Raw genomic sequence first — 57671 nt, forward strand, 5'->3', positions numbered from 1 at the left:
CTTGTAATATATCTTTGAACATATCTCTTAGATAACTACTTATATCTCCAGATTTTATAAATTCTCCATCTGATATAATTTCTTTGACTAATTGTTTTCTTAAAGTATTCATAAAAAATCTCCTTTACGACATTTGATTATATTTAAATCATTGCCATAAAGAAGATTTTTATTAACCTTGAAGCACAAATTATTTTACATTACCTAAATTTGCTCAATAAAATAGAAAAAGAGTTGGCTTATTATTAGTTCAACTCTTTTTCTATTTACTAAAATATTATTGATTCTAAGAACACATATATTCTTTACTACAAAATAAAGTCTAAAGCTTAATTTAATTACTTTTTATCAAATGTTTCATCTATTTTACATCTGACCATATTAACAAATTCTGAAATATTATATCCTTTCAGCTTACATCCACATTTAGGACAATAGTCCAATTTCCTAGATACTAATGCTCTACAGCTAGGTTCTGGGCATCTCATTTTAAGACTCTCTTCTACTACTTTAAATCCACATCGTGGGCATATACTACCTGGACGTGATGATACTTCTTTTCCACATTTAGGACACTTTGTCAACTTTATCCCCTCCAGTAAACTCAATTTAATTATTGGTTGAAATTTCTCTCTTACAATAATGTATGCAACATAATTAAATACGTTTCACCTACTATAATATAAATTAGTTTTTTTATAATATTATTATCTAGGGTTTTTTATAGATGCTTGAGCTGCTGCAAGTCTAGCAATTGGCACTCTAAATGGTGAACAAGATACATAGTTAAGTCCTACATTATAACAGAACTCTACTGAAGATGGTTCTCCACCATGTTCGCCACATATTCCTAGTTTTAATTCTGGTTTAACTTCTCTACCTAATTTAACTCCCATCTTAACTAACTTACCAACACCATTTTGGTCTAGTACTTGGAATGGGTCTTTTTCTAATATTTCTTCATCTACATATTGACCTAAGAATTTACCAGCATCATCTCTTGAATATCCAAATGCCATTTGAGTTAAGTCATTAGTACCAAAACTGAAGAAGTCTGCTTCTTGTGCTATTTCATCAGCTGTTAAACAAGCTCTAGGTATTTCTATCATAGTACCTACAGTATAAGGAACTTCTACTCCTTCTTCTTTGATTATAGCATCAACAGTTTCCACTATCATTTTTCTTATTATCTTTAACTCATTTACTTCTCCAATTAATGGAACCATTATTTCTGGAGATACTTTAACACCTGCTCTTATTGCTTCTATAGCACCTTGTATTATTGCCTTAGATTGCATTACACATATTTCAGGATAAGTTATTGCAAGTCTACATCCTCTGTGGCCAAGCATTGGGTTAAATTCATCTAAATCAACTATTCTCTTCTTAATATCACTTACTTTTATTCCCATAGTTTTTGAAAGTTCTTCTATAGTTTCATCATCATGAGGTAAGAATTCATGTAGTGGTGGATCTAGTAATCTTATATTAACTGGCTTTCCATCCATAACTTTGAATAACTCTACAAAATCTTCTCTTTGCATTGGTAATATTTTTTCAAGAGCTTTTTCTCTTTGCTCTACTGTATTAGACAATATCATTTCTCTAACTGCTGGTAATCTGTCTTCATCAAAGAACATATGCTCAGTTCTACATAAACCTATACCTTCAGCACCAAATTCTATAGCTGCACGAGCATCTCTAGGATTATCTGCGTTAGTTCTAACCATCATACATTTATGCTTATCTACCCATTGCATTAATTTTTCAAAGTTTCCAGTTAAAGAAACTTCTGTTTTCTTAACATCTCCTAAGTAAACATTTCCTGTAGAACCATCTATAGAAATGTACTCTCCTTCTTTTATAACTATATCATCAAGAGCTCTTACTTCTTTATTAAACTCATCAACTTTTATTTCTCCACATCCAGCAACACAACATTTACCCATACCTCTAGCAACAACTGCTGCATGTGATGTCATTCCACCTCTAGCTGTAAGAATTCCTTCAGCCTTAACCATACCTTCTATATCTTCTGGAGATGTTTCTAGTCTAACTAAAACTACTTTTTCTCCCTTTTCATTTGCTTTTACTACATCATCAGCATTGAAGTAAACTCTACCACTTGCTGCACCTGGTGATGCTGGTAAACCTTTTGCTATAACTTTAGCTTCTTTTAAAGCTTTATCTTCAAATTTTGGATGTAATAACTGGTCTAATTGATTAGGCTCAATTCTCATTATAGCTTCTTTTTCATCTATTATTCCAGCTTCAACTAAATCAACTACTACATTTATTGCTGCTGCTGCTGTTCTTTTACCATTTCTAGTTTGTAATATATATAATCTTTCATTTTCTATAGTAAACTCTATATCTTGCATATCTTTATAGTGACCTTCAAGTATATGAGTAATTTTTACGAATTCATCAAATACAGCTGGCATTACTTCAGCAAGAGTTGATATATTTTGAGGAGTTCTTATACCTGCAACAACATCTTCACCTTGAGCATTCATTAAGAATTCACCAAATAATTTATTTTCTCCTGTAGCTGGATTTCTAGTAAATGCAACACCTGTACCACTAGTTTCTCCCATATTACCAAATACCATTGATTGAATGTTTACTGCTGTTCCTAAATTATGAGCTATATCATTTAATCTACGGTATACGATTGCACGAGGGTTATTCCATGATCTAAACACTGCCTCTATAGCAAGCATTAATTGCTCTTTTGGGTCTTGTGGAAAATCACTTTTTATTTCTTTTTTGTATATTGCTTTAAATTCTTTTACTATTTCTTTTAAGTCATCAGTTGTAAGTTCTGTATCAACTGTGTATCCTTTTGCTTCTTTTACTCTATCTAGTACATTTTCAAATTTGTATTTTGGCACTTCCATAGCAACATCAGAAAACATTTGTATGAATCTTCTGTAACTATCATATGCAAATCTTTCATTTTGTGTAGCTTCTGCTAGACCAATAACACTATTGTCATTAAGACCTAAGTTAAGTATTGTATCCATCATTCCTGGCATAGAGAATACTGCACCAGAACGAACTGATACTAGTAGTGGATTTTTATTGCATCCTAATGTCTTGTTTAAATCTTTTTCTAAAGTAGCTAGATGTGCTTCTATTTCTTTTATTATTTCTGCTCTTATACTTTCATTATTAACATAGTAGTCATTACATGCCTCTGTTGTTATAGTGAACCCAGGAGGGACAGGTAAGCCTATCTTAGTCATTTCTGCTAAATTGGCACCTTTACCTCCTAGTAAAGATTTCATGTCTTTGCTTCCTTCACCAAAACTATAAACATACTTAGTTTCCATTGTTAAATCCCCCATTAATCTTTTTTATTTTAATTTATATCATTTTTATTATTAAACATTTTATTAAATTTCTATTTCTTTATATATTTTTAGACCATTTTCCTTCATTATGTCTAAAATTATACCTGCAGTTTCTTCAATTGCTTTATTTGAAACATTTATTACTGGGCATCCAATTTTCTTCATTATTTCTTCTGAATAGTCTAATTCTTGAAGTATTCTTTCTAAGTTAGCATAATTAGCTTTACTAGATAGCCCTAAAGCTTTTAATCTTTGAGTTCTTATTTCATTCAACTTTTCAGGTGAATTAGTAAGACCTATTATCTTCTTAGTTTCTATTTCAAATACTTCTTTAGGAATTGGTATTTCTGGAACTAATGGTACATTAGCTACTTTTATATTTTTATTAGCTAAATACATACTTAAAGGAGTTTTAGATGTTCTTGATATTCCCACTAAAATTATGTCTGCTTGAAGAACTCCTCTAGGGTCCTTTCCATCATCATATTTTACTGCAAATTCTATAGCCTCAACTCTCTTAAAGTAAGATTCATCTAATTTTCTGATTATACCAGCTTCTCTTTTAGGTTTTCTTCCAGTTCTTTTACTTATTTCCCTTAATATATCTGTCATCAAATCTATACAACTAAGACCTTCTCTTTCGCAATATCTTTCAACAATACTGCATAGCTCTTCATCAACTAATGTATATACAATCAAAGCGTTTTCAGCTTTTGCATTTTCTAGTGTTTCAAGTAATACTCCCTTATTAATCATATATGGAAATCTTTTTATTTCATAAGTTTCATTTACATAAAATTGTGACATACATGCTTTTGCAACTTGTTGTGCAGTCTCTCCTACTGAGTCTGATACTGCATATATAATTAGGTTTTTCACCAGCATACCTCCTTAATTGTCAACTATTTCTAAAAATAGCTTAGTTATGTTGGTTTTTGATATTCTCCCAACAACTCTCATATGGTTTTTGTCTTCTTCTTTATATTCAACAATTGGAATCGAATCTACTTCATGTTCTATTATTTTTTTTGAAGCCAATAAAACACTTGCTCCCTTAGTCAAAGTAACTACATTTGGAGTTCTTGTCATTATCATACCTATTGGCATCTTATTTATATCAGAACCTCCTATAGTTGCTTTTAATAAGTCCTTTCTAGAAACAACTCCGCATAATTCTTCATTTTCATCTATAATAACTATACTCCCTACATCAGATAAAAACATAGTGACTATTACATCATATATACTTTCGTCTTTCTTAGCTAGTACAGGCATGCTCATTATATCTTCTACTGTTTTTTCTTTTATACTTTTACCAATTAAATTAATTTCACTAACTCCTGAATAAAAATATCCAACTTTTGGTCTTGCGTCTAGTATTCCTGTCATTGTTAATATAGCTAAATCAGATCTAAGTGTAGCACGAGTCACATTCAAGCTGGAGGCAATACTTTCACTCGTTATTGGTTCATTTTCCTTAACTATATCTATTATTTTTAGTTGTCTTTCATTAAGCTGAATAATAATCACCTTCTTTCATTGTGCTATACTTTTTATCTTTTCGTATCTTATATAGTATATTATATAACTATATATACCATTCTGTAAACAGATTTTTTATTGAATACGATATATTTTTTACCAAGTTCTTTTGCTTAAAGATATTTATTGTATATTAATGGGGGATATTTCTTTAATTAATAGAACTATATTAGTATTACAGTTAATATTATAATACATAATTGGCTATTTTAATTCATTTTATATTAAAATTTTTAATTATATTATCTTAAATATGAATATAAAATTGCAGAATTAATTTAAATTAAACCTACTAGTAAGATTTTTAACTGTAAACAAACTATAAAATAAGATTTATCAAAACACTCTCTCAAAAAATATAAAAAAATTTAAAAGGGCTGATTTTAAAATAACCATCAACCCTCTTTTAAATAACATCTATATTATATTATTATACAATAAATTTTATCCAAATATTTTTTCTTGTAATTGTCTTAAATGATATAAAGTAGTATCTTTTTCTATCTCTACCATATCATATGTTATAACTTCACCCTTTTTAATATCTTTGATAACTTTAGTCTTTTTACTGATTAAACCAATAGGTACAGCATTCATTTCTTTTGCAACATCATATTTTTCTATAGTGCCATAGCATGTATATGCACCATATCCATCCATATACTCACCTTTTTTCAAGTCTTTCTTAGCTATAGTCATAACTTCTGCAACTAATCCAGCTTTAGGCACTATTGTAGCCTTATGCTCTAAAACTGCCATTGCTGCTGATAAAGGAGTTTCTAAACTGCATAAATGATATGGTCTATATAATATGTAATTAGGTCCATCACCCATACTTAAGTATTTTAATTCATCATTAACTGCTTTTAATTTATGAGCAACTACAACGAAAACACCAGGTGCTATACCATTTACAAAATCAACTACACCATAATTATCTAATACTCCACCCTCGCTTTTTAATGCATATTTCTTAGGTACTTCATTAACTGTAGCTTCAATACCATGCCCACCTCTTACATCAGGTACAAATCCAGTTGCATTACACATTAAAGCCATTTCTACCATTGTTTTAGTACCTTCTTTAAAAGAAGCTATCATATGAGGTGAAGCTCCTTTTCTTTCTGCTTCTTCTTTTACAGTATCAGGATTACAGTCTAAATCTAGTTTATTGTTTTTACCTTTACCTACTACTCTAACTTCAAATCCCATTGCATCTGCAAAATCAAATAGACCCATTACTGCCCCTGGTTCATCTCCTGCAGAACCTGTAAATATTACTCCTGCGTCATCTGCTAATTTTTTAAGTATTGGACCAACAACACAATCAGTTTCAGCGTTTAACATTACTATATGTTTTTTATTTAAAATAGCATTTAGTGCTATTTCTGCACCAATTGCAATACCTCCTGTTGCATCTATAACTACATCTATTGACTTTGTTTTGCAAGCCACAAGAAAGTCATTACATGTTAATACTTTTCCTTCTTGTAATTTTAATTCTGCATCTGTTTCATTTGTTACATTATCTATGATTTCTTCTTCTATACCTGCATCAGTAAATGCTTTACGAGCTAATTCTAGATTTATATCTACAACAATAGATGCTTCCATTCCTTTCATATTTGCCATTTGACTTACCATTCCATTACCCATATGACCAGCACCTATAAGAGCTACTTTTATTTTTTTACCTTCTTCTTCTAGCTTTGCAAGTTTTCTGTTTAAATCTAACATATCAATTCCTCCTGTTATAATAATTTTATTTTTCAAATTAATAAATAGTTATTAAATCTCCAATCTTTATATCTGGTTTTCCAATTTCTACATGTATTTCTCCAGGTAAATTTACTTTATCTTCTCCATCAAATTTAATTGTACAGTGACCAATTTCTCTAAGAGTATTTTGAGCAATATCACCAACTGAAACTATACAATAATCTCGATTTCCTATTGTAAGTGTATCCCCTATTTCAACATTACTTTTTAATGTTGATATTGAATGAATTACAGATATATCTTTCAAATCTTCATCATTAATAGTTTCATCGTATATAATAAGACAGTTGCTTTCATTTATTAATTCTTCAACTAAACTGCCTATCCCACTTATCTTAACTTCATACTTCATGATATCCCTCCTGATAATTTATATTAGATTAATTAAAAGAAACATTTATTTTTTCTTTTATAAATTTTATAGCTTGTACAATACTTTCTTCATCTTTAAATTTTTGCTCTGCACTATATATGTCCAATCCTTTTATATCTTCAATCTCTTTAAACTTAGCCATCACTGTGCGACCTTTTAAAATTTCTCCACACTTTATAAATCCCTCTGAATCTGAAGATATAATAGCTATACTTCCTTTAGAAAAATAACTTTTCTTTTTTCCTGTAGACACTATATCGCCCATTTTTTTAGCTTTATTTAAGGCTTTGAAATATAGTTTATTCTGATTCATTACAAACAAAGTATTTAAAACATAAACAACAAATAAAATTATAAGTAGTTTCATATTTACACACCTTTCATAAATTAATTTGTTTTTTTAGTCCTATACAAAACTTATATAATATTCTCAATCAATACTTTTTTAAATTCTACAAAGCTTCTACATTTACTTATCTTATTTGTTAATTTTACATTTTGTCCTATCTTTAAAACTTCTTCATAAATCTTTACCAATAAATCTGAATCCACCTTATCCTCACATGGAAACATTGTCATAAGTATTATTTTTATACTTCTATTTGCATAAAATATTGGCTCTTCTAAAACCCCAACTGCCATTAAAAATTTATCTGACTTTTCATTTACAGCATGAGGAAATAATAAACCTTTATCAAAAACTGTAGGAGATTTTTCTTCTCTTTTGATTATATTTTTTCTAAAATTATCATCAATACATCCCAAATCCATAAGATTGTCCATCATTTTTTCTAATGAATCAAGTATCGTTTTTTCATTTAATATCATAAATTTATTTTCATTTAACAAATTATTTATTAGTAAATTTGGAGAATCAGTAGTATCTATGTTGCCTTCTCTTAAACATAATACGGTCTTTAATTGTTCCCTCAATTTATTTTCATCAAATATTGTATTGATTTTTAATACTATTGTATTTATATTTGATGTATCTAAATCAATAGTTGTAAAAACTATATCGTATTCATCTAAATTAATGTTTCTCAAATTAAAACTTGAAAGAGTATCAATTTTAGGATTATTTCCTATCAATTTTTCAACTCTTATTTTTAATAGTTTTGCTGTTCCAAGACCTGTCCCACATATAATTGCTATTTTCTTAATTGAATAAAATCTACTACTATTTCTTTCTAAGTATCCACTAAAATGAATTGCTATATAACCAATTTCATCCTCAGAAACTTCTAGATTATATTTTTTCTCTATTACTTTTCCTGCTATTTGTGCCAGCTTAAATGGAAGTATATAGTTTTGTTTGATTTCTTCTAACAATACATTTTTTAATTTTATATTAAATAATAGCCTGTTCAGTGTAAAACTAAGATGATATCCAAGTCCTACCCTTAACTCATCCTCATTTATAAAAATACCCATATCAACATATATCTGATTGAATATGCTTTCCATTAAATCATCAATATTTTTATTTATTCTACTACTATTTAAAGCACATTCTGATGCTGGTGCATTTCCACTTACTAATGGTATAGTTAAATAAATAATTTCTTCATCATTTAAAATATATTCAAATTTTTCTGATAAAATATTCTTTATTTCCCCAGCAATAAGATACTCATCATATGACTTAAGTAAATCAAATTTTACATCGTACTCTTTTACTATCTTCTGTTCTTTTACTCTATACATCAAAACTACTATGTAATTAAAAACTTCTCTGAGCATTTCATCTGTAACATAAAAATTATTATTTTTAAATAAAGTCAATAATTCTTCTTCTAAACTTGCAATTTCTTCTTTTTTGATACATTTAAAGTACTTAGAATTATTTAAATCTTTTCTTGAATCTTTATACAACTGATTTAATATAAGTAACCTAATATCAAGTTCACTACCATGTAATTTCATTCCTGTATTTTGCTTTTTTACTAAATTCAAATTATAAGAATTTAATACCTTTTCTACATATTGAAAGTCATTTACTAGTGTAGTTCTTCCTATACACATCTCATCTGCTAGACTATCCAGTGTAATAAATCCATCTAGTTCTATCAAATAATTTAGTATAAACTCTGCCCTCTCTTCCTTTGAATTTAATGAAAATACACTTTTTTTATTCACATCAATAATCTTATTGAGTATTTGCTTATCTTTTATCTCTAGTTTATAGCCTTGACCTTTTATATATTTTATTATTGCTATGTTACTTCCTAAATCTTTATTCAATTGCTTTATATATGTTCTGACACTTCTGGTTGTAACATTCAATTCGTCTGCTATTGAATCAATACTTACAAACTCTTTTTTACTACACATAATCAATATCTTGAATATTTTACGGTCAATAGAAGGAATTTTCTCAGTTACATTCATTTTGCATCTCCTCCTTGATTTCATTCTAGTACAAACTTGAAACCAAATTAATACATAAAATTTCACTTTGCTAGAGGAAAATTTAGTATTAATCCAAATCAATAATCACTCCTAATTAATACTACAAAAGCTAGTCTTTCATTAACTAAAATTTTGACTAGCTTAAGTTTACATTTACAATTTTATTAATTAAGTTTAAATCTCATAACAACATAAAATACTATCTTAATGCAAATATTGCAACGCCATACGCAATAATTACAGATATTGGCCCAGTTATTAAACGAGAGTAAAATAATGCTGGTACTCCATATTCCACGGTTTCTGGTTCTGCTTCTCCTAAACTTAATCCTACTGGGACAAAGTCACAGCCAGCTTGCCCATTTATTGCAAATAAAGCAGGAAGTGCTAAATATGCTGGTATTGCACCAAGACCAATTTGTGTTCCTACAAGAGTACCTACTACCTGTGCTATAACTGCTCCAGGACCTAATATAGGTGATAAAAATGGAAGTGTACAAATTATTGATATAACTAACAAACCACCAATGTTTCCTGCAAGTGGTGATATTACCTTTGCAATCCAATCACCTAACCCAGATGCCAAAATAATTCCCATAAGCATACTTACAAATGCCATAAATGGTATTACATTATTCATTATCATTTGGATAGTATCTCTACCCGCATCATAAAACTTTGATACTACTTGTCCTGCTCCTTGCCCAATAGAAAGTATTATGTTTTTCTTCGCATATTCTTCTTGAGCTTTTGATTTTACTTCATTATAATTATCAGGCTTTCTAATAGAACTTTGACTTTCATTTTTATTTTCTTGAGATTTTTTTTGTGTTTCTTCACCATCTAAAATACTTATGCAATTAATATTAACATCTGATACATAGTATTCTTCAGTTATAAATTTTGCTAAAGGCCCTGTTTTTCCCACTGGATTTACATTAATTGTAGGTATTTTCTTCTTTGGATAAACCCCACACCTTGCTGTTCCACCACAATCAATAATAACTACTGCCACCTCTTCATCAGGAATCCCAGTTTTAAATCCATCTATAACCTCACAATCCAATAATTCTTTTATTTTTAATGTCACTTCATGAATACCACCAGCAGTCATTGACAATATTTTATTTCTAGTTGCTTCTTTTTTTATGTATAAAGGTCCTCCCCAACCAGAAGTTCCCTTTTCTATCTTTAATACTCTATTTGCATCCATTTTAAACCCCTCCTAAGCCTTATTTGTTGCTTTATTTTTTCTTGTTAAAAATGCGTACATTTTTTCTGTTACTACACCTCTTATAAAAATCACAATTAGACCAACTATAAAATACCATAATGCTAATGTAGTTGTTTCCTTACCTAATGTAGTTAAACCTGCTGAAATACCTAGCCATACAAAAAGTTCTCCTGCATTTGCATGTGGGAAAAGTCCTGTAATTGGATGTACAAATGAAACAGCTGCATCATAAAATCCTGCTTTATGTTCCTCTTTTAGAAATCTACCAAATGTATAACACATAGGATTTCCTAAGAAAAATACTGACACTAATGGAAGCAAAGTATATCTTGTAAAAGCATTTCTTCCAAGTTTAGAAGCCCATTTATTTACTCTTTCTTCACCAACTATTTTAATCAATGAGTTAATAGCTACCATTAAAACGATTAATGTTGGAAGAGTCCCTGATATAAGACCTACAAATTGTTCTCCTCCCTTTTGAAATAAACCAATAAACCACTCTGCACCTTTACTTAGACCTGTAATAACGTTTTCCATAAGATTATAACCTCCCTATAATTTCTTTAAATTTTTAATTTTATTGACTAGCTTTAATTCTACAAATTGCATCCTTTTTCTGTAAGATATACTATTATTATAAATGTTTTTCTTTGATTAATATCATTTTAATATAATATTTTTGATAAATTAATACATCTTTTTTCAACTTTGCAAAGGAAAAAGTTGTACTAATTAGAATTTTCAGAAATATACAAATTTTATTGTGACTATATTTTAAATTTTTCTTAGAAATTTAAGAACTTGTTTTTATTTATTTTATTATCGAAATTGTCGATAGCTACTATAAATAAAAAAATAGATGCTCTTTTCTGAGCATCTATTTTCTATTTCAACTTATTTTTAGTTTTATCTACAGTTATTTTATAGGTATACAAATATCAATCTGTGAATCTACATTATCAGGTCCTAAAAATCTTTCATCATATATCTCGAAATCATCTCTTATATCAATTTTTTCCTTTGTGCTTAAGAACCAAGTTCCCCATATATATTCATAAGTTTTATCTAGCTTGTCCAAGCTACCAGTATGAGTGAATACAGCGTATTTTCCTCCATCAATATTTTTTGAAACAAATAAACTTGGTATATTTTCATAGCTACTAACTTCAAGCCCTATTATTTCGTTAAATTCCATAGTTTCACTAAGTAGATGTATTTGTGGAGTTGCTTCACAAATTCCAAATGCTCTGTTTGATGGCAAAGTGTTTGGCACCATATTGTATACTTCTCTAAATTTTTCCCACAAACTAGGTAATGACTCATCTTCTAGTGTTACTTTTTCTTTTATACCAATTACTTTTATTGAATCTATCTCTTTTATAACTGGTTTGATTGTTACATTTTCAACTAAATGTTTCATAAAATCTAATTCTAGTTTTTTCTTCTTTCCAACAAATACATCTATTCTATTTTTTCTATATTCTATGGGACTGACCTTGTATATAGATTTAAATGCTCTACTAAATGCTTCTGAAGATTCAAAACCACTATCAATTGCTATATCTAGTACCTTTTTATCACTGTATAAAAGTTCTTTAGAACTATTAACTAATCTTCTTTTTTTTATATAACTTCCTACACTCTCACCAAACATAGATTTAAATAAACGTGTTAAATGATAATAAGAATATCCAGATTCTTTTGCTACATCATTTACACTTATATCTTCTTTTAAGTTATTTTCAATATATATTATAGCTTTTTCAAAATACTTTAAGTAATCCAAGGTTATACCCCTATTCTCTTTAATATTCTCAAGTATTATAATATTTTAAGTAACACTATTTTGTTTACTATACTAAAATATCATAAACAATGCAACATTATGTAGCACTTTCATTTTATTTTGTATATATAACTACATAGGATAATCAGAGTATTTCTTATTCAATTAATTTAAAAAAATCTGATGGTGATTTCTCTATATTTATATTTACAAGTTGTGTTGTATACTTAAAGTTATCATTTAAATAGTAACTATTCCAACCATTGTCTTCCAATCCACCCCATAAAATATTAAATTTTCCCATAGTTAGGTCCATAACTATACTTTTTAAAGTTCCAAAAAAATCATTATAATAATTACAAGATAGACCTTGTGGATATTTTGAAGTCAATAAATTAATTAAATCTTTCTCTCCAATCTTTTTAGAACTTTCTATATACTCTTTAATTAATTTATATCTATGAATAGAATTGCTCATTGATTGTGGTTCTAGTTTATGAAGTTCCTCAATATGGACATGATTTGTAGAATGCAAAAATGATTCCCTTTCACTTTCTGCCTTATTTATTCTATTTATGTCTTTTCTTCCATCTAAAGTTTCTACAAGTGCAATATTTCCAGACTTATCTGCAATCAATAAATTAATATTATATGCTATTGGCATGTCTTCTATATATACCAATGCTTCCTCTACATCCTTACAGTTTTCCAACAAATATCTAATAACAGCCCAAAATTGTAAACCTACAACAGCTGGCTTTCTCAGTCCCTCTGAATTACCTACAGGTAAACCACAAGATGACTGACTCACACCTAAACCACATTCATTCATTCCCTCAGTTCTACCAAACTGCATTACTGTAGTCCCAATATGTGCGTATTTACCAGCTACCTTAGTTTTGCATAACACAAAATCTTCCATCTTGTGTGAAAAGTCAAAATTACGTGCAAATAGTACATGACCATTTTCAGTTAATTCTGGTGCTAATGCAACTTGACTACAACCTGGTCTAAGATATGTCATAGTATAGTATAAAATTTGATTCTGATTTACATGAATAGCATCAGCAAAACCTTGTAATTCTTCATTAAGCCCTGGACAATATTTATCAAATAACTCCACCATATGATTTTCTTCTTCTTTAGTTAAAACATTAGATTTATTAATTTGTTCACCTATCAACTCTGGTATATTTACAATTGATTTTCCTAACTCATACCCTATTTCATAATTTGTACCACATAATTCGAAAGTTCTTACTTTTAAAGTCTCCATATTGTTTCCTCCTACATATATCTTGTATTTAATTTTATCATCAGAGCTATAACCTTTCATGATATTTTTTGCTATGATAAGTTAACAAATCTAAAAGGTCTAATAAGTACCAGATTTATATAGGATTATTTAAGTTTCTATATCATTTAAATCATATGATGTTTTTTTAATACTAGGCATAATACCTTTTTGTATTTCTTGTTGGGCTTGTTTTACTAGTGCATTATAATCATTCCCCTTCATTATTTCTAAGTGTCATACATTTAGCAAATGTATTTCCTGTTTTTAAATATGTATATCCAGGCATTTCAAATAAAATTGGTTTTAATTTATCATAATCGATTTTGCTAAACTTACCATAATATGGTCATGTCCAATAATACCTAAATGTCCTACTAACATCCAGTTAGGTCTTTCATTAATTACTACTCCAACTACTACTAATGGTGTAGGATATAATCCTATTACAGAACCTAAATCTTTTTTCATATATAATTACCTCTTTTATTTTATTTTTTATATTGTATTCCCTTAACTCAACTTAAGGTCAAGCATTATTTTTTATATTCATGCTTTTCTTTCCACTCCTTAACCATTTTTTGTGTTACAGGGTCACACAGGTTATAGTAATTTTCAATTTTATACTCAACAACATCTAAACATTCTTGAAGTTTACTAATCTGTGTAGTCAAATCTTCCTTTACTTCCACCAATATTTCTCTACGTACTTCCTTTGTATCATCATCAGAGCATGCAAGTCGTACATATTCAATAATAGCTTCTAAAGAAGCACCTGCTTTTTTAAACTTCATCACAAACTCAATCCAATGAATAGCACGTTCATCATAATCACGAATTCTAGATTTATTTTTAGGAATAGGTGGAATCAAACCAATCCTTTCATAATAACGCAAATTATCGACTGATATTCCAGTACGTTTTGAGGCTTATTTAATTGTCATAAGCATCACACTCCTTATAATTATCTTTTTTTAATATACAACCTTAAGTTAACTTCAGGTCAAGTCTTTTTAAAAACTTTTTTTATAAATTAAAAAAGTAAATCAAAAAGGTGAACTATATAAAGTTCACCTTTTATTTTAGAGACTATACTTAAATGTAATTTATTATATTATAAATTTTATAATTTAATATGTTCAATCCCAATATATTTTATTTTAAAATTATATAAATGTATTTTTTAACACTTTAAAAAGGACCTAAATTAATCTGTACTGCAATCATCAAAAATATAAATCCTAAAGCTAATTCCATAAGTATTATCTTTGATGCAAATTTAAACCATCTTGTATAAGGGATATGAGCAATAGATATTCCAGCCATAAGAACGCCTAGCGTTGGTACTATTCCATTTGCAAATCCATCACCCATTTGGTAAGCTAAAACTGCAACTTGTCTAGGTATCCCAATAACATCTGCAAGTGGAGCCATAAGTGGCATAGTTACCATAGCTTGACCTGTACCTGAAGGTATAAAGAAATTGATTACAGATTGCATAATCATCATTGCTCCTCCACTAAAAATCCTAGGAACATAATTTAACACTAATGACAATCCATGAACTATTGAATCTAAAATTACCCCTTGTTCTAATATAACTACTATACTAGATGCAAATCCTATCAAAATAGCTGGATAGACCATCTCTTGCATCCCTTTTACAAATCCAGAGGCAATTTTATTTGGATTCATACCATAGACTATTCCACATAAAATTCCTAGAGCAAAGAAATAAGCTGATAAATCCGACATTCCTAAAGAAAATTTTACAATCAATATCATCAGAACCAGTATTCCTCCAAAGAATGTAACTAATACTCTAATATTTCCAGAAGATAACTTATCCCCGACAGAAGACTCATCAATTTGCCAGTGACTATAATCAATGTCTGACACTAAACTTTTACTTGGGTCTTTTTTTATCTTTTTACAATAAAAAATTATATATGTAGAAAGTAAAATCATTGTACAAATCCAAAATATCCATCTAAACCACATACCTGAAAAAAGTGGTAAACCTGAAATACCTTGTGCTAATCCTACTGTAAAAGGATTAATAGTAGCTGAACCATAACCTGATGCAAGCCCTAACAATAAAATTCCTGAAGCAACTAATGCATCATATCCCAAAGCAATACATAAGGTCATCAATATAGGTAAGAATGCAATACATTCTTCATACATTCCTACAACTCCACCAGCTAGTCCAAAAGTCAATACTAGACACGTAATTATAATCTCACCTTTTTTGCTTCCTTTACTTTTGGAGATAACTCTACCAATTAGGGCATCTAGTGAGCCAGTAGAATTTACTACACCAAATGCACCTCCAATAATAAGTACAAAAAAAACTGTTACAGAATTTTTTCCAAGCCCGCTTGGTATAGCTCTGAATACATCCATTATACTGACAGGATGTTGTTCTCCATATGTAAAACTTCCAGCTTGCACAATCATATTTCCAGTATTTAAATCTTCAACTCTATTATATGTTCCAGAAGGAACAATGTAGGTCATTATGGCTGCAAATATAATTAAACCTATCATCAAAACATATGCATCCGGGAATGCTAATTTTTTCTTTTTGATTTTACTCTTATTAGTCATAGCCTAATCCCCTTTGTTAGAATTTACTCTTCTTTCATTTTTTTTAGTAATTCTGGTTCTTCAAATAAACGTAATCCTGTCAAAGCTAATACTTTTATTCCATCAATTACTCTATCTTTTGCATATGGCTTTATAGCTGCTTCTAAAAATTCTTTTGTATGTAGTTCTTCACCATTTTCAGAGAATTTTATCAAAGGATGTATACATGGCATAATTTGACTAAGATTTCCCATATCTGTCGAACCTAATAATACCTGCTCATCGTCATCATATATACCAAATTCCTCCATAATGTTTGTAAAGATACCTGTTAAAACCTTGTTTGCATTTAAGCCTTGGCAAGTTGGCTCAAAATGATAAAATTCAAGTTCACAGCCAGTAGCTATTGCAGCTCCTCTAGCACAATTTTTTACTTTTTCAACCACCTCGTCAAAGTAGTCTTGCTCTTTTGCTCGTATTTCTAGTCTTACTTTCCCCATGTCAGGTATTACATTTGCAGCAGTTCCTGCTTCTAGTATGATACCATGTATTCTAGTTCCATCTAGCAATTGTTGTCTCAATGCATTTACATTATTATATAATAACACTACTGCATCCAAAGCATTTATTCCATTATATGGCTTAGCTCCTGCGTGGGATGCTTTCCCAGTAAATATAAAATCTAATCCTCCTATTGCTATAATTTCTGGAGTTACACAAGTCTTTGAGTTTGGGTGTATCATCATTGCAGCATCATAACCATCAAATACACCATGTTCTATCAAGTAAGGTTTTCCATCCCCAGTTTCTTCAGCTGGTGTCCCAATTATACTTACCTCTCCTTTGTAAGTATCTAGTATACTTGCAAGAGTTATTCCAGCTCCAACTCCCATGGAAGCTATCAAATGATGGCCACATGCATGACCATTACCTGGAAGAGCATCGTATTCTGCTATAAATGCTATTCTTGGACCATCGCCATTTTTCTTTGTTGCTTTAAAAGCTGTTGCCATACCTGCCAAATTTTCCTCAACCTCAAAACCTTCTTCTCTTAGAAATTTTGATATTTTTTTAGCAGATTTATACTCTTGTAGGGCAATTTCTGGTTCATCATACAAAGATTGACATAGCTCCAAAATTTTTTCTTTCTTTAAATCCGCAACTTGTATTATTTTTTCCTTCATATCAATCTTACCTCCCATTAAAATTAATTTATATATTTATTCATATAAGATAAAACAAACTTATATTTATTACATTAAAACTATTTCTACACTTATAGTAAAACCTAGTGACTTATTCAACAGTACAAATTTTTCTATCCATTATTTTATCTATTAAAATAAATAATCTTACTATATATACTAACCTTTAAAATAACAGTTTTGAATATAAATATGTATTTCTACATGTATAAACCAAATAACTAATAAGTAAAAATATAAACATATGCATTAAAAATTTATAATTTATTATATTGAGTTTACATAACTTTAATATCTATTTTGAAAGTCCAATTAAAACGTCTATATAAAATACTATAAAAATCATTAATTCAATTTAACTTCTGCTCGTTCTCTTTTAAGCATCTATTTTCCCAAAATTCAGCATTTTTTATATCCAATTCAACAGGATTAAAATTTCTATCAGCTCTTTTTATTCCTAATTTTTTCTGTCTTAGGTAATCATAATATGCTTTTATAGCTGGCCTTTGAAGTGTAAAGATAGCAATTAAGTTTATATATGTTAAAACGCCTATACATATATCACCTAATGCCCAACTTGTAAGTGGTTCTATAAAACAACACATTGCTGCACATATTATAAGCATAAATCTACAGACATTTATTATATGCTTTTCATGTTTTTGTGCTTTAATTCTAGTTACCAAATAAGATACATTGGTCTCCATCATATATGAGAATGCTAATAATGTTGTGAAGGTAAATAATAATAAAACTATTGCTATAAAAATATCACCTAGTTGAGGATGTAATGTATTTATTGCACTCTGCACATATTGTGGACCTGGCTCTACACCTGGTAATACAGTTAAAACTCCTGTAACATTGTATTTTCCTGTTATTATAATCATAATACCTGTAGCCATACATATTAATAATGTATCCACATAAACAGAGAAAGCTTGAACTAATCCTTGTTTAGCTGGATGACTTACTTCTGCTGCTGCTGCACCATAAGTTCCAGAACCTTCACCTGCTTCATTTGAATATATACCTCTTTTAACTCCCCAAGATATTGCTGCACCTAACATTCCTCCAAACATTGAACCAAATCCGAATGCAGATTTAAACATAGTTATAATAGCTCCTGGAACTAAATTTATATTTACTATGATTATCACTATTGTCATGATAAGATATGCTCCACCCATTATAGGTACTACCTTTTCAGCAAATAAACCAATTCTTTTAATTCCTCCAAAAATTATTATTCCTAATGCAATAGAAGATGTAACTGCAATTGTCATTCTTGAAAATCCAAATGCTTGATTCATTGCTAAGTATAGAGTATTTGATTGCGTCCCAGGCATGAAAAATGTATAACTTATGATTGCAACTACTGAAAATAAAATTGAACATCTTTTCCATCCAAGACCTTTTTCAAAGTAATACGGAGGACCACCTCTGTACTGACCATCATGTTCATCTTTGTATATTTGAGCTAGAGTAGATTCTACAAATGCAGTCGCCGAGCCTAAGGTAGCCATTATACACATCCATACTAATGCTCCTGGCCCTCCCATTGCTATTGCTACAGCCACACCAGCTATATTACCAGTTCCAATTCTTCCAGCCATTGATGTAGCAAATCCTTGAAATGATGATATACCAACCTGAGAACTATCTCCTTCAAGTAAAAGGGTAAACATTTCTTTTATGTCTTTTATTTGGAAAAATTTTAATTTCAATGAAAAATACAATCCTATGCATAAGCACATTGCAACTAATACAGGTGACCAAACAATTCCATTAATGGTGTTAACTAAATCGGTCACTCAACTCACCACCATTCATTTTAATTTATAGACAATAATTTAAACAGCTATGTACTAATATTTTGTATAAACTTTATTTAACTCAACATATCTTATAGACTCATTTTTTATTTTATTTACCTTATTTCTATCTTTTAATATGTAAACTCCAACAATTATTACCAAAATTAAGAATATCAATTGATACATGAACATAAGTGTATAAATTTTTTAACGATATGTGCTTGACAGACAATCAAACAATATAAATTGAAATACATATAAGGAAAAGCCCAATACTACTACATAAATAGTACACTATTAATATGTAGCTAGATAATATATAGTTAGATTTCATAATTTTCTTATTTATCATTAGATATAAAATTGAGTGCAAATATCATCTATTACTAAAATCCATGTAAAATTTATATTAAAAAAACTTATGTAAATATACAAATAGGTGATAATTGCTACTCAATCTTATACTTTTAGGGGTAACTTTATGCTAAAACTATACTAAAAACACTTGATAACATTTTAATTTTTTCACACTTTATTCATCAAATATAACTATAAGTTTTAATTTAGTATTACTTTTTATACAGTATTTATGTCAGTAGATTATACTGAAAAAAATACTCTCTTATTAAATGAAACTTTTAAGCTTTTAACTTCTCTAATCTTTTCTTTTTAACTTTTAATATATATAAACAAGATAATATTCCTATTACTAAAATAGCTATTTGGAATATAAATGTATATGTGTACCCTTTATTACCATAAGTATCTATCCAATGCCCTATTAATGCAAATTGGAATACATCTGGTGAAAAGCCTAAAGCTGCTGCTATACCTATAGTAGTAGCTGAATATTTAACTGGCACATTTACTTCCTCTTGAACTGCATAGTATATACCTTTTCCCATATAACCTAATATACCTACTACAAATGTTAATGCTATAAATAAAGTCATTGGCGTTGATGAAGGCAATACTAAGAATAAAACTATTACTACTATACCAAGTACATATATTGGTAAAAGCACTTTAGTAGGTGATTTTACTTTGTCTGCACAGTACCCTCCAAATGGAGCACCAAATAATTTTAATCCATGTTGTCTTATTATAGCCAATGCTCCAGATAGTGCAACTGAACCTCCAAGTACTGATGTTATATAAGGTGTAAAGTAAGACATTGTAACTGTAAATGAATATACACAGAATATACTTATACCTACTAACCAAGTATTTGGTGATTTTAAAACTACCATAAAGTCACTAGCAGCCATTTTTTCACTTTTACCTTCTTCTTTTTCTTCACTAATATCTACATCTTTAATTACAAACCATAATACTGGACACATTACTATAGATAATATTCCTAAAGATATCATTACCCATCTCATACCTAAAACAGGAGTTGAAAATAATGTATAAATATATAAGAATATAGCTCCCATTACTACTCCAGAAACTCCAACCATAGCTTCATTAAATCCATAAACTTTACCTTGATTTTCTTTTCCTATAACTCTAAGTATCTTTACCATAGAAGGGTAGTTCATAACTAATGATGTAATTGCACAACCTACCCAAGTTATGACAGCAAATGTATAGTTCATGTTAAATGCAAATAAAAATGATACTATTCCATTAAGAAATACAGAGCCTAAAATTATCTTTCTATAATCAAATCTATCTGCTAACCATCCTCCTATAGGAGCTCCAAATATATTACCTAATCCATAAATTGTAAGTAGAAAACCTAGTTGAGTATTTGAACACTGTAATGCTTTTAAAATTGGATCATACAATGTGTATTGGATAAATGGTATAATATAAACTAATTCCCAACATATAGCTATGATAACAAGTTGAATCATTAACTTTCCAAACTTTATCCCGTTCCCTTTTTCTCCCATAATTAAGCCCTCACTTTTAATATTTATTCACAAGCATAATTGAGTTCTTTTTTTATAACTTCTGCAAGTATTTTAATCCCTTCAACTATTTGCTCTTCTGACATTGTTGTATAATTAAGTCTCATAGTATTTTTTGGACCATTATTTGCAAAGAATGATTCTCCAGAAACATAGGCAACTCCAGCATCAATAGCTTTATCTAGTAAATTATCTACATTTATACTTTCAGGAAGTTCAACCCATATAAACATACCTCCATCTGGTTCTGTATATTTTGCTTCTTCTGGAAAATATTTTTTCATAGTTTCTAACATCAAGAAACATCTTTTTTTATACTCAGCTCTTATTTTTTCTACATGTTCATTTAAATTATACTTCTTTAAGTATTCTATTACCTGTACTTGAGAAAATTGATTTGATTGTAAATCGATACCTTGCTTTAAAAGTTCTGCTTTATCTATAATATCTATATTCCCACACATCCAAGCAACTCTAAATCCTGGACATAACACTTTTGAAAATGACCCTAGATATAATACTTTATCTTTAGTATCAAGTGATTTAAGTGTAGGTAGTGGTTCTTGTGTAAATCTTATTTCTCCATAAGGATTATCTTCTATTACTATGACATCATACTTGTTTACAACTTCCATAAAATCTTTTCTTCTTTGTAAAGACCATGTTTTTCCTGTAGGATTTTGGAATGTTGGTATTACATATATCACCTTTATGTTTGAATTTTCAGATAATAATTTATCTAAATCTTCTGTTACCATTCCTTCTTCATCTGTATCTACTCCTAAAAAATCACATTCATAAGGTCTAAATGCATTTATTGCACCTAAGTAACTTGGATTTTCTGTAACTACTATATCTCCTTTTTCTAATAAAATCATAGCACTAAGAGCTATACCTTGTTGTGAACCAGTAGTTATTATAATATTTTCTGGTTTTGTTTCAATATTTTCTTCTTCTTTCATTCTCTTAGCTATTATTTCTAACAACTCATCTTCACCTTTAGTAGGTCCATAAGCTAAAGCAAATTTTCCTCTTTCATCAAGTACTTGCTTAGTTACTTCACTTATTTCTTTTATTGGAAATAAGTTTGGGTCAGGAAGTCCTGCTGCAAAAGATATAACAGTTCCACCACTTGCCACTTTTTGAGCTATCTTCTTTTGAGAGTCTCTTATAGCTGAAGCTTTTACCATATCCATTCTTTTTGCATATTTCATAATAATTCATCCCCTTTTAAATAATTTCTTATTGTGATGCTAAGCAGGCTAGTGCTATTGAATTTATTTTAATTTCGGCTGTATCAGAGCGTGAACCTAAAATTATTGGATTTGTTGCCCCCAAAACAATCCCTGCCCACTTAGCTTTATTGAATCTAAGCCATGACTTTCCTAATATGTTTCCTGCCTCTATATTTGGAAATACAAGTAAGTCAACATCGCCAGCAATATTACTTTCGATACCTTTATGCTTTGCTGCATATGCATCAAATGCAACATCAAAGGCTATTGGACCTTCTACTATACAATTTGGTATTTCTCCTAATTTTACCATCTCTACAAGTGAATTAGCATCTACTGTAGATTGTATTTTGGGGTCTACCATTTCATTTGCAGTAAGTATCGCAGTTTTAGGATTTTCCATACCTATACTCTTCATAGTAAGAAGTGAATTTATCAATATATTTTTTTTTTGATTTAAATTTGGAGATACATTTATACCACTATCTGTACAATAAAGAAGTTTGTGGTATTGAGGCAATTCATATACTGCAAGTAAACTTAAAAGTCTTCCTGTTCTAAGACCAAACTCTTTATTTAATATAGCTCTCATATAAACACTTGTATTTACTAACCCCTTCATAAGAACTTTAGCATCCTTATTTTTAACTACTTCTACAGCTTTTTTAACTGATTCATCAGGATTTTGACACCCTATTATTTCATATCCCTTTAGTCCAATCTCTTTTGATATATTTTCTATTTTATCTTTATTGCCTACGAGAATTGGTTTTATAAGATTTAAATCTGTTGCTGATTTTACAGCTTTTAACACTTCTTCATCTTCTGCAACAGCAACACTTACAATAACAGGTTTAAGCTTTTTAGCTTCTTCTAATAAATTATTAAAATCTTTTAACATATTTTTTCTCCTAAATATTAATAAGTTTTTGCCATTTCTTCTCCATTAAGTACTCTAAGAGCTCCAAGAGCAAGTGCTTCCATTTCCATCTCACCTGCCACTATCTCTACTGGTGCTAAATATGAAACTTTTTCCATTATTCCTTTAATCACCATTTCCGAATGCGATATTCCCCCTGTTAAAATAATTCTATCTATATCTCCAGAAAGTGATGCTCCATACATAGAAATTTCTTTAGCTGTTTGATAGATGAATGCATCCATTATAAGTTTAGCTTTTTCATCACCATCTTTAATTCTATTTTCAATTTCTATCATATCTTTTGTTCCTAAATAATCGTACATACCCCCAATTGAGCTTACTTTTGCAACCATTTCATCGTGAGTATATTTTCCTGAGTAGCATAATTCTATAAGAGGGTATGCAAGTAATCCTCCACTTCTTTCTGGCGAAAATGGACCATCAGACCTTCCACCACTTCCATCTATCATTTTTCCTTTTTTATGCGCTACAATTGATATTCCAGAACCTAGATGAGCTACAATAAAGTTATAATCTTCATATTTTCCACCTAGTTTTTGTGCTATTTTTCTTGATACAGCCTTATGATTTAGTGCATGTAGCCAGCTAGCTTTTTCTATATCTGATATACCTGTAATCCTTGATACATCATCAAATTCATCTACAGAAACTGGGTCTACTACAAATGATTGAACTCCTATTTCATCTGCTATAGTCTTAGCTAACAAGGCACCTAAGTTTGATGCATGTTCTCCATTTATTTCATTTCTCATGTCCTCAATCATTTCTTTACTTACAATATAGGTACCACCTTTTATAGCCTTCATAAGTCCACCACGACCCACTACTGCGTCAAAAGAATTTATATCATGATTTTCACTACTTAAAACATCCACTATTAATTGCTTTCTATAATCATATTCATCAAATACCTTGGAAAATTTTTTTAAATCTTCTCTTGTATGAGTTATATTTTTTTTCAAAACTTCATCTTTATCTTGAAATACAGAAATCTTTGTAGATGTACCACCAGGATTAATTACTAAAATTTTCACTTCAACGCCTCCTCGGTTTCATACTGTAGAACGTCGTTCTGTTAATTTCTTAAAAATTTTTGTCGTCCTATTACTCAGAACGACGTTCTATATTTTATTAATTAAATACTAACACATAAAAATGAGTATTTCAATAATAATTTTAAATATTTAAAATATTCACTCATAGTCATATCCAGCTTCAAATGCTTCTACATTTTTGGCATTAAACTTTCCTTTACCTTGATTTTCAAAGTATTCACACATACCACTTTCAAATTCTTCTTTTGTGAATAAATCTAAATTCTTCACCATAGCACCTAACATACAAATATTAGCAGATTTTTCATTACCTAAATTTTGAGCTATTTCAGTAACAGGTACTTTTATAACATTAATATCTTCTCTATATTTTCTATCCTTATTTACTAGTGATTCATTGACAAACATATAACCATTTGCTTTCATTAAACTCTCATACTTATCTACTGATACACTATTCATTCCCAATAAGATATCTGGATTTTTTACACAAGGATTTGCAATTTTTTCATCACTTACAACAACATTACAATTTGCACTTCCTCCTCTCATCTCATTTCCATAAGATGGGAACCATGTAATCTTCTTTTCTGCCTTATATGCAACATACATTATAATTTTTCCTGCTGTAAGAACTCCCTGTCCTCCAAAACCAGCACATATAATTTCATTTAACATATTATTTCCTCCCTAATCAATAAATTCTCCAAGTGGATACTTTGGAACAAGTTCGTTTTCTATTCTCTTCATAGCATCTACTGGCTTTAATCCCCAGTTTGTTGGACATGGTACAAGTATTTCTATTAAGCAAAAGCCCTTTTTATCTTTTTGTTTTTCAAGTGCTTTTTTGATATATCTTTTTGTTGTATTTATTTCTTTAGGGTTAGTTATTGTTCCTCTTGCCAAATATGCTATATCTAAATTTCCCATAACTTTTACAACATCAAATGTTGAGCCATGGTCTTCATATGTTCTACCTGCTGGAGTAGAAGCTGTATGTTGACCTTGTACAGTAGTTGGAGCCATTTGCCCACCTGTCATTGCAAACATATTATTATTCATAACTAAAAATATTACATTATCATTTCTAGTAGCAGCTGACATAGTTTCTCCAAGCCCTATTGCATAAGCTCCACCATCTCCAGCTATTGTAAATATATATTTATCTGGTCTAACTCTTTTCATAGCTGCCATAGCTGCACCCATTTTACCATGAGGAGGAACAACAACATCTACATTCATACTAAATTGAAACATATGATTACATCCTATATCTGAGCATATAATCGTATCTTGACATATATTCATTTCTGTTAATACTTCTCCAATAATTCTATCGACTATAGAGTGTCCACAGCCTCCACAGAACATATTTTCACACATCATTATTGCTGGTGCTTTTTTAGCCATAATTAAAATACCTCCTCTTGCTTAGCTTTTCCATCTATAATCTCTTGAGCAAAATCTATTAATTGATTTACTTCTGCCATATATTGAGCTGTTGCTACTGAATATACTGGGAATCTATTATTACATGCTATAATTACATCTTCCTTCATTTGTGCCATCATATTCATTTCAACTGTTACAAGCCCTTTTAATGAATCTTTTAATTTTTTAAAAGCTTTTCTTGGGTAAGGCCACAATGTTTTTGGTCTTATTAATCCAAGTTTTATACCTCTTGCTCTTGCATCTCTAACTGCGCCTTCTGCTATTCTTGAAGAAATTCCATATGCAACAAATACCACATCTGCATCTTCTATCTCTATTTCTTCCCATCTTTGTTCATTTTCTTGAACTTTTCTCATTTTTTCTATATAACCTTTTTGCCATGTATCTTGGTCCTCAAAATATGTTATATCAGTTATTACTTTATTTTTTTCTCCAACAGGAGTTCCTTTTGCTGCCCATGGAGCGTTATCCTTATCATATTCTTTCATTGGTGGTGCTATACAAGGTTCTACCATTTGACCTATTGTAGCATCAGAAAGTATAAGTACTGGATGCATATATTTTTCAGCTAATTCAAAAGACTCATATGCCATATCCATATTTTCTTGAACACTATTAGGTGCTAATACAATTAAATGATAATCTCCATTTCCTCCACCTTTTACAGCTTGCCAGTAATTATCTTGACCAGCTCCTATAAATCCATCTCCTATACCATATCTCTGTACACATGCTACAACTGCTGGTAAACCAGCTGATACCCAATATGCAATTCCTTCTTGTTTTAATGAAAATCCAGGTCCAGATGAAGATGTCATAGCTCTTGCTCCAAGTGCACTTGCCCCCATAACCATATTTACGCTGGCTATTTCAGATTCACCTTGAATAAATACTCCTCCAACCTCTTTTTGTCTCCAAGCCATCATTTCTAATATTTCTGATTGTGGTGTTATTGGATAACCTGCATAAAATCTACATCCACCACGTATAGCTCCTTCTGCTAAGGCTTCATTTCCCTTAATTAATAAACTTTGCATACGTTTTCTCCCTTCCAATAAAAAGTTATTTATAATATCTCAAATACTAAATCAGGACACATTGTATAACAAGCGCCACATTGAACACACTTTTCTTCATCGACTTTGACTGTTACAAAGCCTTTTTTATTCGTGTAATCAGAAAGACTTATTGCTTCTTTTTTGCAAGCTTCAATACAAAGATAACACCCCTTACATCTTTCAACACTCAACTTGACTTTTTCCATTTTTCAAATCTCCCCTCTTATGTAGTAATTTTTTTACCTAATTTTAAATATATAATATTCATGTGGGTTTATTATATATATTTTATTATTGTTCTATTCTTTAGAACACTGTTCTGTTTTGTATTGCTTAATTAAAAGATATCACATTCGCTTATATATTTCAATAATTTTTTCAATTTTAAAAATATTTAATTTTTATATTCAATAAAAAAGAGACCCTATCTAAACTGGTATTTACAAATAACAATTTAAATTTAGTCTCTTTTTATTATTCAAATTTATTTCTTAAAATTATCTAAAAAGTTCAGATATGCTCTTTGCAGTTTCTATAACCCTTTTAATTTTATATTCAAAGTCTCCTTCTCGCATCCTTATAGTAGGACCTGATAGACTTATTGCTGCTATAGCTTTATTGTTTTTATCCAAAATAGGTGCTCCAATACAAGTTAAACCATGTTCTAGTTCTTGGTCATCTAGAGCATATCCTTGCTCTTTTATTTTTGCCAAAAAAATCATCATATCATCCCAATTATCAATTGTATGTTCTGTATATTTGTGTATTGGAGTTTTTCTGTATTTTTCAAAATCTATAGAATCATTAAATGCCATAAGACATTTCCCAACCGCTGAACAATAACATTCGCTACTAGAACCAACTGACGGATTTACTGAGAGTAATTGATTTGAACCATATTCTTTATGTATTATGATACTTCTTGGAGAATCTTGAGCTCTTTCTTCTAGTATAGACACATTCACCACTTCGTTAAATTCTTGATTTAATTTTTTCGTATATGGTTTTACTATTTCAGTCAATGACATCTGTTCTCCCACAACCATACCTATTGCATATAAATTTATTCCCAACCAATACTTACCATTCTCAGTGTTTTGTATAACAAAACCTTTGTTTTCAAGAGTTACTAAAGTTCTATGTATAGTACTCTTATATACTCCCATAATCTTACTTATTTCAGTTATTCCCATTTCTCTCTTTTCATGATATAATAGCAAAATTATGTCTAGGGCTCTATCTAATGCATTTATTATTTCTCCCATATACAAGTACTCCTCCTGCGAATATTAAGCGTTTATTCAACACTATACTAAATATTATATATTAAAATTACAAAATTATCTATTTATCTTAATTATATTTTATAAAACAAAAATATTATACTTATTTAACAAAATAAAGAGTCATACTAAGTATATGTTCCTTATTTTGACTTTTAATAGTACTCTACTGTTATATTTTTACCAACTCTAGATAATAATATATATATAATTATACAGCATATTTATTTTTATACAAGTCTAATAATGAGGTGAAATAATGGATAATTTAAAAGAGACATTGTTAAATGAACTAGATAATTTTAAAGAATATTCTTTAAAATTATTAAATGGAGAAATAAATAAAATGCAATACAAAGGATTTTCTGGTGGATATGGAGTTTATGCTCAAAGAGACAAAAAATCATTTATGATAAGACTTCGAGTATCTGCTGGGGTATTGTCGAAATCTCAACTTAAAAAAATTTACCAAATGGCTACCAAACATAAGCTAGATAAGATACACTTAACAACTAGACAAGCTATACAATTACATGACTTGTCTATAGACTCTATAGTTGATATTATGGAAGAGGGAATAAAAAATGATATCTTCACTAGAGGCGGTGGTGGTAACTATCCTAGAAATGTAGGCTTATCTCCATTATCAGGAGTTGACCCTGACGAAGCTTTTGATGTTACCCCTTATGCAGTTGCTACTGATAAATATTTTATCAAAAATGCTACTACATATCACTTACCTAGGAAACTAAAAGTTTCCTATTCTAGTTGTTACACAGATTCTGCCCATTGTAGTATACAAGACTTAGGATTTGTAGCTACTCTAAAAAATGGCAAACCATATTTTAGAGTTTTCTTAGGTGGAGGTTTAGGTAAACAACCTAAAGTTGCTTTAGAACTTGATGAAGTTATAAAACCTAAAGATGCATTATATTGTGTAGAAGGAATGATTAAATTCTTTATGGCTTATGGTAATTATGAAAATAAAAACAAAGCTAGGGTTAGATATATGGTTGAAACTCTTGGAGAGAATATGTTTTTAGAAAAATTTAAAGAATACTATAAATTAGAAAAAGAAAAAGGTAATCTTGAACTTAATGTTGAACAAATCGACTATTCTAAACCTGGAATTAAGATAGATTTATATGACTCTAGATTAATCCATCAAAAACAATCTGGCTTATATACTGTATATATACATCCAGTTGGAGGTTTATTATCTACTAAAGATTTAAAAATTTTACTTCAAGAGTTAGATAATATTAAAAATCCTATGATTAGATTAGGTATGACAGAAGGCTTGTACATTCTAAATTTAGATGGAAATGAGGCAAAAAGGATATTAGAAATAAGCAAGACTATTAGTTGTAACTCTCAATTAGAACAGAGTATCTCCTGCATAGGTGTTCCTATTTGTCAGATGGGTATACAAAATAGCCAAAAAATGTTACATGAGATAATAGATTATTTTAGATTACAAAACAATGAAGAAGTTTTAAGTAAAGCTCCTAAACTGTATATTTCAGGATGTCTAAATTCATGTGGTGTTCACCAAATTGGTAGCATAGGATTATGTGGTAAAAAGAAAAATGTCAATGGAGTATCTACTGATGCATTTGAATTATTTGTTGGAGGTAGTTTTGGAATAGGTAAGACTAGACTAGGAAAATCTCTAGGAGATTTTAAAGCTAGTGACATTCCTAAAATGCTTTATGAAATAGCTGAGGTTTCATCAGAAAATTTTTATGAATGGATAAATTCAAATGATGATTTATTAAATAAAATAATTGATAAGTATAAAATATGACTTAACATAAATGATTATAAAAAATGAGATAGCTTATAACTATCTCATTTTTTACAATCGTTTATGTTTTTATACTATTTATAAACTATTTTAGATAAATCACAAATTTCTAACATAGTATCATATATTTGTTTAAGTAGACCAAGTCTGTTATTTTTAATTGCTTCATCATTATCCATAACCATAACTGAATCAAATAGGTTATCAACTACAGGTCTTAAAGATGCAAACTCATCTAAAGCAGTACCGTATTTCTTATCTTTTAATAATTCTTTTACTCTTACTTTTATTTGCTTAAATTCATTATAAAGCTTAATTTCAGCATCTTCTTTTAATAGACTTTCATCAACCTTATCACATTCTGCTTTCTGAGCCAAAGTAGAAACTCTATTAAATGCAGTAAGCATTTCCACTAATTCATCTTTTTCTAGCCAATTATTAAGCTCTAAAGCTCTCATATGCATATCAGAAATATCATTTATATCAGAACTTAAAACAGCATCAACAACATCATATCTTATACCTAAATCTTTAAATAGATTTTTTACTCTTTCATTAAAGAAGTTCATTATTTGTTCAACAACATCTTCTTTATTAAAATCTAAGTTAGAATAATTATCTAAAGCATGTTCAATAAGTACTTTTAAGTCTACAGCTACTTTTCTATCCATAAGTATACTAAGTATACCTAAAGCTTGTCTTCTTAAAGCATATGGGTCTTGAGAACCTGTTGGTTGTATTCCTATAGCAAAAAATCCTGCTATTGAATCTAATTTATCAGCTATTGATAAAGCTACCCCTGCATTAGTTTTAGGAAGAATATCTCCTGCAAATCTTGGTAAATAATGTTCAAAAATAGCTTCACTTACAACATCATTTTCTCCTCCAACCTTCGCATATTCTTTTCCCATAAAACCTTGTAATTCATCAAATTCTCCTACCATTCCAGTAACTAAATCTGCTTTAGATAATTTAGCAGCTCTCATAGTGTCTGCCTTTTCATCTGCTAATCCTAAACTATCAAGTATATCAGCGCTTAGTTTTTCAAGTCTTAAAGTTTTGTCATAAATAGTACCCAATTTTACTTGGAAAACAACAGTTTTTAATTTTTCTATGTAGCTTTCTAAGTTTCTCTTAGTATCTTCTCTATAGAAAAATAAAGCATCAGCAAGTCTTGCTTCTAAAACTTTTTCATTTCCAGCTTTAACATTATCTATTCTGTAAGAATCTCCATTTCTAACAGCTATAAAGTTAGGTAGCAGTTTTCCTTCTTTAAGAACTGGGAAATATCTTTGATGTTGTTTCATAGGAGTTATGACAACTTCTTTTGGTAGTTTTATATAATCTGTATTAAATTCGCCATAAAAAGCAGTTGGATATTCAACTAAGTAAGTTACTTCTTCAAGTAAATCTTCATCAAACTCAACTTCGCCACCTAAAGAATTGGCTACTTCTATACATTGTTTTCTTATAATTTCTTTTCTCTTATTTTGGTCTAAAACTATATAATTTTTCTCTAATTTTTCAAAATATTCTTCTATAGAATTAACTTCTATTGTACTTTCTCCTAAGAATCTATGCCCTTTTGTTACATTAGAAGATATTATTCCTTCTAAATCAAATTCTAATACCTTATCATTTAACAATGTAACTATCCATCTTATAGGTCTTGCAAATTTTAGGTTTTTTCCTCCCCAACGCATAGCTTTTGGAAATACTACAGATTTTATAGTTTCTGGTAATATCTCTTTTAACACTTCTGAAGTGTCTTTACCAGCTTGCTTTATAGTAGCAAAAATATATTCATCTTTTCCAACTTGTTTAAAATATATATCAGATTCGCTTAATCCTTTACTTTTTATAAATCCTAAAGCTGGTTTTGTGAAATTATTGTCTTCATCAACAGCAATCTTCTTAGCTGGACCTTTTATTTCTTCTTCTAAATCACTTTGCTTATCACTTAAACCTTCAACTACTAAAGTCAATCTTCTTGGTGTTCCATAGGCATCTATTTTATTAAAAGATATTCTATTTTCCTCAAATAATTTATTAAGATTGTTTTTTAATTGTTCTAGTGTACTACCCATAAATCTTGATGGCATTTCTTCAACACCGATTTCAAATAAAAGATAATTTTTCATTATTTGTCACCGTCCTTTAAAAGAGGGAATCCCATTTCTTCTCTTTGTTTTACAAAAGTTTCTGCAACAGTTTTTGCCATATTTCTAACTCTACCTATAAATGAAGCTCTTTGACTAACACCTATTGCTCCTCTTGCATCCAATGTATTAAATGCATGAGAACATTTTAATACATAATCATATGAAGGTATTACAAGACCACTTTCCATAAGTCTTAATGCTTCTTTTTCATATATATCAAACAGATTAAACAACATATCTGCATCACATAATTCAAACGCATACACTGAATTTTCATACTCAGCTTTATTAAACACTTCGCCATAAGTTATTTTATCATTCCATTTTAAATCATAAACACTATCAACTTCTTGAATGTACATAGCTAATCTTTCTAATCCATATGTAATTTCTCCTGTCTCAAGCTCACATTCAATATTACCTACTTGTTGGAAGTATGTAAATTGAGTTATTTCCATACCATCTAACCAAACTTCCCATCCAAGTCCCCAAGCACCAACTGTGGCAGCTTCCCAGTTGTCTTCAACAAATCTTATGTCATGTTCACTTGGGTCAATTCCAATTTCTTTTAAGCTCTCTAAATACAATTCTTGTATATTATCTGGAGATGGCTTTAGTATAACTTGGAATTGATGATGTTGATATAATCTGTTTGGGTTTTCACCATATCTTCCATCTGCTGGTCTTCTTGAAGGCTCTACATAGCATACTTGCCAAGGCTCAGGTCCTAATGATCTTAAAAAAGTATTAGGATTCATAGTTCCAGCACCTTTTTCAACATCGTAAGGTTGCATCATGATACAACCTTGCTTTGACCAGTATTTTTGCAATGCCAGTATCATTTCTTGAAAATTCATAAAAATCCCTCCTATAACAATAAAGCCTCTCGTCTACACGAAAGGCTATTTTAATAGTTCTTCTACAACTTTTAGAATATCAAATTCTATAAAATTTGTCAATGTTAGTGATAATTCTTATAATTATCTTCTTTTCATTTTTTAAAAGTCACTTTATATCTATTTATTTTCGTCTTCGTTTTCATTATTCTTTTCAGATTCTTCTTTCATTAGATCAGCAGTTACATCTTTATCATCTTCTTTTTTATCAACTACTACATCTTTTACATCTTTGGCTGCATTAGTTATCATATTCTTCAAAACATGAAGTTTTTCTTCATTTAATTCACCTAAGTCTACAACTTCACCATCTTCTTCATTTTGAACTTTTATACGATATTTACTTATAACAGCAGCTGATAAACCAACTAGAGTAGCTAATGGTACAAAAGCTAATCCAACAACTCCTACTGTTAAAGGAATATTCATCATAGTTTTTCCATCTTTTTCAACTATTACTCTTACAACACTACTTTTTTTAAGAAGTTCTTTTAATTGATATTTTATATTTTCTCCATCTTTACCAAATACTTCTTCCATAGTTTCTTTAGCAGATTTAGCTTTACAATTACAAGTATTCTTTTTATTTTCTAAATATATTACTGCCTCAATTACATCTCCATTACATTCCACTAATGCTTCTTTTGCTTCTGCATAAGTTGCTCCTGGAACTCTTTCAAAGACTGAATCAACCATTTCAATAGTTATATTACTACTCATTATTATCCACTCCCTTATTGTTTTTTACACTTTGCAATACGTGTAATGATTTTAGATTAATATTATCAACATAAACTTTCAAATATTTTTCTAGTATATTTTCGAGTTCATGTGTTATATATTTTGATACTTTAGCTTTGCTACATGTTAAAATATCATTCCTTAATACATATTCCATGAGACTAACAGTTGTTAAATCCAGTTTTATATTATTATCAAAAAGTGTATTACACTTACTACATAGTATACCACCTTCATAAACATTAAACATAGAATTTTGCAAAATTTTACTTCCGCAATTAATACATTTATTTACTATTGGTTTAAATCCTATATAGTCCAAGAACTTTAACTCAAATGCAGCTGTTACAAATCTATTATCTGTATTTTCTTGTGTATATAAATACAGCGTCTGTGCAAGTAATATAAATAACCTATTATTAGTCTGATTTTCAAGTATAGAATTTTCAACTAATTTTGTAATATATGTAGCATAAGAAAATGCCTCTATATCGTAGGATATATTATAAAAACTCTTTATGATTTCACTTTGAGTAACCTTGTACATATTTCCTTGTTTTTTTAAAGTAAAATTGCTATAAGAAAATAACTGTGATGATGAAAGTAAAGAGCTCTTATTTTTTTTAGCTCCTTTTGCTATTGCAGATACTTTTCCAAGCTTTCTCGTAAACAGAGTAAGTATTATATCACTTTCCTTGTACCTTATAGCTTTAAGTACTATCCCCTGGGTGTTCAGGATTATCATCGTCTTCTTTTTTCTCCCTTACTTCTTCGACTTCTTCACTTAGGTTTTTGCAATCACAGAAGTATAGATATGCATCTATACTGCCTGTTTTTTTAAAAACTTCCCAACTGATATTGTTCATTTTTAAAAAACCCCCTTCTTACATTTATACTTATATTTTTAGTAAGAAGAGGATAAATCATACATAAAGTTATTAAACAATTTTTGACAATAACGCTGTCGTTATTATAAAATAAACTGCTATACCAGTTATATCAAGAGCTGTAGATATAATTGGTGATGAAACTGTAGATGGATCTGCATCCATCTTTTTTAATAAAACAGGCATAAATGCACCTATTGTTGCACCCAAAACCATATTTATAAATAATGATATTGAAACAATTAATACAATGTCTAATTTTTTCATAACAAAGTAAATTACAATACCTGTTATTATACTACACAAAAGACCTGTAATAATTCCTACAATACCTTCTCTTACCACATTGCTAAAATTCAAATCTTTATTAGACAGTGTTATTACTGTAACAGAAGATGATTGTGTTCCAATATTACCACCCATACCTATTACTACAGGTATAAAAAATACCAGTGGAGCATATATAGGGTTCATTATATAATCTAAATTAGAAAGTATTAGAGAAGCCAATAGACCTCCAATTAATGTAATAATTAACCATGGCAGTCTACCTCTAAGAGCTGATATTGTCTGCTCTTTCAATGTAGGATTTTCCTTTTCAGCAACTTCTCTTTCATGCTCTGAACTTCCTGCAAATTTATACATATCTTCAGTTGCTTCTTCTTCCATAACATCTATTATATCATCTACTGTTATTATCCCTTTTAACTTTTCTTGTCTATCTACTACTGGAATTGCTATTAAATTGTATTTCGATACTAACCTAACCGCTTCTTCTCTATCTTCATCTACATAAACAGAAATTATATTTTCACTCATTAAATCTTCTACTATATTTGCATCTCTCGCTATTATTAGCTCTCTTAAAGATAATACTCCAACTAGCTTTTCTTCATCATCAACTACATATATATAATAAATAGTCTCAGCTTCATCAGCTTCTTCTCTCATATGTTCTATTGCCTCAAGAGCTGTCATATCTTTATTTATAGAAATATATCCAGTGGTCATTGTTCCACCTGCAGAGTCTTCATCATAGAATAATAATTCTTTTACATAGTCAGCGTTTTCTTGATTTAAAAGATTTATTATATGTTCTCTTTCTTCTTCTTCAAGTTCACTAAGTTTATCTGCCATGTCTCCAAGAGACATAAGTTCAAGTATGTTTTTTGCATGTTCTACATCTAACTTAGATAAAATACTAATAAAAAACTCTACACTACCTTCTTCTAATATAGAAGATGCCATATCTAGAGGAAGTACTTCAAACAGTTGAATTTTCATGTCTTCCTCTAAATTTTCCATTATATCGAATATATCAATTATATGATATTCCTCTATTAATTCTCTTAACTCCAATACTTTATTATTATCAATTAATGATTTTACTTCATATAATAAATCTTGGGAAGCATCCAGTTTCCTATCCATATAACCCACCTTTATTTATCATTATATCCAAAATTATTTATATAATTTTGTAAATTTCTCCAATTTTCTTTAACCTTAACCCATAACTGGAGATTTATTTGTGAACCTAAAAGTAATTCTATATCTTGTCTTGCTGATTTACCTATTCCTTTTAGTTTCCTACCATTCTTTCCTATTATTATTCCCTTATGTGAATCTCTTTCACAATATATTACAGCAGATACATCTACTATTTCTTTATCATTTCTTGCTTTCATTTTTTCAATTTCAACAGCTACACCATGAGGTATTTCATCATTAAGATAATGAAGAACTTTTTCTCTTATAAGTTCTGCTATTAATACTCTCTCTGGTTGATCTGTAATCATATAATCTGGAAAATACTTTGGTCCTTCTTCTAAGTAATTTTGTATAACTTTTATTAGAGTATCTGTATTTTTTCCTTTTAACGCTGATATTGGTACTATCTCTTTGAAAATACCTTCTCTATCATACATTTTTATTATATCAAATAATTCATCTTTTTGACCTAGTTGGTCTATTTTATTTACAACTAGAATTATTGGTGTCTTAACAGATTTTAAATCCTCTATTATTTTTCTGTCTCCAGGACCTATTTTTTTAGAATCATCAACTACAAATAATATTAAATCTACATTTTTAAAAGCTTCTGTTGCTGCCTTTACCATGAATTCACCTAATTTATTTTTAGGTTTGTGAATACCTGGTGTATCTAAAAATACTATTTGAGTTTCTTCATCTGTATAGACTGCTTGTATTGTATTTCTTGTAGTCTGAGGTTTATCACTCATTATAGCTATCTTTTCCCCTACTACATTATTCATTAAAGTAGATTTCCCTACATTTGGTCTACCTACTATACTGACAAATCCTGATTTGAACATTAACTGTCTCCTAACTTTTATCTTCTTGTATTTAATTGCTTTAAATTTATTTTAGTTTTTTAATTTATTTTAAATCATTTCCAGAGAAATAGTTTGGTAGCAAATCTTTTATATCATGCTCAAACACCTCTCCTTTAGTATATCCTGTTATTATTTTTATATCAGAACCAAACTCTATAATTACTTGTCTACATATTCCACAAGGATATGTTTGTTCATTATTTTCTGAGTTATCACTTGCTATTGCTATTTTATATATATCCTTATCACCTTCTGATATAGCTTTAAAAATAGCTGTTCTTTCTGCGCAATTTGTTCCACCTAATGATGCACATTCTATATTACATCCAGTATAAACTTTTCCACTCTTAGTCAAAAGAGCTGCACCCACTCTAAAACTTGAGTAAGGAGCATAAGAATGTTGTCTAGCATCTTCTGCCAACTTTAACAATTCTATGTTGTCCACAACATCTCCTCCTGTATACACTTATTAGAATTTATTTTTATTTAATACTCTACATTATATCATAAAAATTTAATTGTAACAGATTTGTTTCATTGTTAAATATTTTATGTACATTCATTTTAATTATAAAACATTCCAAGCTGAAATACTAATACTGCTATTAACACGCCTAACAAAGCTCCTGCTATGGTTTCCCAGAATGTATGTATTTTTCCCTCAATCCTACTTTGAGCAACCAATACAGCCATTATATATGCAAGAGTAGATGCAACTACTCTTTCTGTCATAAGTGTAATTGCAGTTGCTATAGCAAATGCTAAAGCAGCATGACCACTTGGCATACCTCCTTTTAAAGGTGTCCCTGTTGAAGTCAATGCTTTTACTACTACTACAGCTATAAGAACCAATAATATGCATATCAAGGTTATATGTAATTCTGATTCTCTTATCTTGTAAATTAACATTCCAGATATATCTGTCAATTTATCATAAAATAAAATATATCCAACTACTACTGAGTTTAATGCTGCTACTAGTACACCACCTGCTGCAACATCTTTTGCTATTTTTGCAAGTACATGATATTCATCAGTTACCAGGTCTACTGCTTTTTCTATAGCTGTATTAAACATCTCAGCAACTACAACTAAACATATAGACATCAGTAACATTATCATTTCCAATTTTGAAAAGTTAAAAAATAAACTTATTATAAGCACAGCAACTGAGCCTAAGTAATGTATTTTCATATTCCTTTCAAATTTAAATGTATATAATATTCCTTCTATAGCTGCATTAAAAGCTTTAATTATACCTTGACGAGTTTTTCCTGTTTTCATAAGAATTACTCCCTTGTTATGTTTAACTTATTTAATATGTATTCTTCTTTTTCTCTCATTTCTTTTGTATTTTCATCTGTATCATGGTCATACCCTAAAAGATGAAACATACTATGACATATTAAAAAACATACTTCTCTTTCAAAGCTATGATTATATTCTATGCTTTGCTCTAAAGCTCTTTCAAGAGATACTACTATATCTCCTAAAGATTCTTCTTCCAATTCAACATCTTCAAAATCATCACTTAAAAGAGGAAATGATAAAACATCAGTTGGTCTATCAACTCCTCTATATTCTCTATTTAATTCATGAATCTCTTTATTATCTACAAAAGAAAGACTCACTTCATAATTATCATCATATCCTTCATAATCCAAACACTCTAAAATTATATCTTTTATTTTTTCTATTAGTTCTTCATTTACTTCTAATTTATCTTGTCTATCATCTAATATCAAATCCATTAATTACACCTACTTTTTATTCATTAATAATGCTATACATCTATATTACTACACTTTTACTTTCTTTTGAAAGTCTTTTCCTGTATTTTCACTTTTTTGCGCTCTTCTTTTTTAAATTCTTCTTTTTTATCATGCTTCTCATAAGCTCTTATTATTCTCTGTACTAACTCATGTCTTACAACGTCTCTGTCTGTTAACATTATAGAGCCTATCCCTTGAACGCCCTTAAGAATCTCTGTAGCTTGTATAAGACCACTTTTTTTATTTTGTGGCAAATCTGTTTGTGTTATATCACCTGTAACTACAGCCTTAGAACCAAATCCTAATCTAGTTAAAAACATTTTCATTTGCTCAGAAGTTGTATTTTGAGCTTCATCTAATATTATAAAAGAATTATCAAGAGTTCTACCTCTCATAAATGCAAGTGGTGCAACTTCTATAGTACCTCTTTCTAAATATTTATTAAACTTATCAGCACCCAACATTTCAAATAACGCATCATATAATGGTCTTAAATATGGGTCTACTTTATCTTTTAAATCTCCTGGTAAAAATCCTAAACTTTCTCCAGCTTCCACTGCTGGTCTTGTAAGTATAATTCTACTAACTTCATCTCTTTTAAAAGCTTTCACTGCCATAGCCACAGCAAGATAAGTCTTTCCTGTTCCAGCAGGACCAACACCAAAAGTTATATCATTATTTTCTATAAGCTTTATATACTCTTTTTGCCCTAAAGTTTTAGGTTGAACAGCTTTACCTCTTTGAGTTATAACAATTGTACCTTCAAGTTCTTTTATCTTTTGCTCACTACCTTCAAGTAAAAGAGATAATGAATAAGAAATGCTTTGTTTATCTAAATGCTTACCATTTGATACAGTTTGATGCAATTCATTCATAAGTTTTAATGCAGAATCTACATTTTTTTCTTCTCCTATTAAAATTATATTGCCTTCTCTAAGTATTACATCTATATTTAAAGTTTTCTCTATCAATTTTACATTTTCATCAAAGTTGCCAAATAACTCTCTTTCAAAATTGCCATCTGCTATTGTAAATTTTTTTTGTATTATCAATTGAATTAATCCTCCTCAAGTTTTAGGTTAAATTTTATTAATTGTTGTTACTATTATTATTTTGACTATTGTTACTATTTTGATTACTATTATTTCCATCAGAATTATTTTGGTCGTTATTATCTTTATTATCCTCATTAAACTCATTTCTTATATCATTTATTGGTCTTTTTTGTGGATTAGAAGGAACTTCCTCTTCTCCCTCTTTTGGTTTACTATCTTCCTTTATAAATCTTTCTGCCTCTGCTTTACTAAGAGGATAAATTTTAGCTATATTTTCACTAGTTTGAACTGTTATTAAATATTCTAACATATTTTTATTAACCTTATAGCTATGTTTTACATCTATTATTCTAGCCGAAGCTGGTATTATGTATTCTAATTCTTTTAAAGCTTTTTCAGATAATTCTTTTTTCAACTCTTCTTTGTTCTTTTTCACTTCAACTTTTTTGGTTTCATAAAAAGTACTCGTCTTTATTTTTATAGGGAAAGTATAATCTCCCATTGAAAGTCTTTTTTCTTTATTTTCAACAACATAATTCTTATATTTTATATTTTTTCTAATTGTAAATTCTTTATCATAAAAACTTATTGTGTGTACCTTTTTCTTTTCTCCTGTTTTTTTATTTACAGTATCTACATAGCTTGCCTTTTTAGTAGATTCATAAAAAGTACTTGCCCATACTTCGGGTATTGATTTTGTATTAGCACCATTTAGTAAAACAGCGCCCTTTTGGACTATATCTCCAGATTTAACAACAGACTTACCACTTCTAGGGATTACCTTTTCTATTATACCATTTTTTAAAGCAATTACATTACAATAATTTGATTGGTCTGTAGATTTTAAGGATTCAGCCTTTTTTGTAACAGTAACAAATATATTGGTTCCTTTTACATTAATAGATAAATATGCGACATCATTAAATTTTGACATCATATGGTCCCTAACTTCTTTTCTGTCAATACTCTTTTTGTATACTCCTGGTCTTACTCCAACTTTATAAAGTTCACTTCTAAGAGTTTCTTTTTTTATACCTTCTGGAGATTGTATATATACATCTGTTACAAATTGTGATGTTGACATCAATAAAAGTAAAGAAACAATAGCACAAATCCACATACCTTTGTGCTTATAAATTCTTTTAATAATAAAAGGAACTCCTGTTTTTTGTTTTACCTTAATATCAAACTTACTTCCTCTATAAATATTCTTAAATTCTTTTATATCTTGTCTATTTATATTAAACTCGATTTTAGTATTTTTTATTCTAGTTACATTGTAAACATTTATTCCATTTCTTATAAGATGATTTAAAAATTGTTCAAGCCCTACTCCTTCCACAACTATAACATAGTATCCCCTTATAAAACTTATCAAGTGTATCTCCTCCTAATCAACATACTCCACATTGTATATAATTCCCTTTATACCTATCTCACTGTCAGTAATATACTTAAGCGAAAGTTTATCCCCAGATATTTTAATTGTTTTTACCTTAGTCTTTATTTTTATTAAATCAACTTCATATTCTAGTATTGATAGATAATTTTCTATACTCATAAAAGTATTACTTGTAACAGTAACAACTGGTTGATTTACTTGTAAATCAGTGGATATTTCTAACATAAGCATTACCCCCTTAATTAATTTTATGCTTAAAATAGGTATTTATGCACTTTATTGATACTATCATGGAGTAGTTTTAAATTTTTTTAGACAGTAAATACCTAATATTTAATATATTATTTAAACAAGAAAAAGGTAATCATATTGATAAAAATCAACATGATTACCTTTTTACTTTTTTGTATATAAAATATAAAAAGTATACAATTTTTTTATTAGTCTTGCTCTATTAAACCATATCCACCTGCTTTACGCTTATATACTATATTTATTTCAAAGTTATCTTGATTTCTAAACATATAGAAGTTGTGTCCTACCAACTCCATTTGAAGAATTGCCTCTTCTGAACTCATAGGTTTTACATTAAATTTCTTTCTTCTCTCTATAACTATATTTTCATCTTCCTCATCATCATAGTCATAATCATTAAATTCGCTACTATTATCTATAAAGTCAATATTTTCAAATCTTATGCTCTTATTATTTTGAACTTTGTCTTTAACCTTAGTCTTATACTTTACAACTTGTCTACTTAATTTGTCACAAACAATGTCAATTGCTGCATATAAATCTTCTTCTACGTCTTCTGCCCTTATTATTTGACCATTAATAGGAATTATTGTAACCTCCACTTTCTGTCTATCCTTTTTCGCACTTACTGTTACTTTCACTTCTGATTCAGGATCAAGGTATTTTTCTAACCTACTTAATTTTCCATCTACGTATCCTTTTATTCCGTCAGTTAATTTCATTTGTCTTCCAGATACTATTATTTGCATAAAAACCTCTCCCTTCGAGCCTTTCCAATTCTAATACTTTAATATGTTAATCTTTAAATATATTTTTGATACATTTATTATATTTAAATTAATATAATTGTATATGAAAATGATTATTTTTAATAGTCTATTCATTTTTTATTTGATATGATATTATTAAAAGTACGGGGTAATTTACAAAACCTTTACATTCTATTTATTAATAAACCATATAAAATAATTCAAAAATCCAGCATAAACCAGCCATATCAAATAAACCAAATTTATATATCCAGCTCTCTTATCTATTTTAGAAAATTTTAAAATAACTATTATAGAAACCATAATCATTATTATTATGTCTATTAAAGCTGTAAATCTAAGTCCAAATCCAAAAAATAGTATACTCCAGACAAAATTTAATGCAAGTTGTAATCCATAATAAAACACTGCATCTCTTACTTTAGGCAAGTTGTAACCTTTTTTTAATATTAGGTATGAAGATATACCCATCAATATGTACAATATAGTCCAAACAATAGGGAAGATAAAAGCTGGTGGTGCAAAGCTTGGTTTTGTAAGTTGTAGATAGTACGTTGAAATATCTGTTCCACTAATCAACATGGTCAAAATACTACTTAAATAACCTATTATTAATGGTATTGATATGTTTATCAAAAAATTTCTAATTTCCTTTACCGATATAATCAAATTTTTCCCCTTCTTTCAAAATTTTCTTTGATTATAGATATGCTCAGATATGACTTGTTATTCTCAAAAATTATAAAAAGCCTAGAGATTTCTCTCTAGGCTATATCAATCTATTGTAAGTTTTGTTTTACCAACTTATTTATAAGTTTTCCGTCAGCTCTACCCTTAACTTTTGGTTGAATAACTGACATTATTTTTCCCATATCCTTCATAGATGTTGCCCCTACTTCAGATATAGTACATTTTACAATTTCTTCTAACTCTTCTTCGCTTAATTGTTGAGGTAGGTACTCTTTTAAAACTTCAATTTCAGCTTCTGTTTCTTTTACTAAGTCTTCTCTTCCAGCTTTTTCAAATTCAACTAATGCATCTCTACGTTGCTTTAATTGTTTTGCTATTACATCGATAATTCCATCTTCATCAAGTTCAGTTCTATTATCAACTTCATACTGCTTTATGGAAGCTCTTATTAAAGTTACTACAGATTTTCTCACTGTATCTTTGTTTTTCATCGAAGATTTCAAATCCTCTTGTAACTTTTGCTTAAGGGACATCCCCTTCACCTCTTTATTCTTATTTACTACTATTTTTTAGCGTTTTTTCTTCTTGCTGCTTCAGCTTTTTTCTTACGCTTAACGCTTGGCTTATCATAGTGCTCTCTTTTTCTTACTTCTGACATGATGCCAGACATTGCACATTGACGCTTAAATCTTCTTAAAGCGCTGTCTAATGTTTCATTTTCTCTAACTCTTACTTCTGACATTTCTTTTTCCCTCCCTCCAATAGCGCAATTATGCTGGGACTGTAACTATGTTCTTTTTGCATAATATGCATTACAACCTAACACTTTGTTTATTATAAACTAAATTTTTACTTTTATCAAGTATTTTTATCAAGAAGGAACTCAATTTTTCAATAATTTAGTTTAGTTTTGTTCTGCTTCGTAATTAGGAAGCTTTTTACCTGCTAAAATATGATAGTGCAAATGCTTAACTTCTTGCCCTCCATCGCTTCCACAATTATTTATGATTCTGAATCCAGTTTGGTCAAAACCTTTCTCTTTAGCTATTTTATTAATAACAACATGAATATGTGACACAATATCCATTTCTATATCAGGAATATCAATTACACTATCATAATGTTTTTTAGGTACAACTAATATATGATATGGAGCAACTGGGTTCAAATCATTAAATGCCAATACTCTTTCATCTTCATAAACTTTAGTTGAAGGTATTTCTCCGTTCGCTATTTTACAAAATATACAATCCATTTCCTTCCACCTCCTATCTTATAAATATTATAATTTCTACATGTTATAGCAAAATTCCTTCTACATATTCATTTTTTACATCATTTATTTTTACTTTTAATATCTGACCTTGTATGTTTTTGTCACTTTCAACAACAACTCTTATATAATTTGAAGTCAGTCCTTCAAACTTATTGCCCTCTATATTTTGTTCAAATAAGACTTCTAATTCACTACCAATAAATTTAGTTGCAAATTTACTAAAGTTTTCTTTACTTAAATTTAAAAGTTGTTCACTTCTAAAGTGTTTCATTTGAGGGTCAATTTGATTTTCCATAGTTGCAGCTGGAGTTCCTTTTCTTGGCGAATATTTAAAAATATGCATTTGTGAAAGCTCTATCTCTTTTAAGAAATTGTATGTTTGTTTAAATTCCTCATTAGTTTCTCCTGGAAAACCTACTATTACATCTGTAGTTATTGCTACATTTGGTATTTTATCTCTTAATCTATCCACAATAGTCTTATACTCTTCAGTTGTATATCTTCTATTCATTCTTTTTAGAGTTTCATCACATCCACTTTGAAGAGATAGATGATAATGAGGACAAACCTTCTCCATCTTTAAAACTTCATTCACAAATTCATCAGTAAACAAAATCGGTTCAACAGAGCTAAGTCTAATTCTTTCTATTGCATCTATTTCATTTATTTGTTTTATTACATCAAGAAGTTTAATATCCTTATCTTTTAAATCTTTTCCATAAGAGGCTACATGTATTCCTGTTAATACCACCTCTTTATAGCCATTTTTAGCCAATTTTTTCACTTCATCAACTATACTATCAATATCCCTACTTCTAACACGTCCTCGGGCATAAGGAATGATACAGTAGGTACAAAATCTGTCGCATCCATCTTGAATTTTCATAAATGCTCTAGTCTTTCCATTAGTTTGACTAATTTCTATTTCTTCAAATGCTTTTACCTTCATTATATCATCAACTGTGCTAACTTTTTTACTTGCATCTATCCTTCTAATCTCTTCAACAATCTTCCTTCTATCATTTGTACCCATGACTAGGTTTACTTCTTCTATATCCAAAATTTCTTCTGGCGATACTTGTGAATAACATCCCACAACGGCTATTATTGCATCTGGATTTTTCTTTTTAACTCGTCTTATATATTGACGAGATTTTCTATCACTCATATGAGTTACGGTACATGTATTTATAACATAAACGTCTGCATATTCTTCACTATTAACTTGTTCATATCCATCTTTTTCAAATAGTTCTAGCATAGCTTCAGTTTCGTATTGATTGACTTTACACCCAAGTGTATAAAAAGCTACTTTTTTCAATTTATTATTCTCCTCCTAAATCACTCAGCTCATACAAAGCTATTGTTGATGCTACAACAGAAGCTGTCTCAGTTCTCAATATTCTAGGTCCTAATGATACAGTACTGCAATTATCTTTTTGAACTTGCTCTATTTCTTCCTCAGCAAAACCACCCTCTGGACCTACAAAAATTCCAACTCTATCTATATTAGAATCACAATTTTTAAGTGCCTGTTTTATTGAGACAGTTCTTTCGTTCTCATAAGGACAAATATTTACATCATTTTTTTTCATATCTTCTAAAGCTTCTTTAAAACTTAAAACACCTCTTAAATTTGGAATTTTACCTCTTTTACTTTGCTTTGCGGCTTCATAAATTATTCTTTCCCAACGTTCAAATTTTTTATCTTCTTTTTTATCATCAACTTTAGCAACACTTCTCTTAGTTTGAACTAATATTATTTCATCTACACCAACTTCAGTTAGTTTTTGAAGTATCATCTCCATCTTTGGAGCTTTTGGAAGACCTTGATATAATTTTACCTTAAGTTTAGATTCTCTATTTATATCAACTTCTTCTAAAATTTTTAAATTAACCATATTTTTTTCTATATTTGTTATCTCGCAAATATACTCATTATTATCTTTATCACATATCTCAAGTTTTTCTCCTAGTTTACACCTTAAAACTTTTGAAATATGTTTTACATCTTCACCTTCTATAATGCAGGCTTTGTCTTGTAAATTTATATTATTTTTTTCAACAAAGAATCTATCCATTATATTCCACCCAGCCTTTTACTTTTTAAGTTTAGAAACTATCGCTGACCATTCACCTAGTTTTTGAACCTCAACTATTTCAAATCCATTTTCGATTAAGCTTTCTTTAACTTCCTCTACTTTGTCCAAAATTATACCTGAAGATATAAATATAGCATCTTCTTTCATAAAATTTTGTACATCTTTTGCAAGTATTTTTATTATATCAGCGATTATATTTGCAACTACAACATCAGCTTTATCTTTTATTACATCTGTTAAATTCCCATGCATTACAGATACATTCTCTTCAACTTTATTTTCAAGCACATTTTCTTTTGCAACTTTCACTGCAACTTCGTCTAAATCTACAGCTACAACCTCTTTTGCCCCTAATTTAGCTGCTGCTATTGCAAGAATTCCGCTACCACAACCAATATCAAATACTTTAGAATCTTTATTTACATATTTCTCTAATTCTCTAATACACATACTAGTAGTCTCATGTGTTCCTGTACCAAAAGCCATACCAGGGTCAAGCTCTATTATCAAATCCCCTTCTTGCATATCGTAATCTTCCCATGTAGGTTTTACTACTACCTTTTGACCTACTTTTGTTGGTTTATAGTATGCTTTCCATGCATTTGCCCAATCAGCTTCATTTACTTGGTCTAATGACACACTTCCTTCACCTATATCTATACCAAAATCTCTTAGTCCTAAAACTTTTTGCTTTATTATTTCGACAAATTCCATCACATTTTTTTCTTCTGACACATAAGTCTTTATCAGTACACCATCTTCTTCATTCTTTTTAAATACTTCTTCTTCTACATAATCCCAATCTAATTCATTTTTCTTTTGAAATAAGAAATCTTTTGGGTCTTCTATTACAGCCCCTCCAGCACCTTGTTCATATAGTATATTTGTTATTGGCTCAACTGCCTCTGTTGTTGTTTTTATAGTTACTTCTATCCAATTATTCATAAGTTTACCTCTCTTTTCTATATTAATTTTCCTATTTTTCCATAACTTTTATTATATCACAAATATCATACTTTTTTGTTTTATAAATTTTTTATTAGTTTATATCTACATTATAGTTAATTTACTTAATTTATAATAAATTGTCTAACTTATTTTTAGCACTTTATTTGATTATGCTTTTCCCTTAATACATTTTAAATAGTTCACATTATATTTATTATATACAAATTAGCAAGATATACATTTTAAACAAAAATTTTTGGTTATTTTATATGTTTCCTACAATAAAATCATCTGATATTATATAATTAAATTTTAAATTATTAAGGAGAATTACAATGTCAGAAGTAATATTAAAAGATATATCAAAACTTTATTCTAATGGATTTAATGCAGTAAAAAATATAAATATAGATATTAAAGATAAGGAATTTATAGTTTTAGTGGGACCATCTGGTTGTGGTAAATCGACAACACTTAGAATGATTGCTGGTCTTGAAGAAATATCTTCTGGAGAATTATATATAGGAGATAAACTTGTCAATGATATAGAACCAAAAGATAGAGACATAGCAATGGTTTTTCAAAATTATGCTTTATATCCTCACTTATCTGTTTATGAAAACATGGCATTTGCACTTAAACTTAGAAAAATGCCAAAAGATGAAATAGATAAAAAAGTTAAAGAAGCCGCTAAAATATTGGATTTAGTCCCTCTTTTAGATAAAAAACCTAAAACATTATCTGGTGGACAAAGACAAAGAGTTGCTCTAGGACGTGCAATAGTTAGAAATCCTAAGGTATTCTTAATGGATGAACCTTTATCTAACTTGGACGCAAAACTTAGAACTGCCATGAGAACAGAAATAACTAAGTTACATCAACAGCTTGGAACTACATTCATCTATGTAACACATGACCAAGTTGAAGCTATGACTATGGCTGACAGAATAGTAGTAATGAAAGACGGAGTGGTACAACAGATTGCAACTCCACAAGATGTATACGACTATCCAGCTAATGTGTTTGTTGCAGGATTTATTGGAGCTCCACAGATGAACTTTATTAATGTTACATTAATAGAAGAGAATGAAGAAATATATGCTAAAAACGAATACATTAAGATAAAATTAAATAGAGAAAAACACTATGATTTAATAAAGGACAACTATATTGAAAAAGAAGTTATTATGGGTATTAGACCAGAAGATATACATATAGGAGATAATTTTGTTAAATCTAATCAAGATACTTGCTTTAAATCAACAGTTGAAATAAAAGAGCTTATGGGGGCAGAGACCTATGCTCATTTAAAATTAGATGTAAATACAATAACAATTCGATTTGACAGCAAAAATAGAGTTGATGTTGGTGATAATTTAACTCTTTCAGTTGATAATAATAGAGTACACTTATTTGACAAAGAAACTGACTTAGCTATAAGATAATAGTATAATCTTATTTCTAAGGAGACTTTATGGAAGACTTGAAAAGTTTTTTTGAAAAACAACTCAATAAAAAAATAAATATTTACCCTTATAAAAATCAAAGTTTAGATGCCAATAGTCATTTAGTTACTTTTAATGATACTGTTTATGTTATTGATTTTTTAGATGAAAATAACTTAGATAATCTAAATGGTCACTTTTATTTAATTTATCAGCCACATATAGATTTTGAGTATCTAAAAGGTATTTTTTATAACTTATATGATGATATAAATACAATTCAACATAGTAGTTTTTTTGTAGTAAACTCTAAGTATAACTTAGACATTAATGTAACTACACAAAATATAATTGAAACTGAAACTTATCAAAGTACTTATATTTTCTATCTTGGTGAGTTAGATAACAAATCTGATTTTAATTTTAGATTGCAGTTATGCTCTAATTTACTATCTTATATTGTAAAAGATAATGCTAAGGATAAATTTTTAAATTTATTTGACCTTATTAGGTATAAAACTTTAGACTTAATTAACAAAGACGATGTACTTAATAGACTGATAGACTTCAATAAGATAAAATCTATTGATGAAGAACTTCTATCTACAGGAATAAAATTTATAAATAATGACTTAAACATCTCTAAAACATCTAGTGATATGTTTTTACATAGAAATACACTGGTATATAGGTTGGAAAAAATTAATGAAATACTCAACCTTGATTTAAAAAACTTTGAAAATGCAATGATTTTTTATCTAAGTGTAAAATCTTATTTTCTATATAAAAAAAATTAACTGCTAAATCAAGCAGAAATGCTAACTCACATTTCTGCTTGATTTTAAGTTAAAATACTATATACTTTATCAAATGTTATTTATCAAATATTCTCTCCTTTAAACTTGTAAATATTTGATAAGATATCCTTTTTTATAAATAATATCTTTAATCTTATTGAATCTATTATTTCTTTAATACATTATTTCGCTTGCTTTAATTGTTTTGTAAAAACAAAGTTTAGCAAAAAACTTATTGTACCTAAAATCACCATAACATATCCTAAAATTTTAAATTGACTTGATGTTATAGTTGCTTCAAATACCATTCCAAGTAGTACAGTAGCAAAAATTGAACCTAAATAACGACTAGTTTGAAATAGACCAGAGGCTGTACCTATGCTCTCAGGAGGACTTTCTTTAAACATTGAAGATTGTAATGCTACATTACCAACTCCATAACTAACACCTGCTAATGATAAAATTATCCCCTTACCTATTACTGGTATTTGAATAAAGATTAATGAAAGAAGTATTGCACTAATCAACATAAAAATTGATGACACTATAAGAGGTACTCTAGTTCCAGATTTGTCTATCCATTTTCCAGTCAATGGAGATATGAAAATTCCTATACCAGACATGAACAACATAAATAGACCAGTTGACCTAGCACTGTAATGTAGTGCATCTTGAAAATAACTTGGAAGACCAAAAAATAAGATATAATTGAAGAAGTTTAATATAATAAACTGTAAATATACCTTTGATAACTTAGGATTACTCATAAAAAGTTTAATATCTATAAAGGGTAATCTCGTTCTCAGTTCATGCCAAATAAAAATGCACATCAAAATTAATCCTAATACAAATTGCTCTAAATTAAAAGACTCCTTAACTGATAATAAGAATAGTAATATAAAAATCATTGCAATTGAAAATAAAACTATACCAACAACATCTAATCTTGATAAAACATTCTTAAAAGTCTCTTTTATACTTTTTTTCTCTTTTATTTCTTTTGGAAATAAAAAATATCCTAGACAAATGGCAACCATAACAATTGGTATATTTACAAGAAATATAGCATGCCATCCACCTAAATCAAGCAATACTCCGCCTAAAGTTGGACCTAACCCTGCTGTAGTTGAAGCGAAAATAGTTAAAACTGCTAATGCAGAAGATTGTCTTTCCTTTATATTATTTTGTATAAGAGCAACTCCAGATGGATACAATGTACTTGTTCCAATAGCTTGAATTACTCTTATAAAAATCAATATAAAGAATGATTGAGTAAATGGTACCATAAATGCTGAAAAACTTACGAGTATTAAACCACTTAAAAATAAAACTTTTCTACCTATTAAATCTCCAATCTTTCCTGAAACTGGCTGTGCAATAGCACTAGCTAAATAAAAGGCTGAAACCATCCAAGACACAGTTGTAAAACTAATATTAAAATCGTTTTGTATACTATGTAATGCAAGTGAAATCATAGATGAATTAAGAGGATTCAGCATAGTTCCTGAGCCTATAGCCACTAAAAAAAGAGTTCTTTTAGCATTTATCTTACTCATATATCATGCCCCCAATATTTTTGATTCATTTATCTTATAAAAAAGCTGCTCCTATAATTCCTGCATCTGAACCTAGGGTTGCACATACAATTTTTGCTATATCTTCTTTTTTGTATAAAACAAACTTTCTTACCAATTCTTCAATCCCATCAAGTATTATATCACTTGCTTTAGAAACTCCTCCACCAATTGATATCACTTCTGGGTCTAATGTATTTATTGTATTTGCAAATGTTTTTGCTAAATAAGTTTTAAATCTAGTTATTACTTCAATTGCAACTGTGTCATTTTCTCTATATGCATCAAACACCATCTTTGCATTTATTTTTTTTAAATCTCCTTCTGCTAAATCTAAAATCATACTTTTTCTACCTTCTTGTATAAGTTTTTGAGAATATTTTATAATGGCAGTTGCTGAGCAAAAAGTTTCCACACAACCATTATTTCCACAATTGCAATCAAAATAGTTTTCTCCTATTACTTGATGCCCTATTTCTGAGCCTAATCCATGGGCTCCAGAAAAAACTTTTTGATTAATTACTATTCCTCCACCTACTCCAGTTCCTAAAGTATATAAAACTCCAACATCTGCACCTTTCATACTTCCAAACTTTGATTCTCCAAGTGCTGCTACTGTTGCATCATTTTCTCCATGAATTTCAACATTTGGAAACCTTCTTTTTAGTTCATTCTCAAAACTTTCTCCATCCCATTTTAAGTTTACACAAGTTACTAAACCTTTTTTATTTATAAACCCAGGTACTCCAAATCCAATAGACTTTATCTCTTTCATCTTTAGATTGTTTTCTTCTAACAATTTATCAATCATTATTTTTATATCATCTAGTATTCCTTCAAATCCCTTTTCAACCACAGTTTTACATTCTGTTCTAAAAAGTATCTTTCCTTGATTATCAACCACACCTGCTTGTATGCCTGTTCCTCCAATGTCTACACCTATATAATACATCTTTCTCACCTTTCTCTTTTAAATTTTATTAATATATATATATTATCATGTCTATATTATATTAAAATGTAAAACCATGCAAATCTTTAATAATATCTTTAATACAAAACAAAAACACCTTCCCATAGTATATTTTCACTATGAGAAGATGTCTATTTTTATAAATTATTTCAATTTATTAGATGTCAAAACAAACTATATTTAAATCAATTATTTTAAACTTTTATCTCGACTTATTTTTTCGTACTAAACAATATTTTTGCAACTATATATCAACCAAATCTTAAATATATTTTTTACAAACATAAATTAGTTTTCCATAACATAATAAGTTGCTTTTATTATTCACCAATCTATACTAAAAATCTTATACACATAATATATATATTTCTTTACATATACATATATTTGACTAAATACATATTTCTTTACATACATATCTAGCCTATTACCTAACCATACATACATATTTCTTTACATATGCACATATCAAAAGCAATTTTTTACATAAATTTTTCTAACTAAATTATAAGCAAATATGCAATTTGTAAAAGTTTTAATTCTTACAAATAACTTTAAAACTTAGATGCTTTGGCTATACAATATGACTATTTTACTACCAAAATTTTAAGTCTAGGCAATTCCAATAATTATCCCAGCTTTTGAGTTTTTCCAGTACTTAATATAGCACTAAAAACATCTAACTTTATTTCATAGATTATAATTGAGTTTTCTTCATCATTTGGCTGTGCCACATCCGTTCCCACTGGAATCACCCCTTTCTCTTATTTGATTATATTATAGCATATTAGATATGTAGGGACAAGCATTTTTTCAGAAAATTATTTATATTCAGTTTTATTTTTTGTCTATCTTATAGCATGTTAATGTAATTAATATTTATACAATTTACTCTTTACATATATAAACAATAGAAGAATATTTTGAATCTAAGTCAGTCTTATATATAGATTTTAGATTTTTAACACTTATAGTATACTCTTTTCCAGATTCAAATTTAGCCTTTATATTCACTATAAAATCTCTTTTAGAATCTACTATAATATCTTCTACTTGAACTACTGGATCTATCAAGTAGTTCAATTCATCTTCTGCTAATACCTTATCAAGTGTCATATTAAAAGTAAGAGAAATTCCATCATTATTATTATCAACTGCTTCAAGTTTTAATTTTGGCTTTTCTACACCACCTGCACAAACTGGTAAACTTCCTCCTTGTATACCAGAAGCCATTGCGCTCAATCTACATTTTATAGATGGTTCTTCACAAACATTATATTCATTTCCTGTAGCATTTTCATCTGATATTAATCTACATAAATCTCCCAATTGCTCATATCCTCTAAGAGTTAAAGTCATCCATTGGTCACCAAACCATATTTTTCTACTTACAACACCAAACGAATAATAATCTGATGGTCCTGTCCCTGACATTTTATCACTATTTTGTGGTACTCCTCCATAGAAGCGACCTATCCCATGACCAATTGCCATAGCAAGACCCTCAACATCTAAGTTTTCCATTCTAACTAATCCACCAGATACTAGGACAGTCTTTACTCCATATTCTTCAAATGCATATACATTTGGTTCTATTCTATCCCATTCTAAATGTATATTTATATCTGGATAAAATCCTTTAAATAGTTTTATTAAATATTGGATTGCATTTAAGCCCAATGTCATATGTATTGGAAATTGTGTGCCATTTTGGAATATATCATTTGCTTGTTCTCTTGTAAATAGGGTATGTGCAGATGTTATAGTTCCTTTATATCCAAATTTATATGGTGAGAATTTTTTATTAATGGCCACCTCTGTGTTGTCCTCTTTATGGAAAAGTAACACACCTCTTTCTTTCACAAGATGTTTACATGCTTTCATATGTTCTTCACTTCCTATAATAGGTAATTCATTGTAGTTTTCCACTTTTAGATTATCCTCTAAATCTTCAAAGTGAAGTTGAAGTGTATAATCCCCACAAACTACTCCACCTGCAATAACTAAATGTTTGTCAGCACTTCCCTCAAAATTAATATCAGTTGTTATATGATGAACTCCACCAGTATAATGACCTAAACTTGCAGTTAAAACAGGTACTTCATTTCCATCTTTGTCAATTAACATGTCTCCAGGTTTCAATTTACCTGCCACAGTAAATTTTCCATTAGCAAGTAAAAATACGTGGTCTGCAGTTACGATTAATTCGCTCTTACCATTTTTTATTTTCTTTTCTAACTCATCTGAACTTTCTTCATCTAAAGAACGATATACAATGTATACCATTGATGGTTGTTCTCCACTTTCTGTCCCTGTACTAAATTGTACTTTTACAGGCTCCCATGCAAGATTTATTTTTTCTCCAGCCTTTTTTATAGAACCTCCCAATACCTCATCACCATTTTTAATATTTTGTACTTCTACTTCTCCATCTGGTATTGCAATGAAAGTACCATCTGCAAAGCATGAACAGCAGCAACAACAATCTTCTAAATTCCAGTCTTTATTCTCCATACGTTTAGCTATACAGTCATCAATTAAATGTTCTGTAGAAGATGGAAGTGTTTCTCCTGTCTTACTATTCCTACACATTACCACATGTACTGCTTGATATATTCCTTGGTCTCCACATGAATCATGATATGCCTTTGAAGTAGAAAAATCCATACAATGCATTTCTAAACAAGCCTTTAACTTTTTTTGCTCCAAACGTCTTTTACATTCATTATAATCATAGCCCATAGTAAAACACTCCTCATTATTTTAATTTTCTAATAATATTTCTCTTGCCACTTCTTCGTTGTTCGATTTTAATATATAAATAATTTGTTTAAGATATTTAAATAGATACTCTAAGTCTTCTTTACTTGTATTAAGACCAAAACTAAAACGTATTGAAGCATAGTGTTTTGTGTTTGCTCCTATTGCTTCAAGTACATGAGAAGTTTTTATCCTTTTTGAACTGCATGCAGACCCAGGAGAAACACTTATACCTATATTATTTAAACTTCTTATAATCGCATGACTATCAAGAAGCGGAAAGCCTATATTTAAATTATTTGGAAGTCGATTTTCAAGAGACCCATTCACAATATAATCTGGTTCAATTTTTTCAATCTCTTCTAAGAAAAACTTTCGTAATTCTAAAAGTCTATTTGATTCATCATTCATTTCATTGTAAGCAAGTTTAGTTGCCATTCCTAAAGCCATTATATGACCTACATTTTCTGTACCAGCTCTAAGTCCATATTCTTGTCCTCCACCATGTATTATTGGAACTAAGCTTAATCCATTTTCTACATATATTCCACCAATGCCTTTTGGAGCATATATTTTATGTCCTGAAAATGTAAGAAGTGAAATTCCCCACTCCTTAGGTTTTAAAAGTATTTTACCAAAAGCTTGTATTGCATCCACCATGAAAGGTATATTATAACCTCTACATATATCTCCTATCTCCTTAATAGGATTTATTGTACCTATTTCATTATTTGCAGCCATTACTGATACAAGTATTGTATTTTCCTTTATAGAATTTTTTATATCTTCTGGTGATATCCTTCCCAATTTATCTACATCTATATAGGTTACCAAAAATCCAAGTGTTTCAAGATATTCCATAGTTCTAAGTACTGATGGATGCTCAATCTTAGTGGTTATAATATGACCTTTTTTATCCAAATACTTAAACGCTATCCCTTTTATAGCCAAATTATTTGATTCAGAACCTGAGCCTGTAAGATATATTTCCTCTGTATCAACCATTAAACAGTCTGCTATTGTCTTTCTGGAACTATTTATAATATCGAAAGTATAATGTCCTTGTACTGTTGAACTACTTGGATTAGCATAGCCATAAACCCCATCATAATAATCTTTAAGTAATTTAACTATCTCATCACGAATATAAGTTGTTCCATTTGAATCTAAGTACACTTCTCTAAAATCATTTGCTTTAATTTCAGCACATGGTTTACATGATTTAGCTTCAGGATTTTTTTTCTTTTCTTCCTCTATATAAGAACCATACTTATCTTCATAATCTTTTTTATTATCTTCATATACAAAACTTATTTTAGATTCTTTAATTATGTTATCAAGTTTAGAAAATAATGTGCTATCTAAAAATTCTTTTTCAACTTCTTCATCTGTATAATCTAAAGCTGGATTCTTTATAAGATATTCAAGAAAACTTTGAACATTTCTACATGTATGCAGATTATGTGCATATGTACTATCTTTTGCAATACTTAATAAAACCTGACTTGATATATTATCTTTTAACCCAAATAAATTTCTAAATTCTACACAATAGCTTTGTATATTTTTAATAATATCCATTTGTATTTGCCTTCTTTCTAATATGATTTAAAAAACATAATACTGACTAGATTTACCAATTTAATCAACTTAAAAAATTTTACTTTCATAGTCCAAAACCATTTCTATTCCATATAATTTCTTACCATCAATATGATTATTTTCTTTAAGAAACTTCTTTAAATCCTTATCTTTTTTCATTTTTTCTAAATCTATCTTTATACTCCATTTGCCTTTAATATCATTCATATTTAAATTGATATTATTTACCATTCCAATATCTTTATTTAAATTTATTACAGTCTCTTTCATACCTAAATTTTCAATTGTTATGAAGTCTGATTTTATTGGTAAAACAATATCTTTTAATATATCTAACTTCATATATATAGCTTTAACATTAACTTCTCTAAAGAAACTAAGTTGGGATAATGAAATGTCAAAATTAAAACTCTGTAGTTCTTGATTATCACATTCATTTATAAACATATTCCATTCTGTAGAAAATATCTGTTGTAAAGGAAAATAAAGTCCGCCTACATATGGATAACTTTTAGATAACAATTCTATAACCTTTTCTTTTAAATTTGAATCCTCAAGAGCTGTATATTTTACATTGATTATTACATCTGATATACTATCAAAATTAAACCTATTCGTTTCTTTTAACATCTCAAGTTCCCAGCTAGAAACAACTCCTGTACCTTCAAATGGTAAGTATCTCTCATCATTAAAATTAAGCAAGAACATTCCACTATCATCAATACCTTTTGATATGGCAATTTTTTGATTAGGCAACCAATTTTCTCTAATACCTTCTTTTGGTTTATTTCCAATTTTATTACCCAACAGGTAAGTTACAACTTCCAATAAAGGTTTTGTAACAACACTATTGTTTTTCTGAACTAATGTAGCTTTAATATTTTGAAATGGACCAACCACTGCTGGCACAGATATAGATATACTCTTAATTTTTCGTAAATAATGTCCAGGGAAATCATAATCAAACATTTTTTCAGTCAATTCAAAACTACATTTTCCAAATGATTTGAGATTTAATAATGCTTCAGGACTAATCATTGCCAAAGATATAGTTTTTTCTACTTCTAG

Annotated in this window: 54 protein-coding genes and 1 pseudogene (1 of these 55 running past the window's edge); 3 read left to right on the forward strand and 52 right to left on the reverse strand. The window is 29.0% G+C overall.

Annotation, left to right across the window (positions count from 1 at the left end):
- Positions 1-338: 338 nt before the first annotated feature.
- The 26 genes and pseudogenes from IC173_RS06905 to IC173_RS07030 all read right to left on the reverse strand — a co-directional run bounded on the left by IC173_RS06905 (position 339) and on the right by IC173_RS07030 (position 28314).
- Positions 339-584, reverse strand: a complete 246-nt coding sequence (locus IC173_RS06905; protein WP_227432629.1) for a hypothetical protein — start codon at positions 582-584, stop codon at positions 339-341.
- 123 nt (positions 585-707) lie between these two features.
- Positions 708-3335: a pyruvate, phosphate dikinase gene (ppdK, locus tag IC173_RS06910; RefSeq protein ID WP_227432628.1), complete on the reverse strand. Its 2628-nt coding sequence runs from the start codon at positions 3333-3335 to the stop codon at positions 708-710.
- A gap of 63 nt (positions 3336-3398) precedes the next feature.
- A complete protein-coding gene (locus IC173_RS06915; RefSeq protein WP_227432627.1) occupies positions 3399-4241 on the reverse strand; it encodes a pyruvate, water dikinase regulatory protein in 843 nt (280 codons plus the stop codon).
- Positions 4242-4247: 6 nt separating this feature from the next.
- Positions 4248-4886 carry a helix-turn-helix transcriptional regulator gene (locus IC173_RS06920; protein WP_227432626.1) on the reverse strand — a complete coding sequence of 213 codons (639 nt, stop codon included), beginning with the start codon at positions 4884-4886 and terminating at the stop codon, positions 4248-4250.
- Between the two features lie 456 nt (positions 4887-5342).
- Entirely contained in the window at positions 5343-6635 is a 1293-nt protein-coding gene (locus tag IC173_RS06925) for an NAD(P)H-dependent oxidoreductase (RefSeq protein WP_227432625.1), read from the reverse strand.
- Between the two features lie 37 nt (positions 6636-6672).
- Positions 6673-7029: a PTS glucitol/sorbitol transporter subunit IIA gene (locus IC173_RS06930; RefSeq protein WP_227432624.1), complete on the reverse strand. Its 357-nt coding sequence runs from the start codon at positions 7027-7029 to the stop codon at positions 6673-6675.
- 28 nt (positions 7030-7057) lie between these two features.
- Entirely contained in the window at positions 7058-7417 is a 360-nt protein-coding gene (locus tag IC173_RS06935) for a transcriptional regulator GutM (RefSeq protein ID WP_227432623.1), read from the reverse strand.
- A gap of 50 nt (positions 7418-7467) precedes the next feature.
- Positions 7468-9441, reverse strand: a complete 1974-nt coding sequence (locus tag IC173_RS06940) for a BglG family transcription antiterminator (RefSeq protein WP_227482827.1) — start codon at positions 9439-9441, stop codon at positions 7468-7470.
- Between the two features lie 220 nt (positions 9442-9661).
- On the reverse strand, positions 9662-10675 hold the full coding sequence (locus IC173_RS06945; RefSeq protein ID WP_227482828.1) for a PTS glucitol/sorbitol transporter subunit IIB: 1014 nt from the start codon (positions 10673-10675) through the stop codon (positions 9662-9664).
- A 12-nt stretch (positions 10676-10687) separates the two neighbouring features.
- Positions 10688-11233, reverse strand: coding sequence for a PTS glucitol/sorbitol transporter subunit IIC (locus IC173_RS06950; RefSeq protein WP_227432620.1), 546 nt, complete (start codon positions 11231-11233; stop codon positions 10688-10690).
- Positions 11234-11612: 379 nt separating this feature from the next.
- On the reverse strand, positions 11613-12482 hold the full coding sequence (locus IC173_RS06955; RefSeq protein WP_227432619.1) for an AraC family transcriptional regulator: 870 nt from the start codon (positions 12480-12482) through the stop codon (positions 11613-11615).
- A gap of 157 nt (positions 12483-12639) precedes the next feature.
- Complete coding sequence (locus IC173_RS06960) at positions 12640-13758, reverse strand: C45 family autoproteolytic acyltransferase/hydolase (protein ID WP_227824168.1); 1119 nt, start codon at positions 13756-13758, stop codon at positions 12640-12642.
- A 324-nt stretch (positions 13759-14082) separates the two neighbouring features.
- Positions 14083-14247 (reverse strand): hypothetical protein, encoded by a 165-nt coding sequence (locus tag IC173_RS06965; RefSeq protein ID WP_227432617.1) that lies wholly within the window; start codon positions 14245-14247, stop codon positions 14083-14085.
- A 65-nt stretch (positions 14248-14312) separates the two neighbouring features.
- A pseudogene (locus IC173_RS06970) lies at positions 14313-14693 on the reverse strand (MerR family transcriptional regulator); the annotation flags it as partial.
- A gap of 274 nt (positions 14694-14967) precedes the next feature.
- A complete protein-coding gene (locus tag IC173_RS06975) occupies positions 14968-16386 on the reverse strand; it encodes a TIGR00366 family protein (RefSeq protein ID WP_227830743.1) in 1419 nt (472 codons plus the stop codon).
- A 23-nt stretch (positions 16387-16409) separates the two neighbouring features.
- Entirely contained in the window at positions 16410-17549 is a 1140-nt protein-coding gene (locus tag IC173_RS06980) for a M20 family metallopeptidase (protein ID WP_227830744.1), read from the reverse strand.
- A gap of 371 nt (positions 17550-17920) precedes the next feature.
- Positions 17921-19384 (reverse strand): alanine/glycine:cation symporter family protein, encoded by a 1464-nt coding sequence (locus IC173_RS06985; protein WP_227432613.1) that lies wholly within the window; start codon positions 19382-19384, stop codon positions 17921-17923.
- A 641-nt stretch (positions 19385-20025) separates the two neighbouring features.
- Positions 20026-21288 (reverse strand): MFS transporter, encoded by a 1263-nt coding sequence (locus IC173_RS06990; protein ID WP_227432612.1) that lies wholly within the window; start codon positions 21286-21288, stop codon positions 20026-20028.
- Positions 21289-21311: 23 nt separating this feature from the next.
- Positions 21312-22520 carry a PLP-dependent aminotransferase family protein gene (locus IC173_RS06995; protein ID WP_227432611.1) on the reverse strand — a complete coding sequence of 403 codons (1209 nt, stop codon included), beginning with the start codon at positions 22518-22520 and terminating at the stop codon, positions 21312-21314.
- Between the two features lie 28 nt (positions 22521-22548).
- Positions 22549-23442 (reverse strand): bifunctional enoyl-CoA hydratase/phosphate acetyltransferase, encoded by an 894-nt coding sequence (locus IC173_RS07000; RefSeq protein WP_227855354.1) that lies wholly within the window; start codon positions 23440-23442, stop codon positions 22549-22551.
- Between the two features lie 17 nt (positions 23443-23459).
- Positions 23460-24518 carry a butyrate kinase gene (gene buk / locus IC173_RS07005; RefSeq protein ID WP_227482834.1) on the reverse strand — a complete coding sequence of 353 codons (1059 nt, stop codon included), beginning with the start codon at positions 24516-24518 and terminating at the stop codon, positions 23460-23462.
- A gap of 159 nt (positions 24519-24677) precedes the next feature.
- Entirely contained in the window at positions 24678-25217 is a 540-nt protein-coding gene (locus IC173_RS07010) for a 2-oxoacid:acceptor oxidoreductase family protein (RefSeq protein WP_227432608.1), read from the reverse strand.
- A 12-nt stretch (positions 25218-25229) separates the two neighbouring features.
- Positions 25230-25949 (reverse strand): thiamine pyrophosphate-dependent enzyme, encoded by a 720-nt coding sequence (locus IC173_RS07015; RefSeq protein ID WP_227432607.1) that lies wholly within the window; start codon positions 25947-25949, stop codon positions 25230-25232.
- 2 nt (positions 25950-25951) lie between these two features.
- Positions 25952-27028, reverse strand: coding sequence for a 3-methyl-2-oxobutanoate dehydrogenase subunit VorB (vorB, locus tag IC173_RS07020; RefSeq protein WP_227830749.1), 1077 nt, complete (start codon positions 27026-27028; stop codon positions 25952-25954).
- 29 nt (positions 27029-27057) lie between these two features.
- A complete protein-coding gene (locus IC173_RS07025) occupies positions 27058-27255 on the reverse strand; it encodes a 4Fe-4S dicluster domain-containing protein (protein WP_227432605.1) in 198 nt (65 codons plus the stop codon).
- A 291-nt stretch (positions 27256-27546) separates the two neighbouring features.
- Positions 27547-28314, reverse strand: a complete 768-nt coding sequence (locus tag IC173_RS07030; RefSeq protein WP_227432604.1) for an IclR family transcriptional regulator — start codon at positions 28312-28314, stop codon at positions 27547-27549.
- A gap of 277 nt (positions 28315-28591) precedes the next feature.
- Between IC173_RS07030 and IC173_RS07035 the strand changes: the two genes are divergently transcribed.
- Positions 28592-30139, forward strand: coding sequence for a nitrite/sulfite reductase (locus IC173_RS07035; RefSeq protein ID WP_227855355.1), 1548 nt, complete (start codon positions 28592-28594; stop codon positions 30137-30139).
- A gap of 74 nt (positions 30140-30213) precedes the next feature.
- Here IC173_RS07035 and glyS read toward each other — a convergent pair whose 3' ends face one another.
- The 21 genes from glyS to prmA form a co-directional block, all read right to left on the reverse strand.
- Positions 30214-32280, reverse strand: coding sequence for a glycine--tRNA ligase subunit beta (gene glyS, locus IC173_RS07040; protein WP_227855356.1), 2067 nt, complete (start codon positions 32278-32280; stop codon positions 30214-30216).
- On the reverse strand, positions 32280-33158 hold the full coding sequence (glyQ, locus tag IC173_RS07045; protein ID WP_227432601.1) for a glycine--tRNA ligase subunit alpha: 879 nt from the start codon (positions 33156-33158) through the stop codon (positions 32280-32282). Before glyQ ends, glyS begins: the two co-directional genes overlap by 1 nt.
- 159 nt (positions 33159-33317) lie before the next feature.
- Complete coding sequence (locus IC173_RS07050) at positions 33318-33917, reverse strand: DUF4342 domain-containing protein (RefSeq protein WP_227432600.1); 600 nt, start codon at positions 33915-33917, stop codon at positions 33318-33320.
- Positions 33910-34683, reverse strand: a complete 774-nt coding sequence (recO, locus tag IC173_RS07055; protein WP_227432599.1) for a DNA repair protein RecO — start codon at positions 34681-34683, stop codon at positions 33910-33912. Before recO ends, IC173_RS07050 begins: the two co-directional genes overlap by 8 nt.
- Entirely contained in the window at positions 34649-34804 is a 156-nt protein-coding gene (locus tag IC173_RS07060; RefSeq protein ID WP_227432598.1) for a YqzL family protein, read from the reverse strand. The genes recO and IC173_RS07060 overlap by 35 nt, the downstream gene beginning before the upstream one ends.
- A gap of 72 nt (positions 34805-34876) precedes the next feature.
- Positions 34877-36256: a magnesium transporter gene (mgtE, locus tag IC173_RS07065; protein WP_227432597.1), complete on the reverse strand. Its 1380-nt coding sequence runs from the start codon at positions 36254-36256 to the stop codon at positions 34877-34879.
- An 11-nt stretch (positions 36257-36267) separates the two neighbouring features.
- Positions 36268-37161, reverse strand: coding sequence for a GTPase Era (gene era, locus IC173_RS07070; protein ID WP_227432596.1), 894 nt, complete (start codon positions 37159-37161; stop codon positions 36268-36270).
- 64 nt (positions 37162-37225) lie between these two features.
- Positions 37226-37627, reverse strand: coding sequence for a cytidine deaminase (locus tag IC173_RS07075; protein WP_227432595.1), 402 nt, complete (start codon positions 37625-37627; stop codon positions 37226-37228).
- 119 nt (positions 37628-37746) lie between these two features.
- Positions 37747-38466, reverse strand: a complete 720-nt coding sequence (locus tag IC173_RS07080) for a diacylglycerol kinase (protein ID WP_227432594.1) — start codon at positions 38464-38466, stop codon at positions 37747-37749.
- 5 nt (positions 38467-38471) lie between these two features.
- Positions 38472-38933 carry an rRNA maturation RNase YbeY gene (ybeY, locus tag IC173_RS07085; protein ID WP_227432593.1) on the reverse strand — a complete coding sequence of 154 codons (462 nt, stop codon included), beginning with the start codon at positions 38931-38933 and terminating at the stop codon, positions 38472-38474.
- A gap of 56 nt (positions 38934-38989) precedes the next feature.
- Positions 38990-40006 carry a PhoH family protein gene (locus IC173_RS07090; RefSeq protein ID WP_227432592.1) on the reverse strand — a complete coding sequence of 339 codons (1017 nt, stop codon included), beginning with the start codon at positions 40004-40006 and terminating at the stop codon, positions 38990-38992.
- Between the two features lie 37 nt (positions 40007-40043).
- A complete protein-coding gene (yqfD, locus tag IC173_RS07095) occupies positions 40044-41387 on the reverse strand; it encodes a sporulation protein YqfD (RefSeq protein WP_227432591.1) in 1344 nt (447 codons plus the stop codon).
- A 12-nt stretch (positions 41388-41399) separates the two neighbouring features.
- Complete coding sequence (locus IC173_RS07100) at positions 41400-41636, reverse strand: YabP/YqfC family sporulation protein (protein WP_227432590.1); 237 nt, start codon at positions 41634-41636, stop codon at positions 41400-41402.
- Between the two features lie 215 nt (positions 41637-41851).
- Positions 41852-42415 carry a ribosome hibernation-promoting factor, HPF/YfiA family gene (gene hpf / locus IC173_RS07105; protein ID WP_227432589.1) on the reverse strand — a complete coding sequence of 188 codons (564 nt, stop codon included), beginning with the start codon at positions 42413-42415 and terminating at the stop codon, positions 41852-41854.
- 192 nt (positions 42416-42607) lie between these two features.
- Positions 42608-43105: a TspO/MBR family protein gene (locus IC173_RS07110; protein ID WP_227432588.1), complete on the reverse strand. Its 498-nt coding sequence runs from the start codon at positions 43103-43105 to the stop codon at positions 42608-42610.
- 110 nt (positions 43106-43215) lie between these two features.
- The gene (locus IC173_RS07115) at positions 43216-43659 is read right to left on the reverse strand and encodes a GatB/YqeY domain-containing protein (protein ID WP_227432587.1); all 444 of its coding nucleotides are present in this window, start codon (positions 43657-43659) and stop codon (positions 43216-43218) included.
- 29 nt (positions 43660-43688) lie between these two features.
- Positions 43689-43868 carry a 30S ribosomal protein S21 gene (gene rpsU / locus IC173_RS07120; RefSeq protein ID WP_003416618.1) on the reverse strand — a complete coding sequence of 60 codons (180 nt, stop codon included), beginning with the start codon at positions 43866-43868 and terminating at the stop codon, positions 43689-43691.
- Between the two features lie 162 nt (positions 43869-44030).
- Positions 44031-44381: a histidine triad nucleotide-binding protein gene (locus IC173_RS07125; protein ID WP_227432586.1), complete on the reverse strand. Its 351-nt coding sequence runs from the start codon at positions 44379-44381 to the stop codon at positions 44031-44033.
- Positions 44382-44424: 43 nt separating this feature from the next.
- On the reverse strand, positions 44425-45723 hold the full coding sequence (gene mtaB / locus IC173_RS07130; RefSeq protein ID WP_227432585.1) for a tRNA (N(6)-L-threonylcarbamoyladenosine(37)-C(2))-methylthiotransferase MtaB: 1299 nt from the start codon (positions 45721-45723) through the stop codon (positions 44425-44427).
- A 4-nt stretch (positions 45724-45727) separates the two neighbouring features.
- A complete protein-coding gene (locus IC173_RS07135) occupies positions 45728-46483 on the reverse strand; it encodes an RsmE family RNA methyltransferase (protein ID WP_227432584.1) in 756 nt (251 codons plus the stop codon).
- 18 nt (positions 46484-46501) lie between these two features.
- Positions 46502-47449 carry a 50S ribosomal protein L11 methyltransferase gene (gene prmA, locus IC173_RS07140; RefSeq protein ID WP_227432583.1) on the reverse strand — a complete coding sequence of 316 codons (948 nt, stop codon included), beginning with the start codon at positions 47447-47449 and terminating at the stop codon, positions 46502-46504.
- Between the two features lie 338 nt (positions 47450-47787).
- Here prmA and IC173_RS07145 point away from each other — a divergent pair, with 338 nt between their 5' ends.
- Together IC173_RS07145 and IC173_RS07150 are read left to right on the forward strand one after the other, a co-directional pair.
- A complete protein-coding gene (locus tag IC173_RS07145; protein WP_227432582.1) occupies positions 47788-48897 on the forward strand; it encodes a sn-glycerol-3-phosphate ABC transporter ATP-binding protein UgpC in 1110 nt (369 codons plus the stop codon).
- A 29-nt stretch (positions 48898-48926) separates the two neighbouring features.
- The gene (locus IC173_RS07150; RefSeq protein ID WP_227482841.1) at positions 48927-49694 is read left to right on the forward strand and encodes a PucR family transcriptional regulator; all 768 of its coding nucleotides are present in this window, start codon (positions 48927-48929) and stop codon (positions 49692-49694) included.
- A 182-nt stretch (positions 49695-49876) separates the two neighbouring features.
- On the opposite strand, the gene IC173_RS07155 is transcribed toward IC173_RS07150, so the two are convergent.
- The 5 genes from IC173_RS07155 to IC173_RS07175 all read right to left on the reverse strand — a co-directional run.
- Positions 49877-51250, reverse strand: a complete 1374-nt coding sequence (locus tag IC173_RS07155) for an MFS transporter (protein ID WP_227432580.1) — start codon at positions 51248-51250, stop codon at positions 49877-49879.
- 34 nt (positions 51251-51284) lie between these two features.
- On the reverse strand, positions 51285-52220 hold the full coding sequence (locus tag IC173_RS07160; RefSeq protein ID WP_227432579.1) for an ROK family protein: 936 nt from the start codon (positions 52218-52220) through the stop codon (positions 51285-51287).
- A 909-nt stretch (positions 52221-53129) separates the two neighbouring features.
- Positions 53130-54983 carry a hypothetical protein gene (locus tag IC173_RS07165; protein WP_227432578.1) on the reverse strand — a complete coding sequence of 618 codons (1854 nt, stop codon included), beginning with the start codon at positions 54981-54983 and terminating at the stop codon, positions 53130-53132.
- Between the two features lie 21 nt (positions 54984-55004).
- Positions 55005-56582, reverse strand: a complete 1578-nt coding sequence (locus IC173_RS07170; protein WP_227432577.1) for a cysteine desulfurase family protein — start codon at positions 56580-56582, stop codon at positions 55005-55007.
- Between the two features lie 69 nt (positions 56583-56651).
- A protein-coding gene (locus IC173_RS07175) for a neuraminidase-like domain-containing protein (protein ID WP_227855357.1) crosses the window boundary here: on the reverse strand, positions 56652-57671 show its 3' portion. The gene runs 7275 nt beyond the window's last position; 1020 of the gene's 8295 nt are visible here — the last part of the coding sequence; its start codon lies off the right edge, out of view — the gene reads right to left on this strand; it ends in the stop codon at positions 56652-56654.

This window comes from Clostridioides sp. ES-S-0048-02, assembly GCF_020658495.1.
Classification (GTDB): Bacteria; Bacillota; Clostridia; order Peptostreptococcales; family Peptostreptococcaceae; genus Clostridioides.

What these genes read in the sequence shown, in the direction of transcription:
- IC173_RS07000 (WP_227855354.1), bottom strand. Translation starts at nt 23,442, where the DNA reads ATGTTAAAAGATTTTAATAATTTATTAGAAGAAGCTAAAAAGCTTAAA.
- recO (WP_227432599.1), bottom strand. Translation starts at nt 34,683, where the DNA reads ATGATAATCCTGAACACCCAGGGGATAGTACTTAAAGCTATAAGGTAC.
- IC173_RS06995 (WP_227432611.1), bottom strand. Translation starts at nt 22,520, where the DNA reads ATGAAATATGCAAAAAGAATGGATATGGTAAAAGCTTCAGCTATAAGA.
- IC173_RS07030 (WP_227432604.1), bottom strand. Translation starts at nt 28,314, where the DNA reads ATGGGAGAAATAATAAATGCATTAGATAGAGCCCTAGACATAATTTTG.
- IC173_RS07135 (WP_227432584.1), bottom strand. Translation starts at nt 46,483, where the DNA reads ATGGATAGATTCTTTGTTGAAAAAAATAATATAAATTTACAAGACAAA.
- IC173_RS06925 (WP_227432625.1), bottom strand. Translation starts at nt 6,635, where the DNA reads ATGTTAGATTTAAACAGAAAACTTGCAAAGCTAGAAGAAGAAGGTAAA.
- IC173_RS07035 (WP_227855355.1), top strand. Translation starts at nt 28,592, where the DNA reads ATGGATAATTTAAAAGAGACATTGTTAAATGAACTAGATAATTTTAAA.
- IC173_RS07010 (WP_227432608.1), bottom strand. Translation starts at nt 25,217, where the DNA reads ATGTTAAATGAAATTATATGTGCTGGTTTTGGAGGACAGGGAGTTCTT.
- glyS (WP_227855356.1), bottom strand. Translation starts at nt 32,280, where the DNA reads ATGAAAAATTATCTTTTATTTGAAATCGGTGTTGAAGAAATGCCATCA.
- IC173_RS06915 (WP_227432627.1), bottom strand. Translation starts at nt 4,241, where the DNA reads ATGCTGGTGAAAAACCTAATTATATATGCAGTATCAGACTCAGTAGGA.
- glyQ (WP_227432601.1), bottom strand. Translation starts at nt 33,158, where the DNA reads ATGAATTTTCAAGAAATGATACTGGCATTGCAAAAATACTGGTCAAAG.
- vorB (WP_227830749.1), bottom strand. Translation starts at nt 27,028, where the DNA reads ATGCAAAGTTTATTAATTAAGGGAAATGAAGCCTTAGCAGAAGGAGCT.
- IC173_RS06945 (WP_227482828.1), bottom strand. Translation starts at nt 10,675, where the DNA reads ATGGATGCAAATAGAGTATTAAAGATAGAAAAGGGAACTTCTGGTTGG.
- IC173_RS07100 (WP_227432590.1), bottom strand. Translation starts at nt 41,636, where the DNA reads ATGTTAGAAATATCCACTGATTTACAAGTAAATCAACCAGTTGTTACT.
- IC173_RS07115 (WP_227432587.1), bottom strand. Translation starts at nt 43,659, where the DNA reads ATGTCCCTTAAGCAAAAGTTACAAGAGGATTTGAAATCTTCGATGAAA.
- IC173_RS07155 (WP_227432580.1), bottom strand. Translation starts at nt 51,250, where the DNA reads ATGAGTAAGATAAATGCTAAAAGAACTCTTTTTTTAGTGGCTATAGGC.
- IC173_RS07060 (WP_227432598.1), bottom strand. Translation starts at nt 34,804, where the DNA reads ATGAACAATATCAGTTGGGAAGTTTTTAAAAAAACAGGCAGTATAGAT.
- IC173_RS06990 (WP_227432612.1), bottom strand. Translation starts at nt 21,288, where the DNA reads ATGGGAGAAAAAGGGAACGGGATAAAGTTTGGAAAGTTAATGATTCAA.
- era (WP_227432596.1), bottom strand. Translation starts at nt 37,161, where the DNA reads ATGTTCAAATCAGGATTTGTCAGTATAGTAGGTAGACCAAATGTAGGG.
- IC173_RS06950 (WP_227432620.1), bottom strand. Translation starts at nt 11,233, where the DNA reads ATGGAAAACGTTATTACAGGTCTAAGTAAAGGTGCAGAGTGGTTTATT.
- IC173_RS07125 (WP_227432586.1), bottom strand. Translation starts at nt 44,381, where the DNA reads ATGGATTGTATATTTTGTAAAATAGCGAACGGAGAAATACCTTCAACT.
- IC173_RS07015 (WP_227432607.1), bottom strand. Translation starts at nt 25,949, where the DNA reads ATGGCTAAAAAAGCACCAGCAATAATGATGTGTGAAAATATGTTCTGT.
- IC173_RS06960 (WP_227824168.1), bottom strand. Translation starts at nt 13,758, where the DNA reads ATGGAGACTTTAAAAGTAAGAACTTTCGAATTATGTGGTACAAATTAT.
- IC173_RS07160 (WP_227432579.1), bottom strand. Translation starts at nt 52,220, where the DNA reads ATGTATTATATAGGTGTAGACATTGGAGGAACAGGCATACAAGCAGGT.
- IC173_RS06975 (WP_227830743.1), bottom strand. Translation starts at nt 16,386, where the DNA reads ATGACTAATAAGAGTAAAATCAAAAAGAAAAAATTAGCATTCCCGGAT.
- hpf (WP_227432589.1), bottom strand. Translation starts at nt 42,415, where the DNA reads ATGCAAATAATAGTATCTGGAAGACAAATGAAATTAACTGACGGAATA.
- IC173_RS07145 (WP_227432582.1), top strand. Translation starts at nt 47,788, where the DNA reads ATGTCAGAAGTAATATTAAAAGATATATCAAAACTTTATTCTAATGGA.
- rpsU (WP_003416618.1), bottom strand. Translation starts at nt 43,868, where the DNA reads ATGTCAGAAGTAAGAGTTAGAGAAAATGAAACATTAGACAGCGCTTTA.
- ybeY (WP_227432593.1), bottom strand. Translation starts at nt 38,933, where the DNA reads ATGGATTTGATATTAGATGATAGACAAGATAAATTAGAAGTAAATGAA.
- IC173_RS07165 (WP_227432578.1), bottom strand. Translation starts at nt 54,983, where the DNA reads ATGGGCTATGATTATAATGAATGTAAAAGACGTTTGGAGCAAAAAAAG.
- IC173_RS06940 (WP_227482827.1), bottom strand. Translation starts at nt 9,441, where the DNA reads ATGAATGTAACTGAGAAAATTCCTTCTATTGACCGTAAAATATTCAAG.
- IC173_RS06965 (WP_227432617.1), bottom strand. Translation starts at nt 14,247, where the DNA reads ATGAAAAAAGATTTAGGTTCTGTAATAGGATTATATCCTACACCATTA.
- IC173_RS07025 (WP_227432605.1), bottom strand. Translation starts at nt 27,255, where the DNA reads ATGGAAAAAGTCAAGTTGAGTGTTGAAAGATGTAAGGGGTGTTATCTT.
- IC173_RS07050 (WP_227432600.1), bottom strand. Translation starts at nt 33,917, where the DNA reads ATGAGTAGTAATATAACTATTGAAATGGTTGATTCAGTCTTTGAAAGA.
- IC173_RS06935 (WP_227432623.1), bottom strand. Translation starts at nt 7,417, where the DNA reads ATGAAACTACTTATAATTTTATTTGTTGTTTATGTTTTAAATACTTTG.
- prmA (WP_227432583.1), bottom strand. Translation starts at nt 47,449, where the DNA reads ATGAATAATTGGATAGAAGTAACTATAAAAACAACAACAGAGGCAGTT.
- IC173_RS06980 (WP_227830744.1), bottom strand. Translation starts at nt 17,549, where the DNA reads ATGAAGGAAAAAATAATACAAGTTGCGGATTTAAAGAAAGAAAAAATT.
- ppdK (WP_227432628.1), bottom strand. Translation starts at nt 3,335, where the DNA reads ATGGAAACTAAGTATGTTTATAGTTTTGGTGAAGGAAGCAAAGACATG.
- mgtE (WP_227432597.1), bottom strand. Translation starts at nt 36,256, where the DNA reads ATGGATAGGAAACTGGATGCTTCCCAAGATTTATTATATGAAGTAAAA.
- IC173_RS07080 (WP_227432594.1), bottom strand. Translation starts at nt 38,466, where the DNA reads ATGAAAACAGGAAAAACTCGTCAAGGTATAATTAAAGCTTTTAATGCA.
- IC173_RS07170 (WP_227432577.1), bottom strand. Translation starts at nt 56,582, where the DNA reads ATGGATATTATTAAAAATATACAAAGCTATTGTGTAGAATTTAGAAAT.
- IC173_RS06930 (WP_227432624.1), bottom strand. Translation starts at nt 7,029, where the DNA reads ATGAAGTATGAAGTTAAGATAAGTGGGATAGGCAGTTTAGTTGAAGAA.
- IC173_RS07150 (WP_227482841.1), top strand. Translation starts at nt 48,927, where the DNA reads ATGGAAGACTTGAAAAGTTTTTTTGAAAAACAACTCAATAAAAAAATA.